Origin of the sequence: Bacillus sp. FSL K6-2944 (assembly GCF_038005385.1) — a bacterium.
In the GTDB taxonomy this organism is placed as follows: domain Bacteria; phylum Bacillota; class Bacilli; order Bacillales; family Bacillaceae_G; genus Bacillus_A; species Bacillus_A cereus.
Map to the genome: position 1 here is coordinate 632,554 of NZ_JBBOTE010000001.1, position 57,671 is coordinate 690,224.

Sequence of the window (57,671 nt, forward strand, 5' to 3'; positions counted from 1 at the left end):
GTTATTTATGAAGAAGAAATCACTTCTCAAAAAGAAGGTTTGCTTTCTTTTGAAGCTTCAAAATCCGGATCATATGATTTAATTGTACGCGTGAAGGGTGAAAAAGAGAAAGCAAAAGAAATTCAAATACATACTAAGCTATGAAAAAACGGTAAGTGGAGTGCACCCGCTTGCCGTTTCCATTTTCAGTTGATTCTGTCACAACATATGTTTATCAATTTAAGAGGTGATCTGCCGAAATTCCTAATGAAGTTAAAATAAGAGATCAACAAAAAATATGTTACAACCTTGGCGTGGTAGTAACGGAATTTATAACTCTCTTTTACACGATAAAAAGACTGGGTTTGATACATTTTTATTCGAAAGAGATGTAGATGGTAAAAAGCAAGTAGTAGTATTTAGGAGAAGGGACATAAGGTGATGCTCTTTTTGGAGAAGGTGTACTAGATCTTACTACCGATATTGATTATATATGGGGGGAAATAAGTTGAAAAGCATTGAAGTTCTAAATACATATATTGAAGGGAGTTCTGTTTCAATCCCTACGTGGTTAAAGCATCTAATTGAGGCAGAGGAGATACATCAAAATTATGAGAATGTACAAGTACTTGGTGCATTAAAAACAGATGCGGTGTTGTACTATGTACACCGTACGCTGCAAGTGTTGGATGGACTGTCTTTAGATGAAGAAGCATATCGTATTATTGAAAAGGTACTAACGTATAGTGAGCTTGCAAAGGTAGGATCTTTAAAACAGCGGGAGCAATGGAAGAAAAAAGGGATTAATCTATTGGTACATAACGAGGGTTCTGCTGATATCTTTAGTGATATTCAGTTTATTGAACGTGTAGAGACAAACTTAAACTCTACTGAGTATTTGTTTATTCAAGATTTAATTAGAACACATGGATTAATCGGGCAGTATATACGCGGGGAGGCTCGTTTGGACTCTCATGTTGATTTAATTAACACATATAAAGAAGAATACGGAGACGTTAGGTTAAAGGAGATTCTATACTATCTTAACCAATGCATTATTGAGGGCGTATCAAAAGCTTTGTGGAGTGAAGTGAAGAACGATGTGAAGATTACAATTGATGGTCTGTTTGATGGTTATATGGAGCCATTTACTTCTCGTATACATAGACTCACGCCAAAACATAAGGAGTCAGCATTTGAAAAAGATATAATTATGGGGAGCGAGAAGAGTGACGTTCAAACATTCCTATCTAATAAGGATTTGTGGTATGTAGAACCTTCTATGCATGCTCTTAGCTTTGAGGATATTTGGACAGTTTTTGTTATGTTAAAGAATGAGATAGGCACTAGAAAAGTTCAGCATATACATTTCGAGAAATTGATGCAGCAGCTACATTATGATTTCAAAGGCGAAAAAAAGGACAACGTGTATCGTAAGCGAGTTATTGAGAAGTATCTACGGGAGTACCGTGAGAACGAGAAACCGAATACAACGCATGTTTCTTTTCAGGTTAAAGTCGATGAAGATATGAAGACTGCGTATGTGTCGTTTCGGTTTTCTGCTGTAGGTGAGGCGTTAATTACCTTCTGTGTAGAGGCAGAAAAGATAGATATGATGCATGCTCGGGCAAATGTGCTGCTGTTTGATTTCTTCGGGTTACGAAAGGATGCATATGATAGATTCCATAACGAAGAAGTGTATCTGGAGCATATGAATAGCTCGGCTGATGATAAACGAATTATTCTTGATTATATAAAGGGAGATACGATTGTAGATGTCGGAGCCGGTGGTGGTGTCATGCTAGACATGATTGAAGAAGAGACCGAGGATAAACGAATCTACGGTATCGATATTTCCGAAAACGTGATTGATACGTTGAAAAAGAAGAAGCAGAACGAGGGGCGTTCTTGGAACGTCATTAAAGGGGATGCAATCAATTTAAGCAGCTCATTTGAAAAAGAATCGGTTGATACGATTGTATATTCTTCTATCCTTCATGAGCTGTTCTCTTATATCGAGTATGAAGGTAGGAAATTTAATCATGAAGTAATTAAAAAGGGGCTGCAGAGTGCTTATGAGGTGTTAAAGCCAGGAGGCCGTATTATCATTCGTGATGGCATCATGACCGAAGATAAAAGGTTAATGCGAGTGATTCGTTTTAAAGATGCAGGCGGAATGAAGTTCTTAGAGCAGTATGTCCAAGAATTTAAGGGGCGTATAATCCAGTATGAGGTACTTGCAGACAATACAGTCAAAATGCCTGTTAATGATGCAATGGAGTTCTTATATACGTATACTTGGGGTGAGGATTCCTTTGTTCATGAAGTGCAGGAGCAGTTTGGAATTTTTACGCCAAACGACTATAAGGACTTCGTAAAGGGTATCTTTGGAGATAAAGTAAATATCGTTCAAGCTATGAACTATTTGCAGGATGGATATACAAACCATCTTAGCGAGAAAATCGAGTTTACAGATGAGTCTGGGAATGCTGTTACGCTACCAGATAGTACGTTCTTTATGGTTTTAGAAAAGAGGTAATGATGTTGAAAGACTTTAAAAATATAATTTTAAGAAACTTAATTTAATAGTCTTCAGTTAAATAGCGTATTTTTAGAGTAATGAAAAATTCCTAATTTCTTAACTTTATACCGAGAAACATATCCAAGTGGGGTATTGACGATTAAAACCGGGAATATTAGAACAAATTCGCTAGCTGAAATCTATCGAAACTCCCCTGTTTTTCAAAATCTTCGTAATCCTGACAAGTATAAGGGAAAGTGTGGTGTTTGTGAGTTTCGATATGTTTGTGGGGGATCTCGTTCTAGAGCATATGCAATGACGGGGGATTATATGGAAAGTGAGCCTTTCTGCGTATACGTACCAAAAGCATTGCGAAAACAGAAAAAGAACATAAAAAAGGGCTATGAGTAAAAGCTTACTCACAGCCCTTTTTTAATGTTTTATAATGTATAGTACTTCGCATCCGTCATTAAAAATTCGCTACCTATAACTGTTGTACTGAAACAAGTTTTTTACACATGTATTCTACTAAACCGATTTTAATAAAGAATAAAAATTCGTATCATAGGGAATGTCATCTTGATACATATAATTTTTTAGAACTCCTTCTTTTTCAAAACCTAGTTTTAATAGCACTTTATTGGAAGCTTCATTTTCAAGAAATACAATTGCCCCAATCCGCTTTAAATGAATCGTATGGAAACCGTATGATATAACCTCAGAAACAGCTTCAGTCGCATATCCTTTTCCCCAGTGTTCAGGCAAAAAGGCATAACTTATATTGGCTCGTTTATGCTCAGAAGACCAATCGTGAAAACCAATGGTACCGATGAGTTCTTTCTTGTCTTTTAATTCGATTCCCCATTTTATACCGTTTCTTGCATTGTAACTCAACTTAAAGTTATGAATGATTTGTTTCACTTGATCAACATCTTGTAACGGTTTTTGGCCATAATAGCGCAGTACATTAGTATTAGAAAAGCATTGTAGTATACGCGGTGCATCTTCTTCGGTAAGTTCTCTTAAAATAAGTCTTTCAGTTTTTAATAAAGGAAACATATTTTCGCTCCTTTTCACATGAAAATAGAATGTATTTGTTATTATATAATTTAATCTGAAAATAAAGATTATTCAAGGTGTAAGGGTAGATTTGATTTATGATAAACTTAGATGTGGAATATATTTCAAAAAAGAGGTTTGGAAATGGAAAAAAATTCGATATTAATTGTAGATGACGATAAAGATATTATTCAATTTATTAATGTGAATTTAAAACAAGAAGGTTTTAAAGTTTTTAGTGCTCATAACGGAGAAGAGGCTTTAGAAATAATAAATAATAACAGTATTCAACTTGCTATTTTGGATATTATGATGCCTCAAATGGATGGTATAGAACTTTGTAGAAGGATTAGAGAAAAACATAGTTTACCAATTATGTTTTTAAGCGCGAAATCATCGGATGTAGATAAGGTAATTGGATTTAGTACTGGGGCAGATGATTATATTGTGAAGCCGTTCAGTACAATTGAATTTATCGCAAGAGTGAAAGCTCAATTAAGAAGGTATACATATTTCAATCAAAATGCTCCCCAAGTAATGGAAAAGAAAATAAATATTAGAGGTTTAGAAATAGATGAAGTGTCGAGAACAGTAATGTTATATGGAGAAAGAATCAATCTTACGAAAACTGAATATGATATTTTTCACTTAATGGCAGCTGCAAGGAATCGTGTGTTCACAATTGAAGAAATATATGAGAGCGTTTGGAACGAAAGAGCCTATGAAAGTAATAATACAGTAATGGTTCATATTGCAAGATTGAGAAATAAAATTGAAGAGAATCCAAAAGAACCGAAGTTTATTCAAAATGTTTGGGGAGTCGGATATAAAATTGAAGATTAAATCATTACAAGGCATTAGAGCTAAGTTTTTTATCGCATTCATATGTAGCATCTTGTTAGCGACTGTAAGTATAATAGTGTTTCAAATTTTAGTTGGAAATATATATAGTCAGGTTAATGTTTTAGAGGAAAAATATTCATTTTTATATTTTATAGTTTTTTTGATTTTTACTACAACATACTTTGCATGTATGACAAAAACACTGATGAAAAGGTTGTCTCAAATTAACAAGAACCTGAAGGAAATAAGTGACGGTAATTTTGAAATACATATACCTATTTTGAAAAATGACGAGATTGGTGAACTAGCGGCAAATGTTAATAGAATGGCGAAAAGCTTAAAAGAGTCTATCGAGAATGAAAAAAAATCACAGGAAATGAAAAATGAAATGATTAGTAATATTTCTCATGATTTACGAACGCCAGTAACATCTTTAATCGGTTATGCGGACCTGTTAGGAAATAAACTTCATTCGAATGGAGAGGAATGTGAACAGTATGTAAGTATATTAAAGCGAAAAAGTTATGAATTAAAACATCAAATAGATGATTTATTAGAATACTGTCAAATAAATTATAGAGAGATTGAATTACATAAAGATGAAGTAGATATGAAAGCATTAATTGAACAAATCATGATTGACTTTGTACCACAATTAGATGATGCTAATATGAGCTTTTATATTAAAAGTGATGAAGTGCTGCATGTAGAAGTTGATGTAGCACTTATAGTGAGACTATTTGAAAATGTAATAGGTAATAGTATTATGTATGGAAAAGATGGAAAGGAAATTGCAATTGAAATTTCCAATAAAACAATGAATGTTGAAGTAGAAATTAAAAATTTTGGACAATGCATTCCGAAAGAGGACCTTCCTTACGTTTTTGAGAAATTTTATCGTAGTGAAAAATCACGTAGTTCTCATACGGGCGGGAAAGGAATAGGACTTGCAATTTCAAAAAGTATAGCCGATCTCCATCAAGGGGATATCACTGTACGTAGTAACGATAAAGAAACAGTTTTTACTGTGAAATTACCGCAGTATAAAAAAGTAAGAAAGTCGTAAGTATTTCTTTTATATGTTGTAATTTTTACTTTGTATCATTGAGAAAAAGGATATGAGAGTAGGGATGCGACATGTGGAAGAAATTTTTATTAGTAATTATAGTTTCTTTTTTAATTATAAGTTGGATCTTAGTTTATGTAGCTAATGGTGTTACATCAGTTTTTGTTTGGTGGAGTATTCAGGCTTTTAGTTTTATTTCAGTTTTCCTTTTGGTAGGATCAGTAATAATATTTTTTTGGAAAGGCATTTTTAGAAAACGGATAGATAGAACGCTATTTTTAATCATTCTGTTTTCTATCATTGGAGCTTGGCCTGTCGGTTGGTTTGCTAATATAGGTAGAATTGCTTATCCAGCAGATATACAATCTATGAGTCCTAAAGCAGTAGTTCGTTTTCCTTTGAATGAGCGAGCATTAATAGGTTGGGGTGGTGATCGGTTAGAAATGAACTATCACGTTATAAAACCAAATGAAAGGTGGGCATATGATATTCTCATTCCACCTGCTGAAGTGAAAAGTAGTAAGTTAGAGGATTACGGAATATATGGAGCGAAAGTAATGGCACCAGCTTCTGGGACGGTTGTATCAATTAATAATAATGAACAAGATTTAGTTCCGGGATCGGATAATTTTCAGTCAATGGCTGGGAATCATATTTATTTACGACTAGATGAAACGGGCACATTTTTAATTCTTGCCCATTTAAAGAAAGGATCAATTAATGTGAGAGAAGGACAACATGTAAATGAAGGAGAATTTCTTGCTCAAGTCGGTAACTCAGGAAGTTCAAGTGAGCCGCATTTACATATTCATCATCAAAGGCAAGATCCGTCCAAGGTAAGTATGTTTTTTGCGGAAGGATTGCCACTTTACTTTCGAACTGAAAATGGTGTCATGATGCCGGAAAGAGGGACATACACAAGTGGTAACTAGAAGAAAATCATTTCATCCAAAAAGGGTACTCCAAATTAAAATTGGAATACCCTTTTTTCATTACCCTACAAATGTTTGATACAGTAAGAAGATATTTAAAACGATAACGAGTGCTGCAATTATCCAAGCGATAAATGTTGTTATACGGTGGTTAACGAGTGCACCCATAATCTTTTTGTTACTTGTAAACATAATAAGTGGCACTAGTGCAAATGCAATACCGAATGATAAGACGACTTGGCTCATGACTAGAGCGTAAGTTGGATTTACACCTAAAGCGATAATAACTAATGGTGGAATCATTGTAATAAATCGGCGTAAGTATAACGGAATATGCATGCGAATGAAACCTTGCATAATAATATCACCCGACATTGTACCGACAGAAGAGCTAGATAGTCCTGCTGATAAGAGCCCAATTCCAAACAAAGCAGCTGATACAGGACCTACTAAGTTGGTAAATTGAGTGTAAGCAACATCTAAATCTTCAACGTGCAAGCCGTTTTTAAAGAATAGTGCAGCAGCAACAATTAACATACTTGCATTAATTGCTCCAGCAATAACCATTGCAATAATAATATCGATAAATTCGAAACGAAAAATCTTTTTCTTTTGTTCGTCAGTTGTTCCGACCACACGGCGTTGTGTTAATGCAGAATGCAAGTATATTGCATGTGGCATAACTGTCGCACCTAAAATCCCTGCTGCAAGTAATATACTGTCTACACCTTGGAATTTTGGAATAAATAGTCCTGAAAGAAGGGGACTTAATTCTGGTTTTGCATAAAAAACTTGAATCCCAAAAGCAATTACTACAATGAAAATCATTCCTGTAATAATAGCTTCTAGTGGACGAAATCCTCTACGTTGAAATTCAAGGATAATAAATGATCCGACTGCTGTAATTAAAGCGGCAGGTAGCATCGGGATTCCAAATAGTAAGTAAAGCCCCAATGCAGCTCCAATAAATTCCGCTAAATCTGTAGCCATAATAACTAGTTCACCTTGTATCCATAAACCGATAGACACAGGCTTTGGAAAGTTTTCACGAGCTATTTCGGGTAAATTGTTTCCTGTAGCAACTCCTAATTTAGCTGATAAAGTTTGGATTAATACAGCCATTAAGTTAGAGGCGAGTATAACCCATAATAGTAAATATCCATATTGTGAACCAGCTGCGATATTTGTAGCAAAGTTGCCAGGATCAATATAAGCAACGGACGCTATAAAAGCGGGTCCTAAAAATGGTAACAGTCTTTTCCAGCCTTTTGTTTCTCCACTTAAAGCTAAGTGAGCTGATTGTACGGTTGTACTTTCAGAAGGGAGATGTTCATCTTTTGTTATATCTTTATTCATAGTAGTTTTCCCCTTTAAAATGTTAACTTGATGAAATTATTGTATTTATTCTTACTCATTATTTCAATACATTTAGATATGTTATATGATAATTTCATTTGAACACGAAAGTTTCCTTAATGCAAATTATATGCCTTTATGCAATGGATGGTGTGATAACGTAAAATAAATTGGGAGTTTATGGTGTGATGACGTGGGGAAACATAATAAATTAAAGGGTCAATTTTGAAATTTATGTGAACATAAAGCCGATAATCCAGCATATTAATTGATGGAATTGCATTTGTATGATATATAATATATTGGGATTACAACATAACCATAGTGTTTTGATGTGTAATCTTGTTTTTTATTTTTGTTAACTGATAGAAAATAGTATAAAGAAAAGAAAATGGGATTCATTTTCTTATTATATATGTTTTGATATGAACGTTAACTTATACATGATTTTAAAAATTAGATAGGTGGTAGAAATACATTGGCAACTACAAAACCATACAGAGTATTACTATATTACATGTACACAACAATTGAAAACCCAGAAGAATTCGCGGCAGAGCATTTAGAATTTTGTAATTCACTTGAATTAAAAGGAAGAATTCTTGTAGCGAAAGAAGGTATTAACGGAACTTGTTCTGGAACTGTAGAACAAACAGAGAAATACATGGAAGCAATGAACAATGATCCACGTTTTGACGGTATCGTATTTAAAATAGATGAAGCTGATGGTCATGCATTCAAGAAAATGCATGTGCGTCCTCGTCCAGAGTTAGTTACACTTCGTCTAGAAGATGACATTAACCCACACGAAATAACTGGGAAGTATTTAGAGCCAAAAGATTTTTATGAAGCAATGAAACAAGAAGATACAGTTATCATTGATGCACGAAATGATTATGAGTTTGATTTAGGTCACTTCAAAGGTGCGATTAAACCTGATATCGAATCATTCCGTGAATTACCAGATTGGATTCGTGAAAATAAAGAAGTACTTGAAGGTAAAAAGATTTTAACTTATTGTACAGGCGGAATTCGTTGTGAGAAGTTTTCTGGTTGGTTAGTTCGTGAAGGCTATGAAGATGTAAGTCAGCTTCACGGCGGAATTGTAATGTACGGAAAAGACCCAGAGGTACAAGGTGAGCTTTGGGATGGACAATGTTACGTGTTCGATGAGCGTATTGCTGTACCAGTAAACCAAAAAGAACATGTTATCGTTGGTAAAGACCACTTTACAGGTGAACCTTGTGAGCGCTATGTAAACTGTTCAAATCCAGAATGTAATAAGAAAATTTTATGTTCTGAAGAAAACGAAGCGAAATATTTACGTGCATGTTCTCATGAATGTCGTGTAAGTCCACGTAACCGCTACGTAATACAACATGAATTAACGGAAGAGCAAGTAGCTGCTGCATTAGAGCAAATCGAAGCAGGGAAGTAAACTGAATTCGTATAATAAAAGGGGTACTCCAAGTTTTATTTTGGAGCACCCTTTTTTTATTATCCGGTCCTGTCATTTGTCGGTAAGTCGATATATTAAAAAAATCGCTGATATATTTCGAGTTGCGCCGATATAATCGGAAAATCGCTCATAAAAATTTCACTTAATGCAGCGCGCCAAGAATTTGAAAATAACCTTTTTTAATTTTTATCTTCTTTCTCTTTAACGGCAGAAAGTACAGTTTGTTTTACCCAAGCTTTTCTTCGTTTATGCTGTAGACCCCATTGGTATAAACTTTGGGCTCCTAAAATAAGTGAAATGACAATGCCGCTAATCGCAATTAATAGAGCGAAAAATTCAAGAGGTGACGATATTTTGTTTGAATCGGTGTTTCTTAAAAGGTCAATCATAGTAAACCCTAACATTTGGCCCACTACAGAGTAGAGCGTTAAAATTAATAATAAGAGGCTATCTTTTTTAGAGGCGACATTTTCTTGATATTTAAACAAACTATCAAGATTTTGTTTCGCGTTCGAGTATAGAACCTCAATATTAAAAAGTTTTCTTAAACGAAAGAAAATATCTTCACTTTGTGATTGGGATACTAATTCTAAAGAAAAATAATTAGCAGTGAACGAATTGATCGAATAAATTAATTTCTCTATTTCATTAGTATCTTGTTCAATGTTTAGCTCAGCATAGGCGTTAGCCATTTTTAATAAAACAATTTTATGGAATAGGTTTAATAATAAAGCGTAATAAAATTCTCCGTACATTTGACTAGCAAGTTTAGCGATTTTACGTTCTCCTTCATTTGTTACACATGTAAAAATATGTTCTTCCATTATGAAATAACGATTTGGAGCCCATCTCTGGTAAGCGTGTTTTTTTAAATAGTCATGAATGTAAGGAAGGTTATTTGCGCTCACATATGGCTTACCATCACTTGTTAATCCGGAAAGACTAGAAGTACGATAAACATCCACTTCATTAAGCTCCATACCTTCTTTTAGTGACAATAAAGTTTGGACGTACATTCTTTGGTCTTCGAAGAAAGGGAAGGTTTGAAAGTATGAACTTCTTAATCTCTTCTTTTCAAAGAAATCAGTTACACCATAAAATAAATAACCAAAAATGAATTTTTCAACTTGGGAATACTTTTTTCCGTTACATTCAATACAAATAGTCTCATTTGTATCATTTTTAGTTTCAAGTACACGGAAGCGAGCAGCGAATTCGATTGCTTCAGATAAAGTCATGTTTGGAGCAGTGTTTACTTCTGTTCGAATTGTTAAGAAGCCAAGTTCATAAGGACAAAGTGTGACATCAATAGAGTGTATCTTGAATGGAATTGAAATAAGGTTTGTTGTTAAATGTCCAGTTAAGTTAAGGTCCTTTGAATAACGTTGCAAGCCCTTTTGATGCTCTGAGTGAGGAAAGAGAATTTTATTTGTAAATGAAAGATAGTATGCTTCCATATTTTGATGTGAAACTTTAAACTCCCCATAATATGTATTTTCATCATCGAGATGATCGAGCCGAAAAGGACGAAAATCGTTTTTTTGTAAGAAAGGGAACATCTCTTGTTCATATCCAGCTTTAAACGAAAACGGGAATATAAATTGAAATATAGCTGTTGCTACACCTTTTTCCTCAATTGATTGTATTGCCTCCATCTACATTGTGTCCTTTCCATATATGCTATAGAAACAACATGCCCAAATTTATTTGAAAATAACCACTCTTTTATACTCAATTGAGAGTGAAAATTCAGCTTATTTAGTAGAGGACATGTATAATGTTATGTATACTAAAAGTTATAAAATTGTATTTTGAAAAGGGGCATGCTGTATGAGGATTTTAGTATTAGGCGCTGGTGGAGTCGGAGGATTTTTTGGTGGCAGATTAGTCGAGAAGGGAGAAGATGTCACGTTTCTTGTTCGTAGTAAACGGAAAAAACAATTAGAGGAAAGAGGACTTGTAATCCGAAGTGTTAACGGGGATTTTTCCTTCCAACCGAAATTAATAACGAAAGAAGAGAGAACTTCTCCATTTGATGTTATTTTATTTTCAACAAAAGCGTATCACTTAAACGAGGCTATTCAAGATTTGAAGCCGTTTGTTGGCGATAATACTGTAATCATTCCATTGTTAAATGGTATCGCTCATTTATCACTACTACAAAAAGAATTCGGCGAAGAAAAAGTAATTGGCGGTTTATGCTTTATCGAGACGACGTTAAACGATCAAGGAGAAATTGTACAAACTAGCGCTGCCAACAGACTTGTGTTTGGAGAAATTAAGTCTCAAAATTCAGAGAGAGTAAAGCATATTTCTAAAGCATTTTCAGGTACGAAGTCTAGTTTTGTTTTAAGTGAAAATATTACGCAAGATATGTGGCATAAATATTTATTTATTACTGTAATGTCAGGTGTGACAACGTTAATGCGTGCACCAATTGGACCAATCCGTGAAAGTGAAGGCGGCCGTGATTTTATCCGTAATGTGTTTGAGGAATCTGTACAAATCATGAGAGTATTAGGAGCTCCAGTAAAGGCTAATATTGCCCAGGAACATATGAAAACGATTGATAAAATTTCGTATGATATGAAGTCATCAATGCAACGTGATATGGAAAAGGGTTCGTTTATTGAAGGGAAGCACTTGCAAGGATATTTACTGGATGTAGCAGAGAAATTTTCTATAGCGGCACCATTATTAGAATCTATATATCAAAATTTAAAGGTGTATGAAGAGATGACCTTTAACAAATCTGTAATAGAATTAGATGTATGAAAAAATAAAAAAGATAGCAATATATAAGTGTATTGCTATCTTTTTTATTTTTTGTATGACAAATTATTTATTTCTTTTCGTTCTATCTGTCAAATTTATTTCCTGTTCACGTTTACCATATAACTGATTAATTTCATTTGCTACTGCATCTAAATATGAATCGGAAAAAATAGGCTTCTTTTCTTTAGACATATGGGTCTCCTTTGCGGATTTTTAATATTCATTATGTATATTTCTCAGCGGATTATGCGCAATCATTTTAATTTTTTTCTTATTAAAAATTTTTGTTTACTTTTTGAAAATAAAGGAGTATTATAATCCACAGTTTCAATTTTCTAAATCGCTGAAACCGCATGGTACGGGGGACCCGTTTTTACGGATTAGTACATAATCCGATGGGGTGAATCCTTGAAAAAGGTAGGGCTACTCATAGGCCCGAATCCGACAGCTAACCTCGTAAGCGTTATATTGAGAAGGAAGGTGGAGCTTGTGCGACAAAAAAAATAATGTCTACAAGTCTATTTCGCTATGGCTTGTAGACATTTTTTGTTTTCTGAGGAAATCGTTTACTGGCTGTAACAAGCAGAAAAGTTCGTACAAAATTATTGGAGAGTGGACAGCATTGGTTTCATCTATTAAAAGATTTTTAATTGGAAGACCGTTAAAATCAACAGAGCTTGGAGAACAAAAGCTTAATAAAACGAAAGCTTTAGCTATTTTATCTTCTGACGCATTGTCATCAGTTGCTTACGGTCCAGAACAAATTTTAATTGCTTTAGCAGGTGTGGGAGCGATCGCTTATTGGTATTCCATTCCGATCGCTGTTGGGGTATTAGTATTATTGACAGCCCTTATTTTATCTTATCGTCAAATTATTTTTGCTTATCCGCATGGCGGGGGAGCGTATGTTGTATCAAAAGAAAATTTAGGGATGAATCCAGGCTTAATTGCTGGAGGATCTTTATTAGTCGACTATATTTTAACTGTTGCAGTAAGTGTATCTGCAGGTACAGATGCGCTAACATCTGCTTTTCCTAGTTTACATGCACATAATGTAATCATTGCGATTATATTTGTTATATTTATTACGATCTTAAATTTAAGAGGAGTAACGGAATCGGCTTCTGTTTTAGCATATCCTGTTTATTTATTTGTTTTAGCCCTATTTATATTAATTGGTGTAGGCATATTAATATTTTGACTGGTCACGTTTCACCAACTTTACACACGCCGATCGGAACGCCGGTTGCAGGTATTAGTTTGTTTTTACTGTTAAGAGCATTTGCATCAGGTAGTTCTGCTTTAACAGGTGTTGAAGCAATTTCAAACGCAATTCCGAACTTTAAAGATCCTGCGCCAAACAATGCTGCAAAAACATTGCTTGCAATGGGTGCATTACTTGCTGTGTTATTTTCAGGAATTGTATTTTTAGCTTATTATTACGGAGTGACGCCGAGTAAAGAAGTAACAGTTGTTTCTCAAATTGCTGAACAAACATTTGGACGTAATTTCATGTACTATTTCATACAAGGTACAACAGCTTTAATATTAATTCTCGCAGCTAATACAGGCTATTCTGCATTTCCTTTATTAGCGGTTAACCTCGCAAAAGATAAATTCATACCGAGAATGTTTACGATTAGAGGAGACCGTCTAGGTTACTCAAACGGTATTATAATACTTGGAGTTGCTTCGATTATTTTAATTGTAGCTTTCCAAGGACAAACAGAACATTTAATTCCGTTATATGCAGTAGGGGTATTTATTCCATTTACACTTTCTCAAACAGGGATGGTATTAAAGTGGCTTCGCGAAAAACCTGAAGGATGGGTTTTAAAATTAACGGTTAATTTAATTGGTGCAGTTATTAGTTTTATCGTAATGAGCATGTTCTTTTTAACTAAATTTGCACAAGTTTGGTCGATTCTTATTTTCTTACCTGCTATTATCTTCTTGTTTCATCGAATTAAGAAGCATTATGATGCAGTGGGTGATCAATTAAGTTTAAAAACTTGTGAACCTCTTATTCCAATTGAGGGGAATGTAATTGTCGTTCCTGTAGCAGGTATGACGCATGTAGTAGAAAATTCATTGAACTATGCGAAATCTCTTTCTGCAGATCAAGTTATCGCTGTATATGTTGCTTTTGACAGAGAAGAGGAAAAGAAATTTGAAGAGAAATGGAAGGTGTGGCAACCTGAAGTAAGGCTTGTTACATTACATTCTCATTATAGAAGTATTATTCAGCCGTTAACGAAGTTCATTGATACAGTGCAATATAAGGCAAGTGAATCGAATTACCGCGTTACGGTCGTTATACCACAGTTCATTCCGAAAAAAGGTTGGCATAACATTCTTCATAATCAATCCAGTTTACTCATACGTGCGTATTTACTTTATAAAAGAAATGTTGTTATTACGACAGTTCCATATCATTTGAAAAAATAAGAAGATTTTTTAAGGATAGTTTCGTGAAAATGAAGCTATCCTTTTTGTGTATATGCTATGCATAATTGCATACGGGGTTAAAAATTATATCGATATAATTTTACCGGTTGTTTGCAAGTAGTGTTTTCTGTTGTGATATGTAGATATTTCAATCGATAAAGTGAATCGGATTATATTTTGAAATAAGGACATGAAAGCTTGAAAATAAAGGGAATGAAAATACTTCTTTACGTTATATAAACAGCTGTGTTTAAATGACCTTACAGTACAAAACTTATATGAAAACAAAACGAAATTTCATATTTACGTATGTTGTTTAGTTTAAAATGAATAATATTTTTATGTAATATATTCACTGTGTGAATGTGGGAATTTCGATGAAATAGAAAATTTATACAATATTATTCATACTAAACACATATGAAAAGTTTTATAACAATAAGTAAGTACTGTAGCAATAACAGTTGGGAGAGATGGTTCATACATAGATCACGGTGAGAACGTTCTCTATTTTAACCATCTCAAATTATGGGCAAGAAAATAGAATAATAAAATGCGATAGTAATAGTTGCTAATACATAGGAGGAGTTAAAGTGAAAAAGACTTTAATTACAGGGTTATTGGTTACAGCAGTATCTACGAGTTGCTTCATTCCTGTAAGCGCTTACGCTAAGGAGGGGCAAACGGAAGTGAAAACAGTATATGCGCAAAATGTAATTGCTCCAAATACATTATCCAATTCAATTAGAATGTTAGGATCACAATCACCGCTTATTCAAGCATACGGATTAATTATTTTGCAACAGCCAGACATTAAGGTAAATGCGATGAGTAGCTTAACGAATCATCAAAAGTTTGCAAAGGCGAATGTACGAGAGTGGATTGATGAATATAATCCGAAGCTAATTGACTTAAATCAAGAGATGATGAGATACAGCACTAGATTTAATAGCTATTATAGTAAGCTCTATGAACTAGCAGGAAACGTAAATGAAGATCAGCAAGCAAAAGCAGATTTTATGAGTGCATATGGAAAATTACAATTGCAAGTACAGAGCATCCAAGAGAGTATGGAGCAAGATTTATTAGAGTTAAATCGATTTAAAACAGTATTAGACAAAGATAGTAACAACTTATCAATTAAAGCCGATGAAGCAATAAAAACACTACAAGGATCAAGTGGAGATATTGTGAAATTAAGAGAAGATATTAAAAGAATTCAAGGAGAAATTCAAGCTGAACTAACTACTATTTTGAATAGACCTCAAGAAATCATTAAAGGTTCTATTAATATCGGTAAACAAGTATTTACAATCACAAATCAAACTGCACAAACGAAAACAATTGATTTTGTTTCTATCGGTACTTTAAGTAATGAAATTGTAAATGCTGCAGATAGTCAAACGAGAGAAGCAGCTCTTCGCATTCAACAAAAGCAAAAAGAGTTATTACCACTTATTCAAAAGTTATCACAAACTGAAGCAGAGGCGACTCAAATTACATTCGTTGAAGATCAAGTAAATAGCTTTACAGAATTAATTGATCGTCAAATTACAACTTTAGAAACGTTATTAACGGATTGGAAAGTTGTAAATAATAATATGATCCAAATTCAAACGAATGTTGAAGAAGGCACGTATACAGACAGTAGTTTACTTCAAAAACATTTCAATCAAATTAAAAAAGTAAGTGATGAAATGAATAAGCAAACAAATCAATTTGAAGATTACGTTACAAACGTTGAAGTACATTAAACAGAAAAATAATTAGCGATATAGGGAGAGAAGAAAAATGACAAAAAAACCTTATAAAGTAATGGCTCTATCAGCACTGATGGCAGTATTTGCAGCAGGAAATATTATGCCGGCTCATACGTATGCAGCTGAAAGTACAGTGAAACAAGCTCCAGTTCATGCGGTAGCAAAAGCTTATAATGACTATGAAGAATATTCATTAGGACCAGAAGGCTTGAAAGATGCAATGGAAAGAACAGGTTCAAATGCTTTAGTAATGGATCTGTATGCTTTAACAATTATTAAACAAGGTAATGTTAACTTTGGAAATGTATCGACTGTTGATGCAGCTTTAAAAGGAAAGGTGATTCAGCATCAAGATACAGCTAGAGGAAATGCGAAGCAATGGTTAGATGTATTAAAGCCACAGCTTATTTCAACGAATCAAAACATCATTAACTACAATACGAAATTCCAAAACTATTATGATACTTTAGTTGCTGCAGTTGATGCAAAGGATAAAGCGACTCTTACGAAAGGCTTAACTAGATTATCAAGTAGTATTAATGAAAATAAAGCGCAAGTGGATCAGTTAGTAGAAGACTTGAAGAAATTCCGAAATAAAATGACTTCGGATACGCAAAACTTCAAGGGTGATGCAAATCAAATTACATCTATATTAGCTAGTCAAGATGCAGGAATTCCGCTTCTGCAAAATCAAATTACAACGTACAATGAAGCGATTAGTAAATATAATGCAATTATTATCGGTTCATCTGTTGCGACAGCTCTAGGACCAATTGCAATTATCGGTGGTGCAGTAGTTATTGCTACGGGTGCAGGAACACCGCTAGGAGTAGCATTAATTGCAGGTGGTGCAGCAGCTGTAGGCGTTGGTACAGCTGGAATCGTATTAGCGAAGAAAGAGCTTGATAATGCACAAGCAGAAATTCAAAAGATAACAGGACAAGTTACAACTGCGCAATTAGAAGTAGCAGGATTAACGAACATTAAAACACAAACAGAGTATTTAACAAATACAATTGATACTGCAATTACAGCGTTACAAAATATTTCAAACCAATGGTACACAATGGGATCAAAATACAATTCTTTACTTCAAAATGTGGATTCAATTAGTCCAAACGATCTTGTTTTCATTAAAGAAGATTTAAACATTGCGAAAGATAGCTGGAAAAACATTAAAGACTATGCAGAAAAGATTTATGCTGAAGATATTAAAGTAGTAGATACGAAAAAAGCATAATCGAATACGAATCGTTAGGGCGTTAAGTGTTGATGAATGATTTGAAGCTCCTGTTCAGTTGTGAGCAGGAGCTTTTGATATCCTTATAAAGAGAATAGGTGAAAAATATGCAGAAACGATTTTATAAAAAATGTCTTTTAGCGGTAATGATTGCTGGGGTGGCAACGAGTAACGCATTTCCTTTACATCCTTTTGCAGCAGAACAAAATGTAACGGTGCTACAAGAAAATGTGAAAAACTATTCTCTTGGACCAGCAGGATTCCAAGATGTAATGGCACAAACGACATCAAGCATATTTGCAATGGATTCATATGCAAAATTAATTCAAAATCAACAAGAGACGGATTTAAGTAAAATAAGTTCGATTAATAGTGAATTTAAAGGAAATATGATTCAGCATCAAAGAGATGCAAAAATTAATGCAGCATATTGGTTAAATAATATGAAGCCTCAAATTATGAAAACAGATCAAAATATTATAAATTACAATAATACTTTTCAATCGTATTATAATGACATGTTAATAGCGATTGATCAAAAGGATAGCGGAAAATTAAAAGCGGATTTAGAAAAGTTGTATGCAGATATTGTAAAGAATCAAAATGAGGTAGATGGATTATTAGGAAATTTGAAAGCTTTTCGCAATAGAATGGCGAAAGATACAAATAGTTTCAAAGAAGATACAAATCAGTTAACAGCGATATTGGCAAGTACGAATGCTGGTATTCCAGCTCTAGAGCAACAAATAAATACATATAACGATTCGATTAAAAAGAGTAATGATATGGTCATTGCTGGTGGCGTACTTTGTGTAGCATTAATAACATGTCTTGCTGGCGGGCCAATGATCGCGGTTGCGAAAAAAGATATCGCAAATGCAGAAAGAGAAATCGCTAATTTAAAAGATAGAATTTCAGGAGCGCAAGCAGAAGTCTTAATTTTGACTGATGTAAAAAATAAAACAACAAACATGACAGAAACAATTGATGCAGCAATTACAGCACTACAAAACATATCAAATCAATGGTATACAGTAGGTGCAAAATATAATAATTTACTACAAAACGTAAAAGGAATTAGTCCGGAAGAGTTTACGTTTATAAAAGAAGATTTACATACAGCGAAAGATAGCTGGAAAGATGTAAAAGATTATACAGAAAAATTACATGAAGGCGTGGCGAAGTAAACAGTGGACTAGTTCTGCTGTTTATTTTTTTATCTTGTTTTTTTGTAAGGGTTGAACTTGCAATTATATATAAGTTTGTCATGTATTTTTATATTTTTTATAAATTCTAAAAGGACATTCCCTATTGTTGGTATGATAGACAGAAACTGTTTTTTTAGAACAGGAGACAATAAATAGGGAAAATAACATTAGGATTATTAGTTATATTTCTACTTATATTTATGTACATGTCTTTAGTAGGAGATGAGAATATGGGTTCCTTAACTCCTAATCTGATTTCAAAGGAAAAATATTTAGAAATTGATTCTGTTGCTGGAGGTACATTTAGAGATTATGGTCAAGAAGCAGAAGCAGTGTTTGAAAAACTAAGTAGTCAGAAAAATGTTGAAACAAAAAAGATTTTTTGAGGAAGAAATTTTTGAAGAATCATTATAGACTTTTACTTTATTAGTATTAACTGAAACTTATTCACTTAATTTCCTATCAGAAATTATAAAGTGAAAACAGAACATGAAATACGCAAAAAATATCACAGGGCAGATCCTCAAAATATTTCAAAATCCACCCTGTGATCATATACTCATTGACAAGTGAAAATAATTAATACCCTAAAATATCTACTTCAGCTGCTGAAGCAAATCCATTCTGTCCTTTCGTTACTTCCACTTTTACATACTTTGCAGTAACTGGGGTAAATGTTGCCGTTTTCTTATCACTATTATTTTCCCATGTTCCTGATGATATTTTGTCATACGTAATGCCATCTACACTCGTATAAATATTGTAAGTTAAAATACGGCCATTTTCTGACCAATCTTGCCTTGGAAGATATGCCAATTGTGAAATGGTACGTGTATCACCAAGTTCTAGTGTCAAATTGTAAGGATATTGATTTGGTGTCCAAGTACTATGCCAAAATGTATCTGTTTTTCCATCTATCGCCTTACTAGCTGAGCCCGTTGATTCCTCACTATTTGCACTTGCCTTCATTATTTTTTTTGACAATACAGCAAGTGGTTTAACAGGTTTAGCATCCGTCGCTTCCCATATAGGTGCAATTAATGTTGGATTGTTTAAAGCTTCTACTTTTTGTCTCGTTTCTTGTGTTGCTTTCAATCCCCATTTATCAAAGAATGGCAGTACATTTTGTTTTGCTATTTTCGATGTATTGTAAATAAATGCCTGTATTTTATCCTCGTCTGTTTTGGGAAGTTGATCCTCTGGTATCTCACGATATAATTTGTGGAGATTTGGATAAAAATCATCCCCATATGCCAAATGAAGTTGCCAAAGCATAACAAGTTTTACAAACAGGTCGTCAATATTTTTATATTCCTTATTTGTTTGTTTTAAATACGCAAAAGCTCTATTATAATCTCCCTCTGTATCTAAACGTGTTGGTATATTTGGGTATATTTTCTTGAATGCAGCTAAAGAATATAGATTATTAGTTACTTCACCCATACCTCTTAAATCATTCCACGTCCATGGATATTGTTGTCGTGCATGTCCCGCTTCATGCATTTGTCCCCACCCAAACTCATTGACATTTAAAGTACTTTTGATAGCTTTACCAGCAGTCGTAAAGACGGCTCCATCCCAACTTGCATACATGCCCCAACTTTGTGCGTTAGGATTTTCTACAAAGGCCCAAATACGACGAGTTGAACGATGTAAAGGATTAGGATCTGTTTCAGATAGCCCTGCTAACTTGTCTTGCGCTCGAATCATTTCATCATATTTATTTAATAGGGGCACAGGATCTTGATTTACAATATATTTATTGGCACTATCACGAGTTACAGTTAGCACCGCTCGTTCTGATTTCAATTGTACTGCATGTGCATTTGGATAGTTGTTCATCATGGCAATCCAGTCTGCTTTTGTGTGTTTCCCTAATACAAAGAAAGGAATAGGGCTACCGCCTTGCGTTACTTGCACCTTAACTGTTCCTGTGCTTTGAAAATTATCTAACCCTAATACGCCGCCGTTTGGTGAAGAGATGGTATTAGAGCCAGGTGAAAGATCAATTTCTTTTCCCCATTCTTTATCATATTGATGTGTCCCAATAATGGCTCTAATCTTTTGCGTTCCTGATACTGTAATTGTAACCTGTTCATTAGGTTTCACATATATGCCTGTTGGCATATAATTTTTTTGCTCACTTCTTTTTTCTCTTTTTGCTTCATCCCAAAAACTTCCTGTACCTGGAAGGTCAAACTCTCTTTGTTCAAATTGAGTTGCAGTTTGTGCAGTTTCAGCATGTACATCTAAATTGTTTGACATAATAGGTGTAAATAACGTGGTTGCTAAAATAGCAGATGTTGCAAACACCTTTATAGTTTTTTGTAATCTACAATTCTTTCTTCTGTTCATATAGATCAGTCCCTTCGTTAAAATTCATTATTACTTACATACGAAATATCAGTTTTTTCACTAATGCCGAAAGTGGATTTTTTAAATTCACACTTATAAAAAAATGTTGATGATATTTTTAGATGAGTAAAAAAAAGCATAGTAACACTTCAAGTTCCCTTCCTGATTAATTTAGAAACACATTACCTTCATTGATTTCTTAAATCACTCCTCTAAGTAAACAATTAAGATAAATGTCCTATCTCAAAGCTCCTTTCCTAATTTTGGGATTGCGAATTAAGTATAGTTCAAAAATAAAGTTATACAATTGAGAAAAATTAAAATGTTAAAAAATTACATTCTCGTAAAATTTTTAACATTTACTAAAAAATATTTGTTATAGAGAGGAGATTCACATACCCATCAAGCTAAACTTTTGAAATATCTCCAAAACGAAAATTCTATCTCTTCATAATTATTCATACAATCCGATTCAGTTTTCCTTTCTATGGGGGCAATTTAACTCTTAACTTGATGGGCATGTGGCGTTACCTCTAGGAGATAGCTTCATCTAGATAGGATAATGTAAACATGAAAAAATAGGTAAAGTGGAAACACGTTTGTTTATTTGCAAAATGAATAAAAAGAAAACCCACTTGCAGATAAATGTAAGAGGGTATTTTTGAGCAGTAATTTCGTATCCATGTGTGCGTAAAAATTTTTCCGTTATCGCTCCCTTTGATAGAATCTATTTTTATATGGTTTTTTACCGAATTTTTTAAAAATTAAATTTTATGGCTTGATAATTCATTTAAAATGATTTAATCTTATGTCAAATGATATGTTTATCTATCAAAAATGCTTTTGTAAAGATAAAGGAGTGATTGAGAATGTTAAACGCCCCATTGATGGTAAGTCTTTAGGTACAGCAGCATTGAAAAGATTGGGAAGAACTGAGTGAGCTTTCACAATAAAGAACTCTATAACTTTATGTAGTGTTTGATACCCTTCGATTAGATTTTTTGAAAAACAAATCAATATTAATTGAATCAAAGTTTAGAAATTAAATATATGAGTAGTAGAAAAAATCCATTAGTTGTTATCATGTTCTAATAAAAAATGGGAAATGGAAATTCTGAGAAAACCTGTTCAGAAAGTAAGTTAGTGAGGGGAATTCAAAACCAATTTAATAAAAGCGAGGTAAATAATATGACTTTTGAAGAAAAATTACAAGCATATGCAGAACTTACGGTGAAAATCGGTGTCAATATTCAACCAGGGCAATACTTATTAGTCAATACATCAGTGGATGCATTGGATTTCGCCCGTATAGTTGTGAAAGAGGCTTATAAGGCTGGGGCAGGGCTTGTTCATGTTAATTTTTCGGATGAAGAAATGGAACGTGCTTACTTTGATTATGCCTCAGATGAAGAATTTAATCGCTTCCCAGAGTGGATAGTCAAAATGAATGATGAGCTGATCGAACGTAAAGGAGCACTATTAATGATAGATGCTACAGATCCTGATAAATTTACAGGTATTTCATCTGATCGTCTAGCTACCTATCAAAAGGTAGCAGGAGCTGCTCTGAGAAACAATCGCAACGCCGTAATGAAGGATTCAATAGCTTGGTCGATGGTAGCAGTTCCTTCACCAAAGTGGGCATCGAAGGTGTTCCCAGGTTTAGCAACTGAGGATCAAGTACCAGCATTATGGGAGGCTATTTTTAAAGCTGTTCGTATTGGTGACGGCAGTGCTATTGAAAAATGGCGTGAACATGTAACAAATTTAGAATCTCGTGCGGTCCTACTGAACGATAAAAAATATATGAAGCTTCACTATACAGCGCCAGGTACTGATTTAACAATTGCATTAGCACCACAGCATAAATGGGTTACTGGAGGTGGTAAAACTCCTGATGATACTATCTTTATGGCTAATATGCCGACAGAAGAGGTTTATACGTTACCGATGAAACAAGGTGTAAATGGCTATGTAAGCAATACAAAACCATTAGTTTATCAAGGGAATATTATCGATGGCTTTAAACTGACATTTGAAGAAGGAAAAATTGTTAAAGCTGAAGCACAGGTAGGACATGATTTATTACAAGAGCTTATTAATGTGGATGAAGGCTCTTGCTATTTAGGTGAAGTAGCACTTGTACCACATGAATCACCAATTTCAGCATCGGGAATTTTATATTTTAATACATTGTTTGATGAAAATGCATCGAACCATTTAGCGATTGGTAAAGCTTATCCAACTTGCTTAGAGGGTGGAAGAGATTTAGAAAACGATCAACTTGAAACGTTAGGGGCAAATATTTCAGTAACACATGAGGACTTTATGATTGGCAGCAGTGAGATGGACATCGACGGTATTCTACCAGATGGAACTGTAGAACCAATTTTCCGTAAAGGTAGCTGGGCATTTTAAGTTTTTAATTTGAATAAAGACCTGCGGTAGTATGTCAACTGAGAAATAACAAAGTTTAAAGTTGCCAAAGGTCAATTTGTTTAAAAAAGGCATCACGAAACTAAACCAGTAACGAATGTAATTTACTGGAAAATAATGAAAGGTAGCGATGACAAAAATTTATGTCATTCTTTCACACACCTTCCAGGCGTAAAAAGTTGGTGGCTACGTAGTAGCGCATCCACCAATCGCACAAATTTTCTTGCGGTTAGAACGAGTGCACGTTTGTGTTGATGTTTTGGTACTTCATTATATTTTTTCACGTAATACTCTTGATAATCTGATACATGCTTTCTTACTGAATTGGCGGCTTCAACTAAGTAATAACGCAAGTAATGATTACCTGTACGGGATAATGAAGTATCTTCAGCTGTAAAACGACCAGATTGGTGCTTTCGCCAGTATAATCCAGCGTATTTGGCTATTTTTGTTTCATCGTCAAATCTTTCGATTTGGCCAATTTCAGCAATGATACCGGCAGCGAAAACAGGACCTACTCCAGGAATAGATTCAAGTGTTTGGGTCAAACCAGCCATGATTTTTTTAATAGACTTTTCTAATTCCTTGATTTGCTGTTGAAACGTACGAATGACTGCGATGGATGTACCTAAGATGACATCTATTGAATCTTCTACAACCTTATCCAAGCGATAAGAAGCTTTCACAGCTTTTTGAATGGATGCTGCTACGCATTTTGGATCACCAAAACGGTTTCGACTTTTTTCCTGTAGGAACTCAGCGAGTTCTTCTAAAGGCATATTAGCTAGTTCCTCTAAGCTGAATTTTTCAAGAAATAGTTCTGTCATGGCGCTACCAAATACGGAAGTATCCACCTCTTGTGAAAATGTATTACATTTAAAACTTAGGTGTTGAAGAAAGTGTTGTTTTTCTTTCGTTAACATTTTGACAAGTTGGTATCGTGATCGAGTTAATTGCTGCAGTGCCACGTACTGGCTTTCTTTTACGATAGACATTTGATTGCGGCCAAATCGTAAGTAATCAGCAATGACATAGGCATCAATCTCATCGGTTTTATTCATGTCAGAATAGCTTTTCTTAAAATTTGCGACTTGCTTTGGGTTTAGGAGAAATACTTTTGCTCCAAAACGCTGTAAATCTATATCATGGTGAAGAAACATAGAAGGATGAAAGCTGTAAACAGAGGTGGATTCTAGGCCAATCTTAAGGATGTCGACCTCTTTCCCTGCAACACACTGTAATAATTTTTCTTTGAGTGTAGTAGCTCCTGGTAGGTCATTACTGACCGAAAAAGAATCCAGTTTTTCTCCATCACCATTTAAAAAGCAAACTTTCATATCAAACGAACTTACATCTAAACCAACAAATAATCTCATGTAAGAGACCTCCCTTCTATATTAGAATCATTTCTTGGACGTCTCGAGATATCTCTAGTGTGTACGCCGACCAACAACCTCGTGTATGAGAGCTAGTCCTGAATCGAAAGCCGCCCTAGAGCTACTATCATCTAGGTTCGAGGGGCAGGCTGCTCAGCCTGCGAGTAGGGAGTCCCGCACGTTCACTGAGAAACACTCTTCAAATGTGGTAAATCCACAGGAGGTGAAAGAATTGTCCCAAATGATCCTACAATCATTATCTAGAAATATCTTGAGACGTCCAAGTATTTTTATTTATAGGGCTCTTATTAAGAAGAAAATCTAAGCCTGTAATAGGGCTTAAATATTAATATACGAGGAGTAGAGTGGATGAAACGGTTACTAAGCATAATTAGTGCAACTATATAGGTGTTTCATCTGCTTTTGCTTAGGCTGAAAACTACCTCTTTAATTAGAAATAAAATGCATGCAAAGGAGATAGGCCAATGAATTTCTGGGAAGTTGTTTTGATAGTAGTGAATTTTAGTCTATTGAGTTGGATACTGTTAATAGGCAGAGAAACGAAAAAGTGGTCTAAATTAGCTACTTTGATTGCCGTTGTAATGGTTACAGTTCAGTTATTGGCAGAAGGTTTTAGGTGGCAGATGATTCCGGCATATGTATCCCCAGTTATCTTAATTTTATGCTATTTATTAGCTGGGCGGAAAAAGGGCTTTAGAAGTTCGGGTATATTCATAGTTAAGACTTCGTTACTATGTATCTATTTGTCTGTAGCAGTTGCGCTACCCTTACTTATGCCAGTATTTTCATTTGAAGAACCAACTGGTCCACATAGGGTCGGTACGAAGCTATATCATTGGGTTGATCATCAGAGAAATGAACCATATTCAAAAAATCCAAACGATCGGCGCGAACTGATGGTGCAAATTTGGTATCCTGCAGCTGAAAAAAGCAAGGGGGATCCAGAACCTTATATTCGTAACATAAATGAGCTCTCCAAGGGATTGAAAAAAACATTGTCTATTCCTGCATTTGCATTCAGCCACATGGAATTGGTAAAGTCTCATTCGTTTATGGATTTACAACTCTCAGACTCAGAGAATCACTATCCCATATTACTCTTCTCTCATGGTTTTAATGGTTTTCGTAATCAAAACACGTTTCAAGTTGAGGAGTTGGCTAGTCAAGGATATATTGTTCTAAGTATCGATCATACCTTTGATGCTGCAGCTACCGTCTTTCCAGGTGGTCGAACTGCTTACGTACAGCCCATCAATTTAACTGATGAAGGAGATAGTCACATAAAATTATGGGAGGAAGATGTCAGCTTTGTCCTTAATCAGATAGAGAAACTTAACGAAAACGATGAGACCGGTTTCTTTACAGGAAGACTGGATACCTCGCGAATTGGAATGTTTGGCCACTCTTACGGTGGAGCTACCGCAGCACAAATACTTGCAAAAGATTCTCGTGTCAAAGCAGCTATCAATATGGATGGTACATTGTATGGTGAAATCTTGCCTGAAAGTGGCATTGGAAAACCATTTCTGCTCATGAATGCAGAAGAGCCTGATGAAGCAGATCCCTTTGAAGTGAGGGAGCGATACGGACGCGGGTTAGCTGGCGGTGGTATGTCAATGGTCATTCCTCATACGGATCATACAAGCTTTACCGATTTACATTTGTTCTCACCTCTGTTGCAGAGCCCAGGTGAAAATCCAAAGGAAGTTCATCGTATTATTAACGAATTCAGCCTGGCATTTTTTGACCAGTATGTAAAACAGAAGGATGACGGCTCAACCCTTAAAAGGCTGATAACCAAATACCCGGAAGTGAATTTTAAAATAAACCGATAACTTTATGCAGAAAGTAACTCGTACCATTTCCTTTGGCTCTTGTATTTATTACATTAAAGAATTTAATTTCTTCATCGTTATCTAAATAATGAAATACTAAAAATGAAACATTCAAAGTACTATCAGTTTCAGGAATATAATTCTTTTTGAAAAGCTACATTCAGCAGCTGGACACTTTATTTGAGATTGTTTATTATAATATCAAATGATATATTTATCTATCAAAAATGACGACTTTATATAGAAAAAGGGAGAGATTGACGATGAAGAAAGATTTGTCAGCGTTGAAGGAAGCGAGATTTAATGCAATTCTTGATTCAGCTACTATATTGCTTGTTGAAAATCCTACTGCTTCGATGAATGAAATTGCGGAATATGCGGGAATTGGAATTGCTACACTCCATCGCTACGTCGAAAGCAGGGAGAAATTGATGCTGTTCTTGGGCCATCGGGCTATACAACTGGTAAGTGATACTGTAAACCAGATTCCACTGGATGAGGAAAGAAGCGAAAACTATATCCCGGAACTCATTGAAGCGTTAATCCCTTTAGGTGACAAAATCTATTTTCTAGGTCATGATGCATCTGTATTTAACAACAAAGAATTAGGTGAAGCAGAAGAGAAGCTGAGGGAACCCTTAAGACGCGTTATTGAATTGCTACAACAAAGAGGTTACTTTCAGCAAACAGTTAGCAGTGAATGGATTTTGAATACGCTTTATGCTCTGCTTTTCCATACCTGGGAACAGGTACATGAAGGAAATGTGGCTAAAAAATCTGCTGCAGAGCTTGTTTTAAATACATTTTATTATGGTTTCAAAGCTAAGGATGAATTGAGAGGGAAGTGAACTGATTCAAATCCATGATAATTAATATTAATAATATAGAAAGTGAAAAGGAGCAATAGGATAATGAATAAAATCTCTATTGTAAAGGCTGTTCATCAATCCATGGTCGGCGCCCAGCTAAATGTAATGGCATTGGAATACATGGCGTTTCCACTTGCAGGATCTGAGGAGAAGAACACAGTCGATTGGACATTTTGTAAGCTATGGCGGCAGGAGAACAACCGTTTTAGTCATCAATACGCCTATGAAGCTCAAATGGACGGGAAAACTTTAGGGATGATTACTTGCTATCCCATACCCGTTTTAAATCGTCTTGCCTGGCCCACTTTTAAACAGCTGCTTTCGTTCCGAAAGCTGGGTTTTGTTGTTTATAACATTCTGAATATCAAAATGCTTTATTCCATGTTTACCTTGAAGGAGGGAGAAGATGACGAGTTTCACATCGGAACAATTGCCTTACTGCCCGAAAGTCGAGGACTAGGGATAGGTACCAGATTAATTGAGTTTGCTGAGGAACAAGCTTCGCTGCAAGGCTTTGCCAAATGCTCTCTGACGGTAAAGAAAGAGAACCAACTTGCCATTAAATTGTATCAGAGGATAGGCTACCAGATTACAGGTGAAATCAATAAACCAAAGTTATCGTTGTACAGAATGGTCAAAAACGTAGAACCTTACAACCATTTATAAAAAATTTGTACAGTATTAGAGGGTACCAGCACATGCCCATAAGCTTAAGGATTCAAAATTACCCCAAAGTAAAAAATGTACATTTTTTACAAGTTAACACAAAATTTTAGCTTGATAGTGATGGGATGAGGCTTCTATATAAAAAAACACAGTTTACACTCAAACTGTGTTTTTTCGACGTATAATGCTTTATCAACATCTCTTTTTATTCTTTAAAATCTGCAACAGAACCAGGCCCCTCCTCAAAGTATAAATTCCAAGGGAGGAACCGTTTTTTTATTTACTTATATACGTACAGCTGTACCACTGACAGCAACCATTAACATTCCATCACGTACAACTTCGTAATCTACGTCAATACCAACGATAGCGTTCGCACCTTTTTGTTTTGCAAGTTCTTTCATTTCGTCCATTGCAATATCACGAGCGTCTTTTAGCTTACTTTCATAAGCACCAGCACGGCCACCGACAACATCACGAACTGAAGCGAATAAATCGCGGACAATGTTTGCACCCATAATAGCTTCACCATTTACAATATCAATATACTCAATAATTTCTTTACCTTGAATTCCAGACGTTGTTGTTACAATCATAACCGACACTCTCCTAATAAGTTGTAGTTTTGATAAGATTTCTTATGATTTAGAAAAAGTGGTTCTGGTACCAAAAATACTCGATAGAAACATAGAGTATTTTTGCATCAAAACCTTCAATTACATATGTCTTGTTATGACATATGCAATTAAATAAAAGGAATAAAATTGTTTAACATATGTATCGCTATAACATATGCAAGGGATCTATTAGAAATAAGATAAGCCGCAGTAAGCATCACCGTACCAGGTAAATATATAGCAAGATCCGAAAGTTGATTTGAATGAAGACCTGCAAAAATTATAATCGAAACGATGGATGCAATAGCAGTACCAACATATTCCGAAAAACGATTCACTAATATATGACGAAATATGATTTCTTCAATTATTGGCCCTATAATCCCAAATAGAAGTAATGTGAATATAATAGGCACCTCTGCGCCCCTTGTAAGGACCTGTTCTTGGTTCTCTGGCTGACCTATGTTTAGAAAATGCATAATAGAATTTTCCACAATTACCATAAGTAAAACCACCATAGGAATGCTTACTATTTTCAAAATTGTTTTCTCTTTAAAATAAGTAAAACTTTCAATAATTTCTTTCCTAAAGAAAATTATTCCTACAATAGCAGGTACAGTCAAACCGATGGCACTAAGAGCAAATTCTGATTCAACTAAATTACTGTTAGTTAAAAGTGATAGGCCAAATAATATGAACAAGCCAATTTGGAGTAGTGCAAACATTGTATAAACTATTAACATAATAATTTCTTTTTTATTCATTTTTATAAAGTTCACTTTATTGCCCCCGTAATTAAATTACCTATAATCTTTGATTTTTCTTTCTGCATAACGTTCTCCTTCTAAATATATTTATATTAAAACCGGACGGTTCGGTCTGAATCGAAATCTAATGATACTACAAGTTTCTAGTTTTTTAAACCCTTTTAACGAAATCAAAATGGTAAAAAGCAAATATATTTATATCTCAGTTGCTTATTTACAAGCAAATTTCAGTACTCATTAATTTTTGACAATTAGCTTTTTATAGAATGAAGTGATAAGGCTTTTAACTGCAAGGACTGCGGGAGATATCCTAATATACGAAGTGAAAGTGGGAGTAGTTCAAACACTTTAGCTAAACATATTAATAAAAATTATATATAATAATCATAGTCTATACGTTAAAATTAACTATATATTTTTACACCTTCTACAATTGTAGGTGAAATTAGTTGTATAACAGGACTGAATTAAATAATTGGACATGTTAATTTTGACAGAAAATTTATTTGAATGATATAGATAATACAATTTGATTACCTCTTTTCAAACTGTATTGTTTGAGGTTCACATAATATAGGGATGGATAATATATTTTTGTTCCAAACTTATTTATACTTACAAAAAAATTCAAGAAAATAGATGGTAAATATCACCTGGAATATTAAGCTCGTTTTTATTAGGAGGATTACAAAGTATGACTAAAGTTGATAAGATTAAAGAAAAAATTATTGAAACATCTTTATATTTATTTAATACTAATGGGATAACTCGCACATCCATACAGGATATAATGACAGCTACTGAACTACCTAAAGGATCTATTTATCGTAGATTCAAAAGTAAAGAAGAAATTGTCCTTGCTGCCTATGACAAAAGTGGTGAGATTATGTGGAGTCATTTGCATAAAGCAATGGAAAATAAAAAGACAGCAATTGATAAAATCCTTGCAATTTTCCTTGTATATCAAGATGCAGCTAATAATCCTCCTATTGCTGGAGGCTGTCCATTACTTAATAGCGCAATTGAAAGTACTGGAGTATTTCCAGAATTACAAAAAGCAGCAGCAAAAGGTTATGATGATACAGTAATGTTAATGGCTTCTCTCATAAAAGAAGGAATAGAGAAACAAGAACTTAAAGAAGATATAGATATTATATCGCTCGCTTCTTTTCTTGCATCTTCAATGGAGGGAGCTATTATGGCAAGTCGCGTATCTAACGATAATATACACCATCATTATTTTATTGAACAAATAAAACATCATCTTTTCTCTTATTCTAAATAAGTGAGAACTTGCAGTGTTTCCATCCGATTTTTATAAACTTAAATTGAATACATACCCCTTATGAACAGTATCTTTTGTTTATGAGGGGTATTTGAATAGCTTTTAGACGATGTTTCATGTTTCTTATTGAACGGCTTTGTTATCGTTACTACAGGAAAAGCAATAAAGAATTACATATAAACCGATTTATATGTTTTAAGTGTTTCTATATTGGGTTTGTAAATCTACACAATAAGGTTTCATTGTATATAATAAGTGGAATAGAAGTTCAGTTAGATAAAATTCGGTAGTCGAATTTTTTTGCATAAAGCTGTATAATGCTTGTAACGAAAGGGAAATACAGGAAGGGATTTGTAATGAGTTACTATGGAAAAAGATAAACAACAATTAAGCGTTGAAGTTGCAAGATTATATTATCAATCAGATTATAGTCAGCAAGAAATTGCTAATAAATTAAATATTTCAAGACCGACGATTTCTAGATTGTTAAAGTACGCGAAAGAAAAAGGGTTTGTTCAAATTAGCATCGCTGATCCATTTGCTGATTTAGATAACGTCGGGAATTTACTGAAAGAAAAGTACAACTTGTTAGAGGCACATGTGGTATTTTCTCCAGTGCCGGAATATGCAACGATTACAGAGTATATAAGTAAATATGCTGCTGAGTATATGGAAAAGACGGTTAAAAACGGTGATATTGTTGGTGTAAGCTGGGGCATGACTATGTATGAAATCGCTAGAAAAATCGTATCGCAACATGTAAAAGGGGTAGAGGTTGTCCAGCTAAAAGGTGGTATTAGTCATTCAAGTGTAAATACATATGCGAATGAGACGATAGCTTTATTTGCAGATGCTTTTCAAACGACGCCAAGAAATCTACCTCTTCCGGTTATATTTGATAATGCAGTGACAAAAGAATTAGTGGAGCAGGATCGACATATTCATCACATTATCGAAATGGGAAAACAAGCGAATATTGCAATTTTCACTGTAGGAACAGTGCGAGACGAAGCGCTATTATTCCGATTAGGTTATTTCGATAAGGATGAAACAAATTTACTCAAAAAACAATCGGTTGGTGACATTTGTTCACGTTTCTTTGATGGAGACGGAAATATTAGTAGTGAAGAAATCAATAAGCGTACCATTGGAATTGAGTTAGAGGAACTGAAATTAAAGAAACGCTCTATTTTAGTTGCAGGTGGTAATAGAAAAATAAAAGCAATTGATGGTGCGTTACGTGGCGGGTATGCAAATGTATTAATTATCGATCAGCATACAGCAAAAGAACTGTTACATTATCAAAAAGGTTAGAAATAAAAGGAGTTCTCAAAATTAACATATTGAGAACTCCTTTTATTTTGTTATGTATGAATGATAGGAGTCTTTTTTGAACACAAATTGCTTTTTTAAAAATAATTATGGATATGGAGATACATACTACCATTGTTAACATAGAAAATTTGATTATATATGAAGTGTTCTTTGTTAGAATGCGCTTTATTTACTACAAGAAAATGCCTTTTAAAAAAGAATGAACAAAATTTCAAAAGTGTATTTACATTTGTTCAACTAAGAGTTAGAATGAAGTTGTTAAAAGATATGAGGAGTGAAGATAATGAACATTGCAAAGTTAATTGACCATACAATTTTAAAAGCTAATACTACTAAAGAAGATGTTATGAAAGTAATCGAAGAAGCAAAGGAATATAAATTCGCTTCTGTTTGTATTAACCCAACATGGGTAAAATTAGCGGCTGATGAACTAGCTGGACATGATGTAGACGTTTGTACTGTAATCGGTTTCCCATTAGGAGCAAGCACTACTGAAACAAAAGCATTTGAAACAAAAGATGCTATCGCAAAAGGTGCAACTGAAGTTGATATGGTAATCAACGTAGGCGCTTTAAAAGATGGCGATAACGAATTTGTTGAAAAAGACATTTATGAAGTAGTACAAGCAGCAAAAGGAAAAGCTCTTGTAAAAGTAATCATTGAAACTTGCCTATTAACAGATGAAGAGAAAGTACGTGCTTGTGAATTATCAGTAAAAGCTGGTGCTGATTTCGTAAAAACTTCAACTGGATTCTCAACTGGCGGAGCAACTGCTGAAGATATCGCATTAATGCGTAAAACAGTAGGACCAAACGTTGGTGTAAAAGCATCTGGCGGTGTTCGTACACGTGAAGATGCAGACAAAATGGTAGCTGCTGGAGCTTCTCGCGTTGGAGCAAGTGCTAGTGTTGCAATCGTATTAAATGATGCAAAAGGTGCTACAGATAACTACTAATCGATAAAAGCTTAAAGCAATAGATATACGTTTAAAGTATATCTATTGCTTTAATAATTGAAAAAAATGTAAGCGGATACGAATGGGAGGAAACGGCTTATGAAATACTTAATCGGTGTTTTTGGCCTCGTATTGATTTTAGGTATCGCTTGGCTTGCTAGTAATGATAGAAAGAAAGTCAAATATCGTCCAATCATAACGATGGTTATATTACAATTCATTTTGGGGTTTCTATTATTAAATACAAGTGTAGGGAATATATTAATTAGCGGAATAGCAGATGGTTTTGGAGAGCTATTAAAATATGCCGCTGACGGTGTGAATTTCGTATTTGGTGGATTAGTAAATCAAAAAGAGTTTTCGTTCTTTTTAAGTGTATTAATGCCAATCGTATTTATATCAGCCTTAATAGGTATTTTGCAACATATTAAAGTATTACCTATTATTGTGAAATCTATCGGTCTAGCATTAAGTAAAGTAAATGGAATGGGGAAACTAGAATCATATAACGCTGTTGCATCTGCGATTTTAGGACAATCTGAAGTATTTATTTCAGTTAAGAAACAACTAGGGTTATTGCCAGAGAAAAGAATGTATACATTATGTGCATCAGCAATGTCTACAGTTTCTATGTCTATCGTTGGATCATATATGGTGTTATTAAAACCACAATATGTTGTAACCGCTTTAGTGCTTAACTTATTCGGTGGTTTCATCATTGCTTCTATCATTAACCCATATGAAGTTACTGAGGAAGAAGATATGTTAGAAGTACAAGAAGAAGAGAAGAAGACCTTCTTTGAAGTATTAGGGGAATACATTATTGATGGATTTAAAGTTGCGATTACAGTAGCAGCTATGTTAGTCGGTTTCGTTGCTCTTATCGCATTCATTAATGCAGTATTTAAAGGTGTAATCGGTATTTCATTCCAAGAAATTCTTGGTTATGCATTTGCACCATTTGCATTTATTATGGGTGTACCTTGGCATGAAGCAGTTAATGCCGGAAATATTATGGCAACAAAATTAGTATCAAATGAATTTGTCGCTATGACAGATTTAGCACAAGGAAACTTTAATTTCTCAGATAGAACGACAGCGATTATCTCTGTATTCTTAGTTTCATTTGCAAACTTCTCTTCAATTGGGATTATTGCAGGGGCAGTTAAGAGCTTAAATGAAAAGCAAGGGAATGTAGTCGCAAGATTTGGTTTGAAATTACTATTCGGTGCAACATTAGTAAGTTTCTTATCAGCAACAATCGTTGGCTTATTATTTTAATAGATTTATATAATATAAAAAGGAATGGTGATTGTAATGAGAATGGTAGATATTATTGCAAAAAAACGTGACGGCAAAGAATTAACGACTGAAGAAATCAAATTCTTTATTAATGGATATACAGACGGAAGTATTCCTGATTATCAAGTGAGTGCGCTTGCAATGGCAATCTTCTTTAAAGATATGACAGATCGCGAACGTGCAGATTTAACGATGGCGATGGTTGAGTCTGGAGAAACGATCGACTTATCAGCAATTGAAGGAATTAAAGTAGACAAACATTCAACTGGCGGTGTTGGTGATACAACAACATTAGTATTAGGACCGTTAGTAGCTGCTTTAGATGTACCAGTAGCAAAAATGTCTGGTCGTGGTTTAGGACATACAGGCGGAACAATTGATAAATTAGAAGCGGTAGAAGGATTCCACGTTGAAATTACGAAAGAACAATTCATTGATATTGTAAACCGTGACAAAGTAGCTGTTATTGGACAAACAGGAAACTTAACACCTGCAGATAAAAAGATTTATGCATTACGCGACGTAACAGGAACTGTTAACTCAATTCCTTTAATCGCAAGTTCAATTATGAGTAAAAAAATTGCAGCTGGTGCTGACGCAATCGTACTTGATGTAAAAACAGGTGCTGGTGCATTTATGAAAACAGAAGAAGATGCAAAAGAATTAGCACATGCAATGGTACGTATCGGAAATAACGTAGGACGTCAAACAATGGCAGTTATTTCAGATATGTCACAACCTCTTGGATTTGCGATTGGTAATGCTCTAGAAGTGAAAGAAGCGATTGATACGTTAAAAGGTGAAGGTCCAGAAGATTTAACAGAATTAGTACTCGTATTAGGAAGTCAAATGGTCGTACTTGCGAAAAAAGCAAATACGTTAGAAGAAGCTCGTGAAATGCTAATTGAAGTGATGAAGAACGGAAAAGCAACTGAGAAGTTTAAAGAGTTCTTAAGCAATCAAGGCGGAGATAGCTCAATTGTAGACAATCCAGAAAAAATGCCACAAGCGAAGTATGTAATTGATGTACCTGCAAAAACTTCAGGTGTTATTTCTAACATTGTTGCAGATGAGATTGGTATTGCAGCTATGTTACTTGGTGCAGGTCGTGCAACGAAGGAAGATGAAATCGATTTAGCAGTAGGATTAATGTTACGTAAAAAAGTTGGCGATGCAGTAAAAGAAGGCGAGCCTTTCGTAACAATCTACGCAAACCGTGAAAATGTAGAAGATGTAAAAGCAAAAATTTATGAGAACATCTCTATCGCTGAAACAGCAGTGGCTCCTAAATTAGTTCATACAGTTATTACTGACTAATCATCATTTCATTTACTTTGAGGGGGAAATAATATGGATAAGAAAAAATATATTGAAGAAGCAAACAAGATGTTATCGAAAGCGTATATTCCGTATTCTAAATTTCCTGTTGGCGCAGCGTTAGTTACGAAAGAAGGGAAAATCTATACTGGTTGTAATATAGAAAATGCTTCTTATGGTTTATGTAACTGTGCAGAAAGAACAGCAATATTTAAAGCGGTATCAGAAGGGGAGCGCGATTTTAGTTACTTAGTTATTACAGGAGAAACTGATGGACCGATTTCACCATGTGGTGCGTGTAGACAAGTAATTGCTGAATTCTGTGATCCGAAAATGCCTGTATTACTAACGAATGTAAAAGGTGATGAAAAAGAAGTGACTGTTGAGCAATTACTTCCAGGTGCTTTCACAATTGACGATTTAAAATAAGTTAAAAAGCCATTTTGCAATTATTAATTGCAGAATGGCTTTTTTGTTCATATTCCGTTCATAAACTTTGCGTAAAATGATTGCAGCGAATATGGAAAGTTTACAGCAGGAGGAATATAATGAAGAAATTCTATAATGCGGCATGTAGTTACTTATTGGTTTATGATTTTGCTAAAAAAGTCATTTAAATAGATAGGAGTGGAAAGTATGATAGCACTTTTATCAAGTGTCATAGCGGTTTGTATGGCTGTTGGGGTAATGTTTCTACGTTTTAAAGCAGCGAAAAAGCCGATAACGAAAAAGAAAATTATATTACCACCAATTTTTATGAGTACAGGCGCGATGATGTACTTTTTACCAGATTTTCGATTAACATCGTTAGAAATAGTCGAGGCAATTAGTATAGGGATTATTTTCTCTATTTTTCTTATTAAAACAACTAAGTTCGAAATAAAAGGCGAACATATATTTATGAAACCGTCAAAAGCATTCATATTCATTTTAGTAGGCTTATTAGCTGTACGCGTGGCATTAAAGTCATATTTAAGCCAATCAATTGATTTGGCAGAGTTAAGCGGAATGTTTTTCTTACTTGCATTTGCGATGATTGTGTCGTGGAGAATTGCGATGTATCGCTCGTTTACTAAATTAAAAAAGACAATAAAAAGAGCTGGAATTTCTATATAGGAAATCCAGCTCTTTTTATGTTTTATTAAAATTCTTTAGCTCGGAACTCATTTGCTTAATTTTAAACGTATTTGAGCATCTTGTAATGCAGCAGGTGTAACGTTAAGACCATTTTGATCAACAATTTTTGTGTTTAATAAAATGGAATCTAAGCTTCCACGAAATGTTTGTGTATAGTTTTGGCGCAAAATTTGTTGTTCTTGTTTTTCATCAACTGTTAATCCATTCGCTTTTTCTTTTTTTGACAATTCGTTAATACGGAATAAAATGTTTTTCATTTGTTTCACCTCTAGTTAAATTTAATTACATTAGCTACTTACTAATGTATAGTTATTGTAACCTATCTTTTAATAAGTGTCAATGTCTATAAAATGCTTTGTTTTGTATGTGTATGGATGAGAGAGGATGTAAATGAATACTAATACTTGAAATAGAAAAGATGCTAATATACAATACTACGGTAGGGTATAAAGAGTTGTTGTTTTACATTATGAAAGTAATAAGTAAAAAGGAGTATGCAATAATGAATGCAGTAATTTCAAAGAAAGAAACAATCATCTCATATACGATTGCTATTTTATTTATTTTAGTTATGGTAACAGCTGGTGTGTTATTAAATGATCCGGAAGTTATTCTGCCGGAAATAGCAGCGATGGCAATTGCTTTATGGGCGTATCGTGAGCCAGGATGGTTAAGACAACCAGAAAAAATCTTTATTGCACCGTCAATAACAGCTGTTATTGGTTTTGCAGTGAATCAAATGGATATTTCCTATATAGGAAAAGTTAGCTTAACACTTATATTAATGATGTTGTTTTTATGTGTTATTCAATCCAATTTAGCACCATCCATTGCGACAGGTTTATTACCGTTAGTAACAAATGCGACGGAATGGTCATTTGTTATCGCGGTATTCGCTTTAACATTTATTTTAATGATAGGTGTTCTTATATTTAAATTGAACAACGGTATTGAGCGAAAAGTGCAAATACAGTATAAATATATGACTGTATTTCTAATACTAAATTTCGTATGGATTAGTTTATGCTGGATAACTGGTTATGAACAATTAGCAGTTATTCCACCAATATTAGTTGTCGTGTATGAATCACTTCAAAAGCCGATGTACAATGAAAAAATGGCTTTTAAACAAATAGTCGTATTAACTGCATCTGCAACTGTTGGAACAATATTGTACTTTGCGATTGATTCATGGATTGTAGTCACTTTATTAAATATGATATTAATGCTTATTTTATTAAAAATTGTTGGTGTACGTATTCCGGCAGTGTATGCATTTCCATTATTGCCGCTCGTATTTCCAGATGGAATGATAAAGATGTTACCAGTAGCTTCATTTGTTGCGGGAGTATTTTTATTTGGTGCAGTACTACTGTATAAAAAGTGGGAGATGAAGCAAAAGGGCATGGCAATGTAGATAGAGTAAAGATAGCTTTTAATTAGTAAAATAAATAGACACCTGTGAGTGTCTATTTATTTTATGAAAAATTTAGTTTAATTCATTTAAGTAATGAACAAGTTCCGATGCTTTAGAGAAAAATGGAGAATGATCAGCTTCTAAAGTAATAATTTTCTTGCAAGGTGTTTCTGTATTCATTCGGCGCTGAAAATCAATTGGAATCGCTCTATCTAGAGTCGTTTCAATATAAATGCGATCTATGGCTCCAAAGTTTTCTTCAGATATTTTCAGCTCTTGTTGGAAGGGTCCTAGTGGTTGAGGACGCATTTGATTAAAAGATGCTTCTTTAATAGAACCGTCTTCTGTAGCATTTAAAAATGTTTGTTCAATTAGATTAGGTATAAGTTCAGCAGTCAAGTCATTTTCATTTATAGTGAATTGCGGGCCATCTTCTCCGTCTAATTTACTACCAAGACTTTCTCCATTTCGTGGTAAGAAAGCACAAAGATATACTAATTTATCGATTTTATTTGGTATAAGTTCAGCAGTTTGAGTAATAACGATTCCACCCATACTATGTCCAACAAGAATAACCTTTTCATTTTGTTGATTTATATTAGCTGTTACTGCATCAACATAGGAATCTAACGTTATATTTTGTGAAGGAGTTGTATCTTTCCCACTTCCAGGTAAGTCTAGTGTAATAACAGTGTGACCTAAAGCCTCTAGTTGAGGTTTTACTAATTCCCATGCCCATTCACCTTGCCATGCTCCATGTACTAAAATGTAAGTACTCATTTAATCAACACTCCTCTAGGGTATATAAGTTTCATCTATTTGTAATATTGATGATGTATACTCAGTGTAAATGAAGTGGTTTCATAAATATAATGAAGGTTATTTATAGATGATATAAATATATTTTATATAAGGAGAACAGAATGAATGTTTTTGATTTTAAAGTCTTTACATATGTGGCTCGTTTAAATAGTATTAGTCTGGCAGCAAAGGAATTACATATGACACAGCCAGCAATAACCCATATTATTAACAAATTAGAGAAACGATATGCTATAACGTTATTTGATCGCTCTAGACAAGGAACGATTCTAACTGAAAATGGCAAAGAATTTTTAGTTGGTGTGAATCGACTTCTAATGGAGTATGAAAAACTTGAGGAAACAGCTTTCCAGTTGAAGAATAAAAGCTTGTATAAAATTGTACTAGCTACGTATCCTTCCGTTACTGTATATTGTTTGGCGGAGTGTATTCAACTAGGGAATATTGATCATAGTCAATATGTACTTGCAGTTCGAGAAGGAAGCTATCAAGAAGTGTTAGATTGGCTATCATCAGGTAGTGCAGATTTTTCTATTTCTATAAAAGAAAATTTAATACAAGGATTTCATTATGATGTCATTGGTGAAGATCCGTATGTTATGGTTTCTTCAAAAAAAGTTCCGCCTAACCTTACTATTAATGATATAAAAAATTATCCTTTTATTATGCCGCTTTCTGGTTGCAAAGAAGTGCTCGAACCGTATTTGATGAAAAATGAAATAACAGTTAATAAAGTGATGGAGTCAGAATCAATTAGTTCAGCATTAGCACTTACTATACAAGTTAATGGCATAACAATCGTTCCGTTATCAGGACTACATAAGCAAATTATTAATGATTTCATTGTGCAACCGATAGAAATTACAATTCCACGACAACTTATTATGCAATGGTCACCTAAAAAAGAGAATGACCCGCTGTTTCTCGCGTTTGTTAAGAATTTATTAGCTCAACTACAGCAAAAGAAAAAATGAATATAATATTACAAAAGATAAGCTCATTTCACTAGAGCTTATCTTTTGTATGTATTACCAATAAAGAGCAGTATCATAAAATCCGATTAAAATAAGGAGAAAACCAGCTATACGCTGAATGCTATTTCCTATTTTCCTGCTCTTCTTTAGTAATGCCCCGTTTAATCCCAGATAGGAGATGAAGGACATTAATACGACGATAGGAAGAGCAGTTCCTATCGAAAAGAACGTTGGAAACAAGTACCCGTAATTAAATGATAAAGATAAAGGGATTAACGTTCCAAAAAATAGAACGAACATAGTCGGACAAAAAGCTAAGGAAAAGAAGAATCCGAGTAAAAATGAACCAACTTCATTTTGATTTCGTATAAATTTAATCGAGAAGAAATATCTTCTTTTTATAATACCTGACAACAGTAGCCCCATTAAAATTAATAGGGGTCCCATCATTTTTCGTAACCATGGAAAATACAAAGTCAATATTTGCTGAATCTCTTTTCCTAAAAACCATACTAATAGTCCAAGCGTCGTAAAAGCCATTATTTTTCCTAAAATGAATAAAAGTATATGTTTCCATACATGTTCCTTTTGTAAAGATTGGTTGCTATAAAGTGTAATAGCACTAATGTTTCCTGTTAATTGGCAAGGAGCAAGGGTACCTACTATGCCTAATAAAAACGAAAATAAAAGAGGTACAGATTTCGTAGCATTCGCGGCATCCATTAAAGGAGACATGAGTTGATAGCTCCATTCACTAATTGTTGAAAACACGTTATATTCACCCTTCTACTTAAATTGGAATGTTCCTTCATTAGCAATCTGCTTCCACGTATTACCCTCATCTGTAGAGAGGAATACATTTGATTTCATTGTAGCAAATACGATTTCGGCTGAATTTTGAGGGTTTTGTGAAATATACATAATTGCATCTTTAGAATCTAAAGGTGGAATTTGTATGTTTGTTTCTTCATTTGTAGCAATGGATTTCTTCGTTACGATTTGCTTATTGATAGGCGCATAAATAACATCTTCATTACTTAATGTAATTGCGGTCGATTCAAGTGATTTAGCGAATATTTCAAACGTATTTCCGTAATCTGTAGATAAGTAAACACCATCTTTAGTACTTACCGCGACTACACTAGATTGATCTGGATGTACTGAAAAGGAGTGGATTGCACTTGAAAGCCCCTTCAATTTACTAGTTTTCCATTCTTGTCCATTGTTCGTACTGAAGTAAAAACCTTGTTGCAATTTAGAATTTGGACGTTCATTGTATAAATAAATTGTTTCCGTATTATATCCGACAGCAAGGTTATGAAAATCAGATTCTCCATAAAAAGCTAGCTTTTCGAGAGTATTACCACCATCAGAACTTTTCATTAATCCTAAAGGATTTTTTAAATTTGCTCCTGGTTCAGGATGACCGCTGGCAAAGAATCCGTTCTTCGTTGCTTGAAAGCCCATATAATCATGTAGTCCAGTTTTAGCTTCAAGCCATTTGCCATTTTGATAAACTTTTATCCCGCTATGAGTGGCGATAGAAACCCCAGACATATTTCCTGCATAGCCAATTCCGTGAATGTGCTCGATTTTTCCAGATGTAATTTCTTTATAGAAGTCTTGCGGACTCGTATTTGCTGTTTCTATATTTTTTGGTTGAGATTGCGCCGTTTCTTTTTTCACTGGTGCTGTTTCGACGTTGCTAGAACATCCTGAAATTATTAATAAAGAAGTAATTGCTAACCCTGTTGCTACATAATGTTTCAAAGTTATGGCTCCTTTCCTATATATGAGATTTTAAGTATATGGAATAAATATCAAGAAATTGTGGAGTGGTATGCATAATTTAGCGTGGAAGAGGCCCGAGTAATGAAAATTCTCCTTTCGCTATGAGTATAATTAATTGACGAAAAATTATAACAATAATAGAATAAATTGTATTGATGATTAGTTTCACAAGCATACATAGAACACTAGGGGGATTATTATGAAATCAACATTTTTTGCTCAAAATAGAGAAAGACTAACGAAAACATTACCTGATGAATCCGTTACGATTTTATTTGCGGGACAAGCACCGCATATGTCAGCTGATGCACATTATAAATTTGTACCGAATCGTAATTTTTACTACTTAACGGGAATCGATGAACCAAATGTTATTTTTATGCTGAAAAAGTTTGGGAATAGTGTAGAAGAGACACTTTTCATTGAAAAATCAGATCCAGTAATGGAAAAATGGGTTGGGAAGACAGTTTCTAGCGAAGAAGCAGAGGGAATTTCAGGTATAAAGAAAGTTGTATATTTAGATAGCTTTGAAAAGACAATGTCAAATATACTTTTTACAGAAAATGCGAAGCATCTATATTTAGATATAGAACGTCGTGATTGGAATGGTACGGAGACAAAAACATTAGCATTTGCTAAACATGTAAGAGAAAAATACCCACACGTAACAATTGGTAATGTATATCCGAACATTTGTGAATTACGAGTATTTAAAACAGAGGAAGAAATTGAAATTATTAAAGAAGCGATTGCTGTAACGAAAGATGGTATTTACAATGTGTTAAAAAATGCAAAAGCAGGCATGATGGAGTATGAATTAGAAGCTCAATTTGATTTTACACTGCAATCATCTGGCATTAAGCACCATGCGTTCAATACAATTTTGGCGAGTGGGAAAAATGCTACAGTTCTTCATTATGAAGATAATGATGCACAAATTCAAAATGGTGACTTAGTATTACTAGATTTAGGTGCTCAAAAAGACTACTATAACGCTGATATTAGTTATACATTCCCGGCAAATGGAACATTCTCTAGTCGTCAAAAACAAATTTATAATATTGTATTAAAAGCATTAAAAGAAACAACAGCGCTTATTAAGCCAGGATTAAAGTTCGCTGCATTAAATGAGCATACAAAAAAGGTACTGGCAGAAGAGTGTAAAGCAATTGGTTTAATTCAAGAAGATGAAGAGTTATCAAAATACTATTATCATGGTGTCAGCCATTTCCTTGGTTTAGATACACATGATGTAGGAACATATAAAGATAGAGTGTTAGAAGAAGGTATGGTTATAACAATTGAACCTGGTCTTTATATTGAAGGAGAATCAATTGGAATTCGTATTGAAGATGACATTCTTGTAACGAAAGACGGGTATGAAAACTTGTCAAAAGATATCATTAGGGAAGTTGAAGAAATTGAAGAATTTATGAGTGTAAATAATGAACATGTAAAAGGAAACCAAGCTGTAGTTAAATAATAAAAGAGTCATCACTAATTTATTTGAACTTTATCTCGAACCGTGGACAATTAAAAAATCCATGATTCGGGATAGGGTTCTTTTCTTCGAAATACTAATCTTTAATTATTAATCCTAATAAAGTAGCAAACTGAACAGCTTGATATGTTGATACTTTACATCCTCTTAAATCGTTCACTGAAACTGTAAGTGTATCAAAGGTAGAAGAACTAATATCTATCCCCTTCAGTGATGTCTGATCAAAATTAGCTTCATCAAGACTACATAATTGGAATTCAACTTTTTTAAGTTTACAGTCAAAAAAATCTGCATTATTTAATGAAGTTTCATTGAAGATGATTTTTTCTAGTTTGGAATTTCCAAATGCCGCTAAATTCAAAATTGAATTCTCAAATTTAACATTTCCTAAGCTAGATTCTGTGAAATTTACTCCGATTAATTTACTGTTTTTAAATTCGACTCTGTGAACAGAAGAATTGCTTAAATTAACATTTGATAAATCACAGTTTTCAAAACAAACATCTGTAATATCAATATTGCTAAAGTCTGTATTAGTAAACTTACAGTTTTTTATCACCGCATCATATAATCGCACTCTATCTACAGATTCATTTTCGAAAGTGGAGTCTATAATTTCACACACTTCCAATGTTGGATCTTCTTCATAAAAAATATCTTGAAAATTCTTTGAAGATAACTCTGGTGAAATTTTTGGTCTATCAATTTTCATCGTATATCAATCCTCTTCTATTTGATATATTTGTGTAATTTGAGTCTATTGTCTTCTTGTAAGGAACATTAGTTCTTATTATACAAAAATGTAAGTTCTTTTGTGAAGAGCATTTTAGCTACATTTTTCTTATTTAATAATAGCAGTGTTATTGTTTCTTAAGAAATAACGTCAAAACAAATACGAGAACGGCTAGTATAGTCGCTACAAGGAAAATATTTTGTATTTCTAAAATATTCGCCTCTTGTAATGTCTCCGCTTTTAGTAATCTTCCAATTAGCTTACGTAAGATCTAATTACATCTCCTTATTTTCTTGAAAATCAACTTCTATAATGATTTTGAAAAAGAAAAAGGAGGGATTTTCCATGAAGCGATTTGTATTAACAGCCGTTACAGTCTCTGTAATATTTTTAATTGCTGCCTGTTCTGTGACGACAAATATAACAAATGATCATAAAAATATGAATGATAAAAAAACACTACAGACTGAAACAGCTACAACACCATTGAAAGTTGAAAAAGGACCAGAAGTTACTTTAATAGCGAAAGAAGAAAAGCAAAAATTAAGTAACGGTGTTATTGTTCCAGTCTGGACATTTAATGGCTCATCTCCTGGTTCAGAAATTCGGGTGAAAAAAGGTGAAAAGGTGAAAGTGACATTAAAAAATGAATTATCTGCACCAGTATCTATTCATTGGCATGGATATCCTGTCCCAAATAACATGGATGGAATTCCAGGCGTGACACAAGATGCAGTTGAACTAGGAAAAAGTTTCACTTACGAATTTGAAGCGAACGTACCAGGAACGTACTGGTATCACTCGCATCAAGATTCTGTAAATCAATTAGATAGAGGTTTGTATGGAGCGCTCATTGTAGAAGATACAAAGGAAAAATATGATAAAGATTACACATTAATGTTGGATGAATGGGTTACAGATAAAGAAGAAATGAATAAGCAGTTAAAAGAAATGACAAAAGGGCAAATAGGTAATAAATCTAAAGGTAATGAAAATGGGGAAAAGAATGATGATAAGAACGGCATGGATCATTCTGATATGAACATGGGCAGTGATAAAAAAGACTCTAGTAATATGGAAGGAATGGACCATGGAAATATGAAGATGGAAGGCCATGATATGAGTATGTACGATTTATTCACAATCAATGGAAAAAGCGGTGATTTAGTAGCGCCATTAAAAGTGAATAAGGGAGATAACGTTCGTCTTAGACTCGTCAATGCTGGTTATCTATCACATGATATACATGTTCATGGCCATGATATAAAAGTAATTGCGACAGATGGTCAACCAATAAACGATCCAAAAGTTATAAAGGATAAAGTAATTTCAATCGCACCGGGTGAACGTTATGATATTGAATTTACTGCTAATAATCCTGGGAAATGGTATGTTGAAGACCATTCGAAAAATAAAGGTGCAAAAGGAATGAAAGCTGTTATTGAGTATGATGGCAGCAAAGAGATGAAAGATAAAACAGACGAAAAAGAAAAATTACCGAAAGTAGATATAATGAAATATGGTACTAAAAAATTAGGTAGTTTCACGTTAAATCAAGAGTATACTGCCACATATAATATGGACTTAAATACGCAAATGAATGGAAATGAAATGGTATATACAATTAACGGAAAGGTATTTCCGGATATTGACCCAATTCAAGTGAAAAAGGGTGATTTAGTAAAAGTGAGATTGGTAAATCGTTCTAAAATGGATGATCACCCAATGCATTTACACGGACACTTTTTCCAGGTGTTGAGTAAAGATGGAAAACCGATAGAAGGTTCTCCAATTGTAAAAGATACATTGAACTTAAAACCGGGTGAAGAATATGAAGTAGCCTTTGTAGCAGATAATCCGGGCGATTGGATGTTCCACTGTCATGATTTACACCATGCTTCAGCTGGGATGGTAACAGAAGTAAAATATACAGATTACAAATCGGATTATGTTCCAAACCGAAACATTCCTAATAAGCCAGAGTAATATTAAGCAGTTATCCTATGGATAGCTGCTTATTCATTTTTGTTGCAAGTACTAATGTATGTGTTGATCATGCCCGGATGTAGGTGAGGGAGTATGATCTGGGAATGTCGCGAATACGGCAACGATAATTACTACACTAATTGAAAGTAATGACAAAAAATGCTGTTGGATAAAAGTAGAAAAGTTCTCCGATAATAATTGAATCACACAGGACATAGTAATCGTTATAGTAAGTAAAAGGCTAATGAACAATATACTATGAGCTTGTTGAGCGTTTAACATTTCTGTAATCATTGCTCCCATCATACTTGCCATTAATCCAGAGAACATTCCTTCTAAAGCGGTATATAGGTGAAAACGTAGACCGATTAAAAAGCCGATAAAACCACTAATTGAAATAGCAAGCAAAGTAGAATATAGTAATTCCTCCTTAAAGAGAATGCCTAAGTAAAAACCAATACTTAAACCGATACTCATACTAAAAGACATAATAAATACCATATACTCCATTAGGGTACCCTTACGTTTAGAAATATTGGATGCAATAAGAATTGAGGTACAGCAAAGTGTTAAGGTAGTTAACGTATAAGCAAACATTATGATACCTCCTTGTCCTATCGTTTATTTCATCATATGTTTATATGGAGAGTACTTATGCTTATTAATATCTGCATATTATCTGCACAATTTCATAGATGTAGGCAAAGAGACGTTTGATTTTTTAGGGCGTCTTTTTTAATTATAAGCATGTGAAAGAAATTGTTATATTATGAGTTTCTATTGTGAAGCCATAAAGAATAAGCGTATAATATTATAGGTCTCACATTTGCGAGACAAACCGCGAATGATAAATAAGATTGTTGTTTTATCATCGCTTCTAAACATATAGACAATGAAAGTAACACTGGAATACAGATAGGGAGTTATAAAATGAAATTAATTATTGCCGAGAAACCAGATCAAGGGTTGGCTCTTGTTTCACAGTTTAAATATCGCCGGAAAGATGGATATTTAGAAGTAGAAGCGAATGAGTTATTTCCAAATGGAGCGTACTGTACATGGGCAATTGGTCATTTGACGCAGTTATGTAATCCAGAGCATTATCACGCAGAGTGGAAAAAATGGTCACTTAATACGTTACCGATGATTCCAGAGCGTTTTCAATTTGAAGTAACAAAGTCGAAGTATAAACAGTTTAACGTTGTGAAACAGCTGTTACATAATCCACAGGTAACAGAAATTATTCACGCAGGCGATGCTGGGCGTGAAGGGGAACTGATCGTACGAAATATTATTAATCTTTGTAACGTGCAAAAGCCGATGAAGCGTCTATGGATTTCGTCTTTAACGAAGCAAGCTATTTACCAAGGGTTTAAAAATCTACTTGATGAAGCAGATACAATTAATACGTATTATGAGGCGTATACAAGGTCATGTGCGGACTGGGTCGTTGGTATGAATGCATCACGTGTTTTTAGTATTTTGCTAAAGAAAAAAGGAATGAATGATGTATTTTCTGCTGGTCGTGTCCAGACACCAACGTTAGCATTGATTGTAAAGCGAGAGAAAGAAATTGAAAACTTTAAGTCAGAGCCTTTCTGGGAAGTGTTTGCAACCTTTAATATAGAAGGAAAGAAATATGACGGAAAATGGGAAAAGGATAATGAATCCCGCTTAAAAGACCCTGATATGGCGAATAAAATTGCGGCATTTTGCCAAGGGAAACCGGCTGTTGTGAAGGAAATGAAAACGGAGCGTAAAGAGTTTCAGCCGCCACTTTTATTTAACTTATCATCACTGCAAGCAACGGCAAATAAAGCCTTTAAGTTTTCACCGAAAAAGACGCTTGATATAACGCAAGCACTCTATCAAAAAGGGATTGTTTCTTATCCACGTTCAGATTCTAACTATGTTACACAAGGAGAAGCAGCGACGTTCCCTGATATTTTACAGAAGTTAAGTCAGTTTGATGAATATAAAGGCTTATTACCGGCTCCGGTTGAATCCATTATGAATAACAAGCGTTATGTAAATGAAAAGAAAGTAACAGATCACTACGCAATTATTCCGACAGAGCAAGTTACAAACCCAAGCAGACTATCAGGTGATGAAAAGAAAATATACGATATGATCGTAAGAAGGCTTATTGCAGCTCATTATGAAGTTGCAATCTTTGACTATACAACGATTGTAACGCTTGTAGATGAACGTGCTGAATTCATTTCAAAAGGAAAACAGCAAATTCAAGAAGGTTGGCGTAAAGTTATTTTCCAAGACGATAAAGATGACGAAACCATTCTTCCAATTGTAGCTGAAGGCGAAGAAGGAAAAGTTGTAAAGGTGAAAGTGAAAGAAGGAAAAACACAGCCACCGAAGCGCTATACAGAAGGACAACTTATTACGTTAATGAAAACAGCTGGTAAGTATTTAGAGAATGAAGAGCTGGAGAAAGTATTAAAGAAAACAGAAGGTTTAGGTACGGAAGCGACTCGCGCAGGTATTATTACGATGCTGAAAGACCGTAAGTATATAGATGTAAAGAAAAACCAAGTGTATGCGACTGATAAAGGAAAAGTATTAATTACCGCAATTGGTGATAAAATACTAGCTTCACCGGAAATGACTGCGAAATGGGAACAACGTCTTGCGGAAATTGGTGAAGGTACAGCTTCACCAGCTACATTTATGGAACAGACGAAAAAGCTATCAGCTAAAATTATTGAAGATGCAGTGGAAATGTCTGAGAAGTGGGATTTCACTGGACTACATGTTGAATCGATTGAACGAAAAGGATCGAAATTTACAACGGGTAAAAAGGTTGGTAGCTGTAAAAAATGTGATGGCGATGTAATTGATAAGTCAACGTTTTACGGTTGTTCTAACTATAATACAACGCAATGTGATTTCACCATTTCAAAGAAGATATTAAGTAAAACAATTTCGCAAAAGAATATGACAAAGCTCTTAAAAGGTGAAAAGACGGATTTAATTAAAGGCTTTAAAAAGGGCGAGAAAACGTTTGATGCGAAATTAGAGTGGAAAGATAATAAGATTAACTTTGTATTTGAGAATTAATTTGTTAAAAGAGCATGACATAAAATTGTCATGCTCTTTTGTTTTTCTTTAATATAAAATTTAACGATAAAAAAAAGTCTTTAAATGATATTTTTTTATTGTAAAACAATAAATTTTATATTAAAATCAAAATCATAATAAATGAGTGAAGTACTTTTGTTAAAAGGTAACAATCTTATTATTTTAATTAGAGGAGGTATAACTATGAACAGTAACAATTTAATTGTTAAAAATATGGATAACCCTCATGAGTTGGAGAAGATGTATAGAAAAGATCCGAAAGCTTTTAAAAAATCATTCTCACAAGCATGGGACCAAAATCCTGATTCCCAGGTTCTAGCTGCTTGGTATGAAAGGTTGCATTTCAAGGAGAAGGTAAATAAAGAAAAAACATCTTTGTTTCAAAAAGGTTTCTTATTCATGAGCCTTTTAGCTATTCTGGCCGGCATAAGCACCAGGATCATTTTCCACTTTGTTGAGCAGGAAGCAATTGCTCCAATTAATTTGGCTTTTGGTGTAATTCCCTTTATTGCTGCTTATTTTGTTTACAATAATACTCCGAAAAAAAGTATTATTTATTCCCTTGCAGCGTTGTTCCTAATTTCCGGGTATTATCTTAATACGCTGCCAGTAAATTATAAAGACAGTACCATACTTGCGTATTTACATCTTCCTATATTTTTATGGGTCTTAGTAGGGCTTGCATTTACAGGAAATGAATATTCAAAAGGCAGTACAAGATTAGCCTATATTAAATTTAATTTAGAATATTGTCTTCTCTACGGGAGCATGGCAGTGAGCGGAATGATACTTGCGGTATTCACCATGCGTTTATTTAGCTTTGTTGACTTAGATATAGGAGAATTCTATTTTAGTAATGTTGTTTTATTTGGAGCAGCGGCTCTCGCTATTGTGACTGCATACTTAGTATCAATGAATCTTAAGCTTGCTAAAAATATTACACCATACATATCTAAAATTTTTAGTCCTCTCGTCCTGATTACCTTGCTTATCTATCTTATAACGGTAATTTGGGTCGGGAAAAATCCATTCTTGGATCGCAATTTCCTAATGGCCTTCAACGGAATACTGCTTGGCGTATTGGCTGTTACTATATTTTCTATCGTTGAGAGTGACTCGGACGAGAAAAAGAACATTTCAGATTATATAAATTTTTCCTTAATTGTTCTGGCGCTTATTATTGACACTGTCGCATTGTCAGCCATAGTATTCAGACTTTCTTCTTACGGGATTACACCTAATAGACTTGCTGTTTTAGGTGTAAACATACTGGTCTGGGCAAATTTAATTTGGATTATGTTTTCCTATATGCGTTTCTTGCAAAATAAATCAGGACCAAAAGCTATCCAAGATGCCGTTACGAAGTATTTGCCAATATACGGACTTTGGGCAGCTTTCGTTATATTTACGTTTCCTATCATTTTTAATTAGAAAGGATCTGTTAATGCGGGAGTGGTGAGGGCTAATAATCATTGGGGGATGAACAAAACCCCCAATGATTAAAGTTTCACTTTATTACAATTGGTATTATTACGTTTGTAGTTTCGGTAATTTCATTTGTATTGATAAATAAGAAGTAAGTGTTGTATGTAATCTTTCCATAATAAAAAACGTCCCAAAATGGGACGTTTTTTATTATGCATATTGCCGTTTTTTCTTAATAAGCAACAAAACTTGTGACACACAAGCTAGTACCGGTAACTCAATCAATGGTCCAATAACGAGTGCAAGTGCGATAAGAGGCTCGTCTGGAAAAGCTGTTACAGCGATAGCGAGTGCAACAGGTGAGTTTCTTGCTAACGTTGTTAAGCTTAGACTTACTGTATCTTTGTAAGATAAATGCATGATGCACCCGATAAATTGTCCTAGTAAGAAATTAATGATGAAGAACAATAGAACAGGAACGAGTAATAATAAAACGACATTCATATTTTGCAGTAAATATTTACCTTGTGATGCAAACATCGCTACTATTGCTAAACTTAAAAATACAATTTGAGCAGAGCTGAAAAACGGAATGAGTTTATTCTCGAGAGTTTCAGCTTTTTTCATTTTATTCATAATGAACTTTGTAGCGTGTGCAAGTATAAATGGTAAGACGATTACGATAACAATACTTTCTACTAAAACAGAAATCGCTACAGTTTTCATGACACCAGCAAATAAAAATAAATAAATGGGAAGGAGCAGTACTTGCAAAATTAAATTTACAGGTAAAATTGCAGTAGAAAGTGCTACATTACCTTTCGCTATTTCAGTAAAGATTAAGTACCAATCTGTACATGGAGTAACCATTAACATTATAAATCCAACCCAAAGTGCTGGATGATCGGAAAGAAATAGTGCTCCTAACCCCCAAGCGAGTAAAGGTGTCCATAAGAAGTTAATAGTAAGACTTGTTCCAGCAAATTTTAAATTGCGAAATCCGTTTTTTATTTCTTTTAATGGAATGCTGAGGAATAATCCATATAGCATGAAAAATAAGAAGGGGACAATAAATTTGTCTGAATACGTATGTATCATATTAAATTGTCCGAGTACGATGCCGCATGTAACAGCAAAAAGAATAATAAAAGTTTGAATCTTTTCTATAATGCTCATGAATAAATCCTTTCTATATATGAATTTTCCTCTCAAAGTTTATTATACAAGTAATAAAGATGTATTTGGTGTTCAATTGTATTTTAGTTAATATTTTTAAATTGAGATTTTATTTTTTATTAAAAGTTACTTGACTAAAGTAAGTGACTATATTACAATCACTTACATAAGGTAATTAAATAACAAAAAGCTATGATAGCGTAACTTAAGGTATCTATTGGAACTTTTTCTTAGAATAAGAATTTTTATGATGATGAATAATGAATATGAAAAGAAAGATTAGGTGAAGAAAATGGGACTATTTAGCTCATTATTTGGTAAAAAAGAAGAAAATACGAATGTAGAGGGGAATAAAAAAATGTCAAAAGTATTATTTGTAAAAGCAAACGATCGTCCAGCGGAGCAAGCAGTTAGTTCAAAAATGTATGAAACATTTGTAAGTACTTATAAAGAAGCAAATCCAAATACAGAAATTACGGAATTAGATTTATTTGCATTAGATCTTCCTTATTACGGAAATATCGCGATTTCAGGTGGATATAAACGTAGCCAAGGCATGGAGTTAACAGCTGAAGAAGAGAAGGCAGTTGCTACAGTAGATCAATATTTAAATCAGTTTTTAGAAGCTGATAAGGTTGTATTTGCATTCCCATTATGGAACTTTACAGTACCAGCGCCATTAATCACATATATTTCATACTTATCTCAAGCTGGAAAAACGTTTAAATATACAGCAAATGGCCCAGAAGGTTTAGTTGGTGGTAAAAAAGTAGTTGTGTTAGGTGCTCGTGGTTCAGATTACTCTTCAGAGCAAATGGCTCCTATGGAAATGGCAGTTAATTACGTAACAACGGTACTTGGATTCTGGGGAATTACAAATCCAGAGACAGTTGTAATTGAAGGACACAATCAATATCCAGATCGTTCACAACAAATTGTTGAAGAAGGTCTAGAAAACGTTAAAAAAGTAGCAGCAAAATTTTAATTCATGATAGTAAATGGAAAAACCAACATGGATGACCATGTTGGTTTTTTAGTCTATTTTTCATGTTAAAAAATGTATATTTATAAAATAAAAGAAAAGTTCGAAAATAGTATTGCAAAATATTATATAGCAAACTATAATGAGTTCAAGAATAGTTGATACTTAAATTAAATATTCAGAAAATTCAATTAGTTAAAATTGGAAAATGAGATAAGGAAACTTGAATGGGGGTTATATTATGGCGAATAAAGTACCGTTTTCGTTCATAGTAGTTATTGGATTAATGTTATTTGCACTATTTTTTGGAGCGGGAAATTTAATTTTCCCAGCGATGCTTGGTCAATCAGCAGGAGAGAATGTATGGATTGCTAACGCTGGATTTTTAGTAACTGGTGTTGGATTACCATTACTAGGTGTGCTAGCATTTGGTTTTTCAGGTAAAGATGATTTGCAGTCGTTAGCTAGTCGTGCTCACCCAGTGTTTGGGATTGTGTTTACAACAGTTTTATACTTAGCGATTGGTCCGTTATTTGCAATACCGAGAACAGGAAATGTTTCTTATGAAATTGGTCTTAAACCGTTTATGCCAGAAGGAGTAGGTTCTACACCTTTAATTCTTTTCACAATTATATTCTTTAGTATCACTTGTTTTTTTTCGCTAAATCCCGCGAAAATTGTCGATATTGTTGGAAAAATCTTAACACCAATTAAGTTGACTTTCATCGGTATTTTAGTAATCGTTGCTTTTATACATCCGATTGGAGATATGCAAGCACCAGTGGAAGCTTATACATCACATGCATTCTTTAAAGGATTCCAAGAAGGATACTTAACGATGGATACGCTTGCATCATTCGTATTCGGGATTATCATTATCAATGCTATTAAAGAAAAAGGTGCGAAAACGAAAACACAAATTATGGTCGTTTGTGCAAAAGCGACAATTATTGCAGCATCTATTTTAGCAATTATCTATACAGCACTTTCTTATATGGGTGCTTCAAGTGTTGCAAAGCTTGGACATTTAGAGAACGGCGGAGAAGTATTAGCGAAAGTTTCTAACTACTATTTCGGATCATATGGCGGAGTATTATTAGGATTAATGATTACAGTAGCTTGTTTAACAACTAGTGTGGGACTTGTATCAGCATGTTCTTCATTCTTCCATAAGTTATTCCCAAATGTTCCTTACAAAGCAATTGCAATCACGCTATGTGTATTTAGTGCAATTGTTGCAAATGTAGGATTAACACAGTTAATCGCAGTTTCTGTTCCAGTATTAACAGCAATTTATCCACTAGCAATCGTATTGATTTTCTTAACATTCTTCCATTCATTATTCAAAGGAAGAGCTGAAGTTTATCAAGTGAGCTTAATCGTAACATTTATCATCAGCTTATTCGATGGATTAAGTGCAGCTGGATTTAACATTGAAGTAGTAAGCCAAGTGTTCACTAAATTCCTTCCGATGCAGGAAGTAGGATTAGGCTGGATCTTCCCAGCGATTATCGGTGGATTTATCGGATATGGACTTAGCATTTTAAAAGTGAAAAACCAAGTTCAACCAGCAACTAGAGCGGATAAGAAAATAGGTTAAATAAAAAAAGTTATAGAACTTGTTTCTATAGCTTTTTTTGTTACTATTAATAATGAGAAAAAATAAAGTAGTAGGGGAAATAAAATGAAAAAAACAATTGATCATATCGGAATCGCAGTTCGTGATATAGATAGTACGATACGTTTTTATGAAAATGTGTTACTAGGAACTTTAATAGATCGTTACGTAAGTGAAGCTCCTGGTGTGGAAAGCGAAGTAGCCATTCTTGAAGTGGATGGAGATAGAATTGAATTACTTGCACCGACGAATAATACGACATCTCCAATTGCCCGTTTTATTAAACAAAAAGGTAAAGGTGTTCATCACGTTGCGTATCGTGTCGATGATTTAGATGTGGCTCTAGAAGAGTTAAAAGAACAAGGTATTCGGACATTAGAGCATACACTACGCATTAATAAGCACGGTAGAAGGTTAATTTATCTTAACCCAGCGGATACTGAAGGAACGATTATCGAGTATTGTGATTATCCGGAAGAGAAATAGAAGAGGGATATTTTTTTAAAGGTGTTACGTAATAACGTAATACCTTTTTATTTATGTATTTCACATTTTCTTCACAAATGATTCACGATAACTTTTCTTCTTTGATAACTTACATAAATATATTTTATGATATAATAACAATCGGCTTTAAAAATGTAAGTTGTATCTATCATAATAGTTACTATTATATTGGAAGTTTAGAGGTGGAAGAGAAATAAAGAGTTATACTTTCTAGAAGTTTATATTTAATCAGGTTAATATTTTGCCCAGAATCAAACTTTGGAAGTTAAAGTAATGAAAATAGAGCAATGAGGAAGAAAGAAGTGAAATGAGTGTGAAAGTAATGAAAAGGTTAGGGACATTGTTATTACTTGTGTGTGTGCTTATCATATTGATCCCTCAAAGTGCATCTGCTCATGCGTACGTTGTGAAATCAAACCCTACTGAAAATGAAACATTGAAGAAAGCACCATCTGTTGTAAAAATCGAATTCGATGAGGACATACAAGTTTCACGTTTTAATACATTGTACGTGAGAGATACATCAGGTAAAAGGGTCGATTTAAAAGATGCTCATATTGATAAAAAAAATAAAAAACTATTAGAAGCCGGATTAAAAGAAAACCTCAAAAATGGTCTCTACTCTATTCAGTGGAAAGCTATTTCAGCTGATGGACATCCAATTCAAGGGGTTATTCCATTCTGTATTGGATTAGCGGAAGCGGAAACAGACGATGTACAAGTGGAAGAGATGGGGTATGTTCCGCAAATTGATATGATCATGGAACGTGGAATTTTATATACAAGTTTCTCACTATTTATAGGAGTGCTATTCTTTAATCTTATTATGTATAAAGGGAATGCAACCTCGGTTCGATCAAGGAGTAAGAACATAATATGGATTTCCTTATTAGGGATATTTACTAGCTTGTTATTCAATCTACCACTGCAAGCGAAAATAAATGCTGATGTTTCATGGCTAGAAGCATTCAATCCTTTACTATTAAAAGAAACGTTACAGCTTTCTGTTTTTAGTTATGTTTGGATTACTCAAATGGTTCTCATTAGTTCGCTTATAATCGTTACGTATTTTGCGATGAGGCGTGAGAAACTATCGTCTTTTAAAGTATGGAGTATTCCAATAGTGCTGTTTATTGGAATACTTGTTATGAAAGCATTTAATAGTCACGCATATGGTTTAAAGTTTAAAGATATTGCTGTTGTTATGGATTTTTTACATTTATTCGCAGCTTCATTATGGATTGGTGGTTTATCGTCTATTATTCTTCTGTTACGTAAAGAGGATAACAAATGGAATATGTATTGGGATATGATTAAGCGTTTTTCACCGTGGGCAACATGCGCTGTCATTGTGATTTTAATAACAGGTCTTTTTAACAGTACATTTTTTATTCCAACAATCCACTCGTTATTTGATACGAAGTATGGATTAGCTTTACTAGCAAAGATACTTTTATTCGTTTTCATGGGGATATTGGGAATTATTCATTATGTGAAAGGGAAAATGAGAGCGGAGCAAGGATTAGGTGCTACGGTGAAAGTAGAGTTTATCATTGGAATTATCATTTTCGTCATCGTAGCTTTTATGACAAACGTACAAACACCACCGATGCCTCCTACTGGACCTTTTACAGAGAGTAAACAATTAGATAATGGATATGAAATGACGCTAAATGTAAGTCCTAATAGAGTAGGACAAAATATATTCCATATTACTTTAAAGGATGAGAACGGACAACCCGTTACTGATATGGAACAAATTATATTAACGACTCAATCGTTAGATATGAATATGGGAAAAGGATCATTTAAAGTTTCGGCAGTTTCACCGGGAGAATATGAAGCAGAAGGTATGTATATTAACATGACAGGAAACTGGAATATACAAGTACATGGATTAACGAAATCGCTTGATAGCTTCGATACGGATTATAAATTTATTGTAGGTGGCAGATAAAGTGAAACTTTAAGCAGCCCTCATCAATTGGGCTACCCGGCGAATAGCGGGATAAAGAGTAGGTATAGATAAAAAGGAGCTAATTGAAAATGGAACGTATAAAAAAATTAGGAACAACAATGATCGCAACAGCAATTACAATGGGAATGTTTTCGTTACCTGTTAGTGCGCACGTTACTGTGAAGCCAGCAACTTCTGACATCGGTTCTTGGGAGACTTACACGATAAAAGTACCAGTTGAAAAGAATATAGCAACAACAAAAGTTACACTGAAAATACCGTCTGGTGTGGAATTCCAACAGTATGAACCAGTGCCAGGGTGGAAAATGGAAGAGCAGAAAGATAATGCCGGAAAAGTGAAAACTGTAGTATGGGAAGCAATAGGAGAAGGGATTTTACCCGGTCAGTTCCAGCGATTTACTTTCGTCGCTAAAAATCCGGATAAAGAACAAAAAATAGCTTGGGATGCATATCAACAATATAAAGACGGAGAAATTGTTGAATGGACAGGCGATGAGAAAGCTGAAAAACCGCATTCACTTACTACAATTGCAAAAGGTACGTCATTAACAGGAGAACATGGTGAAGTATCTAATGTAGAAAAGAATGAAGGTACCAGTAATATGCAATTTATAGCGATTGTTTTATCTATTTTGGCAATTGTATCTTCGGTAGGTGCGTGTGTTTTTGTAGTGCGTCGTAAAAAATAAGATATAAAAAAGAGCCTACAAATAGTAGGCTCTTTCTCATATTTATTTCACTTCAAC

The 57,671-nt window shown here is 34.1% G+C and carries 49 protein-coding genes, 2 pseudogenes and 1 riboswitch (2 of these 52 only partly in view); of the genes and pseudogenes, 35 read left to right on the top strand and 16 right to left on the bottom strand.

The features are described from left to right. The 3 genes and pseudogenes from MHH55_RS03345 to MHH55_RS03355 all read left to right on the top strand — a co-directional run. Positions 1-144 carry the 3' portion of a BA_1872 family lipoprotein gene (locus tag MHH55_RS03345; RefSeq protein ID WP_000838922.1) on the top strand. Its footprint begins 237 nt before the window's first position, so 144 of the gene's 381 nt are visible here — the last part of the coding sequence; the start codon falls outside the window, past its left edge; the stop codon is at positions 142-144. A 328-nt stretch (positions 145-472) separates the two neighbouring features. Beyond that, positions 473-2,518, top strand: coding sequence for a class I SAM-dependent methyltransferase (locus tag MHH55_RS03350; RefSeq protein WP_002025623.1), 2,046 nt, complete (start codon positions 473-475; stop codon positions 2,516-2,518). Between the two features lie 117 nt (positions 2,519-2,635). Next, positions 2,636-2,911 (top strand): annotated as a pseudogene (locus MHH55_RS03355) (SPASM domain-containing protein); the annotation flags it as partial. A 117-nt stretch (positions 2,912-3,028) separates the two neighbouring features. Here MHH55_RS03355 and MHH55_RS03360 read toward each other — a convergent pair. Further along, positions 3,029-3,559: a GNAT family N-acetyltransferase gene (locus MHH55_RS03360; protein WP_000484221.1), complete on the bottom strand. Its 531-nt coding sequence runs from the start codon at positions 3,557-3,559 to the stop codon at positions 3,029-3,031. Between the two features lie 144 nt (positions 3,560-3,703). Between MHH55_RS03360 and MHH55_RS03365 the strand changes: the two genes are divergently transcribed. From MHH55_RS03365 to MHH55_RS03375, 3 genes are all read left to right on the top strand, one after another. Then, positions 3,704-4,402: a response regulator transcription factor gene (locus MHH55_RS03365; protein ID WP_000414514.1), complete on the top strand. Its 699-nt coding sequence runs from the start codon at positions 3,704-3,706 to the stop codon at positions 4,400-4,402. Next, entirely contained in the window at positions 4,368-5,468 is a 1,101-nt protein-coding gene (locus MHH55_RS03370; protein ID WP_162837403.1) for a HAMP domain-containing sensor histidine kinase, read from the top strand. The genes MHH55_RS03365 and MHH55_RS03370 overlap by 35 nt, the downstream gene beginning before the upstream one ends. A 71-nt stretch (positions 5,469-5,539) precedes the next feature. Further along, on the top strand, positions 5,540-6,400 hold the full coding sequence (locus MHH55_RS03375) for a M23 family metallopeptidase (RefSeq protein WP_065382332.1): 861 nt from the start codon (positions 5,540-5,542) through the stop codon (positions 6,398-6,400). Between the two features lie 60 nt (positions 6,401-6,460). Here the strand turns inward: MHH55_RS03375 and MHH55_RS03380 are convergent, their stop codons facing one another. Next, positions 6,461-7,756 (bottom strand): Nramp family divalent metal transporter, encoded by a 1,296-nt coding sequence (locus MHH55_RS03380; RefSeq protein ID WP_078186188.1) that lies wholly within the window; start codon positions 7,754-7,756, stop codon positions 6,461-6,463. A gap of 478 nt (positions 7,757-8,234) precedes the next feature. Between MHH55_RS03380 and trhO the strand changes: the two genes are divergently transcribed. After that, complete coding sequence (gene trhO, locus MHH55_RS03385) at positions 8,235-9,194, top strand: oxygen-dependent tRNA uridine(34) hydroxylase TrhO (protein ID WP_078187340.1); 960 nt, start codon at positions 8,235-8,237, stop codon at positions 9,192-9,194. Between the two features lie 200 nt (positions 9,195-9,394). Here trhO and MHH55_RS03390 read toward each other — a convergent pair whose 3' ends face one another. Beyond that, positions 9,395-10,870, bottom strand: a complete 1,476-nt coding sequence (locus MHH55_RS03390) for a hypothetical protein (protein ID WP_000387436.1) — start codon at positions 10,868-10,870, stop codon at positions 9,395-9,397. A gap of 175 nt (positions 10,871-11,045) precedes the next feature. Between MHH55_RS03390 and panE the strand changes: the two genes are divergently transcribed. After that, positions 11,046-11,990 (top strand): 2-dehydropantoate 2-reductase, encoded by a 945-nt coding sequence (gene panE / locus MHH55_RS03395; protein ID WP_001221892.1) that lies wholly within the window; start codon positions 11,046-11,048, stop codon positions 11,988-11,990. Between the two features lie 63 nt (positions 11,991-12,053). Here the strand turns inward: panE and MHH55_RS03400 are convergent, their stop codons facing one another. Beyond that, positions 12,054-12,182 carry a hypothetical protein gene (locus tag MHH55_RS03400; protein WP_000031873.1) on the bottom strand — a complete coding sequence of 43 codons (129 nt, stop codon included), beginning with the start codon at positions 12,180-12,182 and terminating at the stop codon, positions 12,054-12,056. A 139-nt stretch (positions 12,183-12,321) separates the two neighbouring features. Continuing rightward, positions 12,322-12,468: riboswitch (cyclic di-AMP (ydaO/yuaA leader) on the top strand. Positions 12,469-12,723: 255 nt separating this feature from the next. Between MHH55_RS03400 and MHH55_RS03405 the strand changes: the two are divergent. The 5 genes and pseudogenes from MHH55_RS03405 (at position 12,724) to MHH55_RS03425 (ending at position 19,032) form a co-directional block, all read left to right on the top strand. Further along, a pseudogene (locus MHH55_RS03405) lies at positions 12,724-14,438 on the top strand (APC family permease). A gap of 593 nt (positions 14,439-15,031) precedes the next feature. Then, positions 15,032-16,192 (top strand): non-hemolytic enterotoxin NHE subunit A, encoded by a 1,161-nt coding sequence (gene nheA / locus MHH55_RS03410; protein ID WP_078187342.1) that lies wholly within the window; start codon positions 15,032-15,034, stop codon positions 16,190-16,192. 37 nt (positions 16,193-16,229) lie between these two features. Further along, a complete protein-coding gene (nheB, locus tag MHH55_RS03415; protein WP_078187343.1) occupies positions 16,230-17,438 on the top strand; it encodes a non-hemolytic enterotoxin NHE subunit B in 1,209 nt (402 codons plus the stop codon). 107 nt (positions 17,439-17,545) lie between these two features. Further along, positions 17,546-18,625: a non-hemolytic enterotoxin NHE subunit C gene (gene nheC, locus MHH55_RS03420; RefSeq protein ID WP_001171994.1), complete on the top strand. Its 1,080-nt coding sequence runs from the start codon at positions 17,546-17,548 to the stop codon at positions 18,623-18,625. Positions 18,626-18,852: 227 nt separating this feature from the next. Beyond that, a complete protein-coding gene (locus MHH55_RS03425; RefSeq protein WP_025687226.1) occupies positions 18,853-19,032 on the top strand; it encodes a hypothetical protein in 180 nt (59 codons plus the stop codon). 193 nt (positions 19,033-19,225) lie between these two features. Here MHH55_RS03425 and MHH55_RS03430 read toward each other — a convergent pair whose 3' ends face one another. After that, on the bottom strand, positions 19,226-21,001 hold the full coding sequence (locus MHH55_RS03430; protein WP_078187344.1) for a M60 family metallopeptidase: 1,776 nt from the start codon (positions 20,999-21,001) through the stop codon (positions 19,226-19,228). 1,188 nt (positions 21,002-22,189) lie between these two features. On the opposite strand from MHH55_RS03430, the gene MHH55_RS03435 reads away from it, so the two are divergent. Then, positions 22,190-23,419 carry an aminopeptidase gene (locus tag MHH55_RS03435; protein ID WP_000141967.1) on the top strand — a complete coding sequence of 410 codons (1,230 nt, stop codon included), beginning with the start codon at positions 22,190-22,192 and terminating at the stop codon, positions 23,417-23,419. 164 nt (positions 23,420-23,583) lie between these two features. Here MHH55_RS03435 and MHH55_RS03440 read toward each other — a convergent pair whose 3' ends face one another. After that, a complete protein-coding gene (locus tag MHH55_RS03440; protein WP_340880302.1) occupies positions 23,584-24,813 on the bottom strand; it encodes an IS110 family transposase in 1,230 nt (409 codons plus the stop codon). A gap of 485 nt (positions 24,814-25,298) precedes the next feature. Here MHH55_RS03440 and MHH55_RS03445 point away from each other — a divergent pair, with 485 nt between their 5' ends. The 3 genes from MHH55_RS03445 (at position 25,299) to MHH55_RS03455 (ending at position 28,204) form a co-directional block, all read left to right on the top strand. Beyond that, the gene (locus MHH55_RS03445; RefSeq protein ID WP_078188008.1) at positions 25,299-26,669 is read left to right on the top strand and encodes an alpha/beta hydrolase family protein; all 1,371 of its coding nucleotides are present in this window, start codon (positions 25,299-25,301) and stop codon (positions 26,667-26,669) included. Positions 26,670-26,932: 263 nt separating this feature from the next. Then, positions 26,933-27,517: a TetR/AcrR family transcriptional regulator gene (locus MHH55_RS03450; RefSeq protein WP_000710981.1), complete on the top strand. Its 585-nt coding sequence runs from the start codon at positions 26,933-26,935 to the stop codon at positions 27,515-27,517. A 63-nt stretch (positions 27,518-27,580) separates the two neighbouring features. Then, the gene (locus MHH55_RS03455) at positions 27,581-28,204 is read left to right on the top strand and encodes a GNAT family N-acetyltransferase (RefSeq protein WP_001033856.1); all 624 of its coding nucleotides are present in this window, start codon (positions 27,581-27,583) and stop codon (positions 28,202-28,204) included. A 284-nt stretch (positions 28,205-28,488) separates the two neighbouring features. Here the strand turns inward: MHH55_RS03455 and MHH55_RS03460 are convergent, their stop codons facing one another. Further along, positions 28,489-28,800 carry a heavy metal-binding domain-containing protein gene (locus MHH55_RS03460; RefSeq protein WP_000637505.1) on the bottom strand — a complete coding sequence of 104 codons (312 nt, stop codon included), beginning with the start codon at positions 28,798-28,800 and terminating at the stop codon, positions 28,489-28,491. Positions 28,801-28,949: 149 nt separating this feature from the next. Next, positions 28,950-29,600: a CPBP family glutamic-type intramembrane protease gene (locus MHH55_RS03465; RefSeq protein WP_001009308.1), complete on the bottom strand. Its 651-nt coding sequence runs from the start codon at positions 29,598-29,600 to the stop codon at positions 28,950-28,952. 682 nt (positions 29,601-30,282) lie between these two features. Between MHH55_RS03465 and MHH55_RS03470 the strand changes: the two genes are divergently transcribed. The 7 genes from MHH55_RS03470 to MHH55_RS03500 all read left to right on the top strand — a co-directional run bounded on the left by MHH55_RS03470 (position 30,283) and on the right by MHH55_RS03500 (position 36,898). Beyond that, complete coding sequence (locus tag MHH55_RS03470) at positions 30,283-30,873, top strand: TetR/AcrR family transcriptional regulator (protein WP_078187043.1); 591 nt, start codon at positions 30,283-30,285, stop codon at positions 30,871-30,873. A gap of 366 nt (positions 30,874-31,239) precedes the next feature. Then, positions 31,240-32,187, top strand: coding sequence for a sugar-binding transcriptional regulator (locus MHH55_RS03475; protein WP_078187042.1), 948 nt, complete (start codon positions 31,240-31,242; stop codon positions 32,185-32,187). A 304-nt stretch (positions 32,188-32,491) separates the two neighbouring features. After that, complete coding sequence (gene deoC / locus MHH55_RS03480) at positions 32,492-33,163, top strand: deoxyribose-phosphate aldolase (RefSeq protein WP_001017440.1); 672 nt, start codon at positions 32,492-32,494, stop codon at positions 33,161-33,163. A gap of 99 nt (positions 33,164-33,262) precedes the next feature. Then, the gene (locus MHH55_RS03485; RefSeq protein ID WP_000876188.1) at positions 33,263-34,444 is read left to right on the top strand and encodes a NupC/NupG family nucleoside CNT transporter; all 1,182 of its coding nucleotides are present in this window, start codon (positions 33,263-33,265) and stop codon (positions 34,442-34,444) included. A 36-nt stretch (positions 34,445-34,480) separates the two neighbouring features. Continuing rightward, positions 34,481-35,782 carry a pyrimidine-nucleoside phosphorylase gene (locus MHH55_RS03490; protein WP_001983022.1) on the top strand — a complete coding sequence of 434 codons (1,302 nt, stop codon included), beginning with the start codon at positions 34,481-34,483 and terminating at the stop codon, positions 35,780-35,782. Between the two features lie 33 nt (positions 35,783-35,815). After that, a complete protein-coding gene (locus MHH55_RS03495) occupies positions 35,816-36,211 on the top strand; it encodes a cytidine deaminase (protein ID WP_000358533.1) in 396 nt (131 codons plus the stop codon). 207 nt (positions 36,212-36,418) lie between these two features. Further along, the gene (locus MHH55_RS03500; protein WP_017656786.1) at positions 36,419-36,898 is read left to right on the top strand and encodes a CcdC family protein; all 480 of its coding nucleotides are present in this window, start codon (positions 36,419-36,421) and stop codon (positions 36,896-36,898) included. Positions 36,899-36,945: 47 nt separating this feature from the next. Here the strand turns inward: MHH55_RS03500 and MHH55_RS03505 are convergent, their stop codons facing one another. Next, positions 36,946-37,176: a DUF896 domain-containing protein gene (locus tag MHH55_RS03505; protein WP_078187041.1), complete on the bottom strand. Its 231-nt coding sequence runs from the start codon at positions 37,174-37,176 to the stop codon at positions 36,946-36,948. 245 nt (positions 37,177-37,421) lie between these two features. Between MHH55_RS03505 and MHH55_RS03510 the strand changes: the two genes are divergently transcribed. Then, positions 37,422-38,336, top strand: a complete 915-nt coding sequence (locus tag MHH55_RS03510; RefSeq protein WP_078187040.1) for a hypothetical protein — start codon at positions 37,422-37,424, stop codon at positions 38,334-38,336. 72 nt (positions 38,337-38,408) lie between these two features. On the opposite strand, the gene MHH55_RS03515 is transcribed toward MHH55_RS03510, so the two are convergent. Continuing rightward, positions 38,409-39,116 (bottom strand): alpha/beta fold hydrolase, encoded by a 708-nt coding sequence (locus tag MHH55_RS03515; protein WP_000109165.1) that lies wholly within the window; start codon positions 39,114-39,116, stop codon positions 38,409-38,411. Between the two features lie 143 nt (positions 39,117-39,259). Here MHH55_RS03515 and MHH55_RS03520 point away from each other — a divergent pair, with 143 nt between their 5' ends. Next, positions 39,260-40,132 carry a LysR family transcriptional regulator gene (locus MHH55_RS03520; RefSeq protein ID WP_063245903.1) on the top strand — a complete coding sequence of 291 codons (873 nt, stop codon included), beginning with the start codon at positions 39,260-39,262 and terminating at the stop codon, positions 40,130-40,132. 54 nt (positions 40,133-40,186) lie between these two features. Here the strand turns inward: MHH55_RS03520 and MHH55_RS03525 are convergent, their stop codons facing one another. Continuing rightward, positions 40,187-40,903 (bottom strand): urease accessory protein UreH domain-containing protein, encoded by a 717-nt coding sequence (locus MHH55_RS03525; RefSeq protein ID WP_000493100.1) that lies wholly within the window; start codon positions 40,901-40,903, stop codon positions 40,187-40,189. A gap of 15 nt (positions 40,904-40,918) precedes the next feature. Beyond that, positions 40,919-41,902, bottom strand: a complete 984-nt coding sequence (locus tag MHH55_RS03530) for a F510_1955 family glycosylhydrolase (protein WP_025687216.1) — start codon at positions 41,900-41,902, stop codon at positions 40,919-40,921. A gap of 220 nt (positions 41,903-42,122) precedes the next feature. Here MHH55_RS03530 and MHH55_RS03535 point away from each other — a divergent pair, with 220 nt between their 5' ends. Continuing rightward, entirely contained in the window at positions 42,123-43,406 is a 1,284-nt protein-coding gene (locus MHH55_RS03535) for an aminopeptidase P family protein (protein WP_078187039.1), read from the top strand. 94 nt (positions 43,407-43,500) lie between these two features. Here the strand turns inward: MHH55_RS03535 and MHH55_RS03540 are convergent, their stop codons facing one another. After that, positions 43,501-44,136: a pentapeptide repeat-containing protein gene (locus MHH55_RS03540; RefSeq protein WP_000687270.1), complete on the bottom strand. Its 636-nt coding sequence runs from the start codon at positions 44,134-44,136 to the stop codon at positions 43,501-43,503. A gap of 366 nt (positions 44,137-44,502) precedes the next feature. On the opposite strand from MHH55_RS03540, the gene MHH55_RS03545 reads away from it, so the two are divergent. Continuing rightward, on the top strand, positions 44,503-46,143 hold the full coding sequence (locus MHH55_RS03545) for a multicopper oxidase family protein (protein WP_078187038.1): 1,641 nt from the start codon (positions 44,503-44,505) through the stop codon (positions 46,141-46,143). Positions 46,144-46,194: 51 nt separating this feature from the next. On the opposite strand, the gene MHH55_RS03550 is transcribed toward MHH55_RS03545, so the two are convergent. After that, entirely contained in the window at positions 46,195-46,740 is a 546-nt protein-coding gene (locus MHH55_RS03550; protein ID WP_000458527.1) for a hypothetical protein, read from the bottom strand. 333 nt (positions 46,741-47,073) lie between these two features. Here MHH55_RS03550 and topB point away from each other — a divergent pair, with 333 nt between their 5' ends. Both topB and MHH55_RS03560 read left to right on the top strand, forming a co-directional pair. Next, complete coding sequence (gene topB, locus MHH55_RS03555) at positions 47,074-49,218, top strand: DNA topoisomerase III (RefSeq protein ID WP_000766755.1); 2,145 nt, start codon at positions 47,074-47,076, stop codon at positions 49,216-49,218. A 204-nt stretch (positions 49,219-49,422) separates the two neighbouring features. Beyond that, complete coding sequence (locus MHH55_RS03560) at positions 49,423-50,670, top strand: DUF4153 domain-containing protein (RefSeq protein WP_001087661.1); 1,248 nt, start codon at positions 49,423-49,425, stop codon at positions 50,668-50,670. A gap of 204 nt (positions 50,671-50,874) precedes the next feature. On the opposite strand, the gene MHH55_RS03565 is transcribed toward MHH55_RS03560, so the two are convergent. Continuing rightward, positions 50,875-51,840, bottom strand: a complete 966-nt coding sequence (locus MHH55_RS03565; RefSeq protein ID WP_075677383.1) for an arsenic resistance protein — start codon at positions 51,838-51,840, stop codon at positions 50,875-50,877. 292 nt (positions 51,841-52,132) lie between these two features. Here MHH55_RS03565 and MHH55_RS03570 point away from each other — a divergent pair, with 292 nt between their 5' ends. From MHH55_RS03570 to MHH55_RS03590, 5 genes are all read left to right on the top strand, one after another. After that, positions 52,133-52,825 carry an FMN-dependent NADH-azoreductase gene (locus MHH55_RS03570; RefSeq protein ID WP_000522528.1) on the top strand — a complete coding sequence of 231 codons (693 nt, stop codon included), beginning with the start codon at positions 52,133-52,135 and terminating at the stop codon, positions 52,823-52,825. Between the two features lie 238 nt (positions 52,826-53,063). Then, entirely contained in the window at positions 53,064-54,422 is a 1,359-nt protein-coding gene (brnQ, locus tag MHH55_RS03575; RefSeq protein ID WP_078186978.1) for a branched-chain amino acid transport system II carrier protein, read from the top strand. An 84-nt stretch (positions 54,423-54,506) separates the two neighbouring features. Continuing rightward, positions 54,507-54,926, top strand: a complete 420-nt coding sequence (locus MHH55_RS03580) for a VOC family protein (protein ID WP_000750850.1) — start codon at positions 54,507-54,509, stop codon at positions 54,924-54,926. A gap of 328 nt (positions 54,927-55,254) precedes the next feature. Next, a complete protein-coding gene (locus MHH55_RS03585) occupies positions 55,255-56,904 on the top strand; it encodes a copper resistance CopC/CopD family protein (protein ID WP_065211684.1) in 1,650 nt (549 codons plus the stop codon). Positions 56,905-56,993: 89 nt separating this feature from the next. Beyond that, entirely contained in the window at positions 56,994-57,614 is a 621-nt protein-coding gene (locus tag MHH55_RS03590) for a YcnI family copper-binding membrane protein (RefSeq protein WP_048538801.1), read from the top strand. A 42-nt stretch (positions 57,615-57,656) separates the two neighbouring features. On the opposite strand, the gene MHH55_RS03595 is transcribed toward MHH55_RS03590, so the two are convergent. Further along, positions 57,657-57,671 carry the 3' portion of a DMT family transporter gene (locus MHH55_RS03595; protein ID WP_000192812.1) on the bottom strand. The gene runs 891 nt beyond the window's last position, so only the last 15 of its 906 coding nucleotides appear in the window; its start codon lies beyond the right edge, outside the window; the stop codon is at positions 57,657-57,659.

Bases quoted from the DNA above. Each gene is read 5' to 3' on its own strand.
- MHH55_RS03580 (WP_000750850.1), top strand. From the start codon at position 54,507: ATGAAAAAAACAATTGATCATATCGGAATCGCAGTTCGTGATATAGAT.
- MHH55_RS03440 (WP_340880302.1), bottom strand. From the start codon at position 24,813: ATGAGATTATTTGTTGGTTTAGATGTAAGTTCGTTTGATATGAAAGTT.
- MHH55_RS03425 (WP_025687226.1), top strand. From the start codon at position 18,853: ATGTCTTTAGTAGGAGATGAGAATATGGGTTCCTTAACTCCTAATCTG.
- panE (WP_001221892.1), top strand. From the start codon at position 11,046: ATGAGGATTTTAGTATTAGGCGCTGGTGGAGTCGGAGGATTTTTTGGT.
- MHH55_RS03505 (WP_078187041.1), bottom strand. From the start codon at position 37,176: ATGAAAAACATTTTATTCCGTATTAACGAATTGTCAAAAAAAGAAAAA.
- MHH55_RS03535 (WP_078187039.1), top strand. From the start codon at position 42,123: ATGAAATCAACATTTTTTGCTCAAAATAGAGAAAGACTAACGAAAACA.
- MHH55_RS03360 (WP_000484221.1), bottom strand. From the start codon at position 3,559: ATGTTTCCTTTATTAAAAACTGAAAGACTTATTTTAAGAGAACTTACC.
- MHH55_RS03560 (WP_001087661.1), top strand. From the start codon at position 49,423: ATGAACAGTAACAATTTAATTGTTAAAAATATGGATAACCCTCATGAG.
- MHH55_RS03390 (WP_000387436.1), bottom strand. From the start codon at position 10,870: ATGGAGGCAATACAATCAATTGAGGAAAAAGGTGTAGCAACAGCTATA.
- MHH55_RS03565 (WP_075677383.1), bottom strand. From the start codon at position 51,840: ATGAGCATTATAGAAAAGATTCAAACTTTTATTATTCTTTTTGCTGTT.
- MHH55_RS03450 (WP_000710981.1), top strand. From the start codon at position 26,933: ATGAAGAAAGATTTGTCAGCGTTGAAGGAAGCGAGATTTAATGCAATT.
- MHH55_RS03380 (WP_078186188.1), bottom strand. From the start codon at position 7,756: ATGAATAAAGATATAACAAAAGATGAACATCTCCCTTCTGAAAGTACA.
- MHH55_RS03445 (WP_078188008.1), top strand. From the start codon at position 25,299: ATGAATTTCTGGGAAGTTGTTTTGATAGTAGTGAATTTTAGTCTATTG.
- MHH55_RS03545 (WP_078187038.1), top strand. From the start codon at position 44,503: ATGAAGCGATTTGTATTAACAGCCGTTACAGTCTCTGTAATATTTTTA.
- MHH55_RS03485 (WP_000876188.1), top strand. From the start codon at position 33,263: ATGAAATACTTAATCGGTGTTTTTGGCCTCGTATTGATTTTAGGTATC.
- MHH55_RS03515 (WP_000109165.1), bottom strand. From the start codon at position 39,116: ATGAGTACTTACATTTTAGTACATGGAGCATGGCAAGGTGAATGGGCA.
- MHH55_RS03510 (WP_078187040.1), top strand. From the start codon at position 37,422: ATGAATGCAGTAATTTCAAAGAAAGAAACAATCATCTCATATACGATT.
- MHH55_RS03400 (WP_000031873.1), bottom strand. From the start codon at position 12,182: ATGTCTAAAGAAAAGAAGCCTATTTTTTCCGATTCATATTTAGATGCA.
- brnQ (WP_078186978.1), top strand. From the start codon at position 53,064: ATGGCGAATAAAGTACCGTTTTCGTTCATAGTAGTTATTGGATTAATG.
- MHH55_RS03475 (WP_078187042.1), top strand. From the start codon at position 31,240: ATGGAAAAAGATAAACAACAATTAAGCGTTGAAGTTGCAAGATTATAT.
- MHH55_RS03470 (WP_078187043.1), top strand. From the start codon at position 30,283: ATGACTAAAGTTGATAAGATTAAAGAAAAAATTATTGAAACATCTTTA.
- MHH55_RS03590 (WP_048538801.1), top strand. From the start codon at position 56,994: ATGGAACGTATAAAAAAATTAGGAACAACAATGATCGCAACAGCAATT.
- MHH55_RS03550 (WP_000458527.1), bottom strand. From the start codon at position 46,740: ATGTTTGCTTATACGTTAACTACCTTAACACTTTGCTGTACCTCAATT.
- MHH55_RS03370 (WP_162837403.1), top strand. From the start codon at position 4,368: ATGTTTGGGGAGTCGGATATAAAATTGAAGATTAAATCATTACAAGGC.
- MHH55_RS03490 (WP_001983022.1), top strand. From the start codon at position 34,481: ATGAGAATGGTAGATATTATTGCAAAAAAACGTGACGGCAAAGAATTA.
- MHH55_RS03365 (WP_000414514.1), top strand. From the start codon at position 3,704: ATGGAAAAAAATTCGATATTAATTGTAGATGACGATAAAGATATTATT.
- MHH55_RS03520 (WP_063245903.1), top strand. From the start codon at position 39,260: ATGAATGTTTTTGATTTTAAAGTCTTTACATATGTGGCTCGTTTAAAT.
- MHH55_RS03495 (WP_000358533.1), top strand. From the start codon at position 35,816: ATGGATAAGAAAAAATATATTGAAGAAGCAAACAAGATGTTATCGAAA.
- MHH55_RS03460 (WP_000637505.1), bottom strand. From the start codon at position 28,800: ATGATTGTAACAACAACGTCTGGAATTCAAGGTAAAGAAATTATTGAG.
- deoC (WP_001017440.1), top strand. From the start codon at position 32,492: ATGAACATTGCAAAGTTAATTGACCATACAATTTTAAAAGCTAATACT.
- MHH55_RS03430 (WP_078187344.1), bottom strand. From the start codon at position 21,001: ATGAACAGAAGAAAGAATTGTAGATTACAAAAAACTATAAAGGTGTTT.
- MHH55_RS03570 (WP_000522528.1), top strand. From the start codon at position 52,133: ATGGGACTATTTAGCTCATTATTTGGTAAAAAAGAAGAAAATACGAAT.
- topB (WP_000766755.1), top strand. From the start codon at position 47,074: ATGAAATTAATTATTGCCGAGAAACCAGATCAAGGGTTGGCTCTTGTT.
- MHH55_RS03500 (WP_017656786.1), top strand. From the start codon at position 36,419: ATGATAGCACTTTTATCAAGTGTCATAGCGGTTTGTATGGCTGTTGGG.
- nheC (WP_001171994.1), top strand. From the start codon at position 17,546: ATGCAGAAACGATTTTATAAAAAATGTCTTTTAGCGGTAATGATTGCT.
- MHH55_RS03350 (WP_002025623.1), top strand. From the start codon at position 473: ATGGGGGGAAATAAGTTGAAAAGCATTGAAGTTCTAAATACATATATT.
- MHH55_RS03375 (WP_065382332.1), top strand. From the start codon at position 5,540: ATGTGGAAGAAATTTTTATTAGTAATTATAGTTTCTTTTTTAATTATA.
- MHH55_RS03455 (WP_001033856.1), top strand. From the start codon at position 27,581: ATGAATAAAATCTCTATTGTAAAGGCTGTTCATCAATCCATGGTCGGC.
- MHH55_RS03585 (WP_065211684.1), top strand. From the start codon at position 55,255: ATGAGTGTGAAAGTAATGAAAAGGTTAGGGACATTGTTATTACTTGTG.
- MHH55_RS03435 (WP_000141967.1), top strand. From the start codon at position 22,190: ATGACTTTTGAAGAAAAATTACAAGCATATGCAGAACTTACGGTGAAA.
- MHH55_RS03540 (WP_000687270.1), bottom strand. From the start codon at position 44,136: ATGAAAATTGATAGACCAAAAATTTCACCAGAGTTATCTTCAAAGAAT.
- nheB (WP_078187343.1), top strand. From the start codon at position 16,230: ATGACAAAAAAACCTTATAAAGTAATGGCTCTATCAGCACTGATGGCA.